We start from the raw sequence: 46,614 nt of genomic DNA, 5'->3' as shown, positions 1-46,614 counted from the left end.
TTTACGCTGGCCTGAAGGCCAAGGGCAAAGCGAGCAAGGTGGCGCTCGTGGCGGTCATGCGCAAAATGCTGGTGATCCTCAACGCCCGTAAGCGAGACGCCGAGGTGGCCCTCGGCTGCCCCTGACAAGACAGTTGCTACTCCGCCGGGCATGGTTCGGCGCTACCTGTCGTGTTCCGGCAGCGCCGGGTCATGCCCGGCGGCCTCCTCAGGGCGTTGTCGTCTTCAACCGCAGCACCGGCAACCCGGTTTCGCTGTGCACGTCCTCGCGCTGCGGCAGGCCCTGCACGGCGTCCTTCACCGCGTTCAACGCCGGGTCGACGCCACGCAGCGGGTGCCACATGCCGATCCATTCGAAGTGGCGTTCGTAACGCAGGGTCTGTGCACTGCCCAGCCACAGCGGCGTGTTGCCCGCCTGCAGCTGCGCGGGTGCCTGCCACAGGCGCAGCACATAGCGTTCGTCCGGCTTCGCACCCTGGCGCACCATCAGCAGTGCTTCCACGCGGGTGTCCAGCGTGGCCGGCAGCACCGGCAGTTCATCGGCGCCGGTGTTCTTGTCCAGCATCAGCAGCGCCTGCTGCCAGCCTGCCTGTTCCTGCCGCTTCCAGCCACGCGCTTCCAGCTGCGCCTGCAGCGGTGCCAATGGCCCGGCCACCTGCACGTCCAGCGGCCAGCGCTGGTCGTCGTCGAACTCGTTGCGGCGCGCCGGCAGCGTGGCCCAGTCGTGCTGCCACCAGGCCTGCATGTCCATCGCCTGCGGGGCCGGCAGGGTCGGTTCGAAGCGTTCCAGCTTCACCGGGATGTTGCGCGGTGCGTACCACATCGCCGCCACGGCGAAGACGCCGTAGAACAGCCAGGCCACCGGCTTCACCCAGAACGAGCGGTTGAAGCGGCGGCGATAGGCGATGCCCAGCACCAGCAGCCAGAACGTGCCGAACAGCATGCCGCCGATCACGTCGCTCAGCCAATGCGCGCCCAGGTACAGGCGCGAGAAGCCGATCAGGCTGACCACGATGCCCGAGACCAGGTACGGCCAGACGCGGGTGCGGCCGGGCATCTCGCGTGCGATCAGCACCGCGAAGAAGCCGAAGGTGATGGTGGCCATGGTCACCGACACCGACGGGAAGCCGAAGCCGCTGCTGGCGTCGATCGGGCGCACCACATCCACGGTGGCGCCCAGCAGCATGGTCAGCGCCAGGCCGAAGGCCAGTGCCGCCAGCCAGTGAGCAGCGGCCATCCAGCGTCGGCGCCAGATCAGATAGCCCATCGCCGCGGCGGTGGCTGGCAGCAGGACCTGCCAGGCCCCGAGCGACGCCAGCGCAGCCATCGGGTAGTCGGCCAGCGGATTGCGCAGCGCCAGCATGGCCTGGTGCACCAGCAGGTCGATCGCCAGCGGCTCGCCGTGTGCGACCACCACGGTCAACAGCGCGAACCAGCCCCAGCCCAGCAGGAGCAGCATCAGCGCCAGCATCGCCAGCGGCACCGATTCGCGCCGCTTCGGGTCCAGCACGCCAACGGTGTAGCGGCCCAGCGTCGGGTGGCGGTTGGACCAGTCCAGCAGGCGTGCCAGCCAGTTGTCCATGCGTGCGGCCGACCAGCGGTAGCCGTACAGCACGATGGCCCAGACCAGGCCAAGGATCACTGCCAGCAGGCCGACCACCACCACCAGCCGCCCGGCCACAGCAGCCACCGCGTCGTACGCTTCGCCGAGGATCCAGCCCGGCGCCAGGAACAGCACCGCCCAGGAAATGCTGGCGATGCCGCTGGCCTGCACGTAGCGGCTGGCGGGCATCTTCATCATGCCGGCGATGGCCGGCACGAACGGGCGGATCGCGCCGACGTAGCGTGCCACCAGGATGCTCTTGAAGGCATTGCGGCGGAACAGGTTTTCGCCCCGGTCGAGCAGCTGCGGGTAACGGCTGAACGGCCACACGCCACGCAGGCGGTCGCCCCAGCGGCGGCCGATCCAGTAACTGATGCCATCGCCGGCAAACGCACCCAATGCCGCAGCCGCCACCGCGTACGGCCCGGAGATCTGGCCCAGGCCAATGAACACGCCCACCGCGAACAGCAGTGGCAGTGCCGGCACGATGGCGCCAAGAATGATGACCGCATCGCAGAAGGCGATGAGGAAGATAACGGCGCCCGCCAGCACGGGGTGAGCGGCAATCCACGCGAGCGTGGCGTCGATCCATGAAGAGTCCATTGCCCGATTATAGGGGCGTGAAGGTGACTGGTTCCCAGCCGCTTCGTGACCGTTTGCAACCGGCGCCATCGCCTAGAATGGAGTCATGCCGCATACGCCAGACGCTCCCCACCGTGCTTTGAAGGCCGACAGTTTCGGCCGGATCCTTCTGGTTGAAGGGCCCGATGGCCCGTTCGTACGCCGCGATCTGGGGGCCACGCCGCTGTGGCTGCGGTTGCCCGCGTGGTGGCTTGCACGTCGCGAAGCACGCGCGCTGCGCCATATCCATGGCATGGCCGATGTGCCGCAGCTGCTGGCCTGGGATGGCCGCCACCTCGACCGCAGCTTCATGGCCGGCGATGCCATGTACCAGCGTCCGCCGCGCGGCGATCTGGCCTGGTTCCGCGCCGCGCGTCGCCTGCTGCAGCAGCTGCATCGCAATGGCGTGGCCCACAACGACCTGGCCAAGGAAGCCAACTGGCTGGTCACTGAAGATGGGCGACCGGCGCTGATCGACTTCCAGCTGGCGGTGATCGGCAACCCGCGCTCGCGCTGGATGCGGCTGCTGGCCCGCGAGGACCTGCGCCACCTGCTCAAGCACAAGCGCATGTACTGCCGCGAATCACTCACCCCGGTGGAGAAGCGCGTGCTCAAGCGCACCTCGTGGGTGCGCGAACTGTGGTTCGCCACCGGCAAGCCGGTCTACCGCTTCGTCACCCGCCGCATCCTGCACTGGGAAGACAACGAGGGGCAGGGACCGAAGCCGTGAGTGCATCGCAGGTGATGAGCGCGCCGCCGAGCGCGGGCAGCGTGCTGCGAACTCAGCTGCCCGGTGCGGATTTCGTGCATGCGTGCCATGCGACCACCCGTCGTGATGGGCGCTCGGCCTTGCAGGCCTATCGCGACATGGCCGCGAGCATTCCCGGTTGGTTCGATGGTCTGATGGCGCTGCGCAACCAAGGCATGCGCCTGCTTGGGATGAAGCACCTTGGCTCATTGCGTGCGGTGCAGGACACCGACGATCCGGCTGCCGGCCAGCGGCTGGGCATCTTCACCCTGCAGTCGCTGGATGACGATGCCATCGTGCTGGAAGACGATGATCGCCACCTGCGCGTACAGCTGGCCCTGCAATGGCAGGGCGATGCGCTGGAAGTGGTGACGGTGGTGCATACGCATAACGCATTCGGGCGCCTCTACATGCTGCCGGTCGCGCCCGTGCACAGGTTGATCGTGCCGCATCTGCTGCAGAAGCAGGTGCAGGCGTACCGATGATTCGACACTGCGCTCGCCGGGCCATGCCCGGCGACACGCGGCGTTTCCGGGTTACGGCGTCGCCGGCACCACCTGCTGGCCGATGAAGTTGCGCTTGGCATCGAAGTCATAGGCGATCTGCAGCTGGCCCACGTCCGGGCAGGCGTGGCAGTCGCGCAGCGGTGTGCGGTACAGCAGGCGGATCCCGCCGCCCTCCAGCGGTGTCGCTCCGGCCGATTGCGCCGGCGCGAACGGCGTGGCCTGCGGGTTGGCCTTCAACAGCTCCTGCACGGCCGGGTCGGCACGCAGCGTGTCGTCCAGCTGTACGGCATCCACATCGATGCGCTTGCCGCTGGCGTCGACCAGGCGGGTGCCTTCGTTGGTGTTGGCCCGGAAGGGATACTCGACCGTGGCAATGCCCAGCCCCTCGTTCTCATGCCAGGCGGTGACATACGCCAGTTCCCCGGCGCTGGACAGTTGCTCGGCCGCGGTGATCGCCTCGGCGCTTGCTCCCCCCGCTCGCATCGCATCGCGCAGGCAATCCCGGGTGGCGGCATTCTCGCCCTGGCGGCATGCGTTCAGATCGCCATCCCAGACCACGGCCTCGCTCCAGCGCATCTTGCCGTCGGCGGCGGCCTTCTCCGCGCTGGGCGCGTCACCGGCGGGTGGCTCCTTGCCGGGTTCCGGCGAACGGCCTTGGCAGGCAGTCAGCAGGGCAAGCCCCAAGGCAGGCAGCAACAGGCGGGAACGGCGCATGGCGTGGACCTCGTGCGTTGGCTGGAGGCCCGAGTATCGTCAAGGCCGGGTGAACTCCGCGTCGGCGCGGCATACTAGCGGCTCATTGCATACGCTGGAGTGTGGAACGTGGGCAGTCTGCAGGGCAAAACGCTTTTCATCACCGGAGCCTCGCGTGGGATCGGCCTGGCCATCGCACTGCGCGCTGCGCGCGACGGCGCCAACGTGGCCATTGCGGCCAAGTCGTCGGTGCCGAATCCGAAGCTGCCGGGCACCATCCATACCGCGGCTGAAGCGGTGACGGCGGCAGGCGGGCAGGGCCTGGCCCTGAAGTGCGACATCCGCGAGGAAGAGCAGGTGCACGCGGCGGTTGCGGCCACGGTCGATACCTTCGGCGGCATCGACATCCTGGTCAACAACGCCAGCGCGATCTGGCTGCGCGGTACGCTGGATACGCCGATGAAGCGTTTCGACCTGATGCAGCAGGTCAATGCGCGCGGCAGTTTCCTGTGCGCGCAGGCCTGCCTGCCGTACCTGCTGCAGGCGCCGAATCCGCACATCCTCACCCTTGCACCGCCGCCCAGCCTGGAGCCGAAGTGGTGGGCACCGCATACCGGCTACACGCTGGCGAAGATGGGCATGAGCTTCGTTACCCTGGGCCTGGCCGCGGAATTCGGCCCGCAGGGCGTGGCGGTGAATGCGCTGTGGCCGCGCACGGTCATCGCCACCGATGCGATCAACATGATCCCGGGCGTGGATGCGGCCGGCTGCCGCACGCCGCAGATCATGGCTGATGCCGCGCATGCGGTGCTGGAACGCGAAGCGGCGGGCTTCCATGGCCAGTTCCTGATCGACGATGACGTGCTGGCGCAGGCGGGTATCACCGATCTTTCGGGCTACGCAGTGGATCCATCGCGTCCGTTGCTGCCGGATCTGTTCCTGGATTGATCGTACGTCGCCGGAAGAGGCCGAGGGCTGCGACCTTCGGCCTGCTGCGCTAGAATGTGCGGCTGTAATCGTTTTCAACAGGGATGTGAGCACATGTCACGCACTCTTTCCGTCGCGGCGCTGGCCGCTTCGCTGTCGTTGATCCTGGCCGCCTGCGGTGGCAAGGCACCCGCCGCTGCGGGCGGCGCCGCTGCCTCCGGCACGCCGGACGCCAGCGCGGCGCCGTCCGACCCGCAGCAGCAGTTGGCCGCCAAGCTCAACGCCTACATCGGCTGCTTCAACGCGCTTGATTCGAAGACCCACGGCAGCATCGAGTCCTATACGCGCTGGATCAAGGATGTCGCCGCCGGCCCGACCGGTCGCGAGACACAGGTGTACGGTCCGTTCGAGATCAGCGATTACGACATGAAGCAGTGCGATGCCCCCGTGACCGAGGCGATGGCTGCCAAGCCAGTGCTGGCCGAACTCGATGCTGCTGCCGGCCACTACCAGCAGGCGCTGAAGGCACTGGTGCCGATCAGCAAGGACGCGCACGACTACTACGATCGCCAGGACTACGAAGACGACCAGTTCGCCAAGGGCAAGCAGCTGCACGCGCCCTTGATGGCCGCCTTCAAGGATTTCGTGGCTGCCAGCGAAACGTTCAATGCCGAGCTGGAGCGCCAGAACGACGCCGCCCAGCGCGAGCAGCTCAAGGCACTGGAGCAGGCCGAGGGTCGCACGCGCGAGTACTACCGCCTGGCGATGATGCTGGAAGCCAAGGCCATCATGGATCTGATGAGCGAGGATGATTTCGATCAGGCCAAGGCCCGCGAGCGTCTGGATGCGTTCAACCGCATTTCCGACGAAGCGCATGCGAAGGTGGCTGACCAGGAGCCGGGCAAGCTGGACTGGAACAGCTTCGAGCGCGAAGCCGAGAACTTCCGTCGGGAAGGCAAGGAGCGGCTGCACCGGGTCAGCAGCAAGACGCCCTACAGCGATTTCGAACGGCGTATGCTGGATTCGCCCTCGATGGCGCCGCGCGGCTCTGCCAGCAAGCTGATGCAGGAATACAACTCGCTGGTTTTCCAGAGCAACCGCCAGTAATCGCAGCGTCCATCGTGTCATTTGTGTCGCAATCGAACAGGTCGATTGCGACGCATCGCATCGCACACTTCCGAACGGCAGGGCCTTTGCGAGGCCGCCGATGCGGGTGCTTGCGTCATGCGCGAGGATATCTACCGCCTCTTTCTGCAAGGAATCGATTTGAACGCTTCTGTACGCCTGCTTCCCCTTCTTCTGCTCGGCACGCTGGTCGGTACGGTCGGTTGCGACAAAGTGCCGGGGCCGGCGGCGGCCGATCCCGGTCTGGAGAAGGTCAACGCCTACATCGAGTGCTACAACGGCGTTGAACAACCCATCCACGAAGGCTTCCAGACCTACACCGGCTGGATGAAGGACCCCGAAGCCGGTCCGACCGGCAAGGAAACGCAGCCGCGCTCACCGGGCAAGGTGCTGTCGCACCGCGTGGAGTACTGCGGCCAGGCGCTGACCGATGCGCTGGCAAAGAACCCGTCTACCGCGCTGGATGCACCGGCGCGTGACTACCAGCAGGCCTTCCAGTCGCTGTACGCGCTGATCGAACGCGCCGACGGCTACTTCACCCGTGAGGACTATCGCCGCGATGGCGGTGAGGGCCTGCGCAGCCAGCACGCGCCGTTGATGCAGGCCTATGCCGGGTTCTTCAAGGCCAGCGAGGCACTGGATGCGGCACTGGAGAAGAACGAGAACGATCGTCGCGCGGCACAGCTGAAGCAGATCGAGGAGAGCGAAGGCCGTTCGCTGGCCTACTACCATCTGCGCCTGCTGGGCGATGGCAAGCAGCTGGCCATGGCCTTCCAGGGCGACGCACCGGATCTGGCGGCGTTGCGCGTACAGCTGGCCGATTACCAGGCGCTGGTGACGGAAATCCAGAACTCCGGGGTGGGCAAGGACGACCCGATGTGGGGCCACGTGCAGCGTTCAGCGGACAAGCTGGTACGCACCGCCGGGCGCGGCGTGGAGCGTCTGCAGCAGGGCAAGCCGATCACCGCCGAAGGGCTGGCTGCCGAGCGCAAGGCCTCCGGCAGCTGGGACACCTCGGCGCCGGAAGGTGCGCAATCCACTCTGCTGGACGCCTACAACGATCTGGTCTCCAACAGCAACCGCCTGCGATGAGCAGCGCGCGCATCCATGCATAAGCGCCAAGGGTAGTGCCGGCCGTTGGCCGGCATGCGCCTCAATGGTTGAACGGATCCGGTAGCTGACCGCCGCACTTGCGGCAATACCGTGCATCCGGCTCGTGGCCTTCCAGCCCACACTCCGGGCAGCCACGCGCATCGCGGCGCGCGGCCTGCTCGGCTTCACGCATGGTGCTGGCCAGTTCGGCGGTGTAGATGCCGGTGGGCACGGCGATGATGCTGTAGCCGATCAGGATCAGCACCGAGGTGACGAAGCGGCCGAGCACGGTCTGCGGCACGATATCGCCGAAGCCGACCGTGGCCATGGTCACCACCGCCCAGTACATGCTGGCCGGGATGTTGGTGAAACCGTGTTCGGGGCCCTCGATCACGTACATCAGCGCACCGGCGATGATGGTGATGGTGATCACCGTGAACAGGAATACCAGCACCTTGCGCCGGCTGCGCCACAGCGACGTCATCAGGACGCCGCTTTCCTCGATGTAGCGGGTCAGCTTCAGGATGCGGAACACCCGCAGGATGCGCAGCGCGCGCACCACCAGCAGGCTCTGCGCGCCGGGGATGAACATCGACAGGTAGGCGGGCAGGATCGACAGCAGGTCGATGATGCCCCAGATGCTCACTGCATACCGCAGCGGGCGCTTGACCACCGCCAGCCGCAGCAGGTACTCGGCGGTGAAGATGATCGTGAAGCCCCATTCCAGGATGTACAGGCCGGTGGACCATTCGGCATGCAGGTGCTGCACGCTGTCGATCATCACCACCAGGATGCTGGCGACGATCGCCACCACCAGGATCAGGTCGAAATTGCGCGAAGGGCGGGTGTCATGGCGGTAGATGATGTCGAACCACCGACGGCGCCAGCCGGTCTCGGTGGCGGGGTTGAGCTGGGGGGCGGAAAACGGTCGCATGGGCGCATTGTGCCGCAGGGGTTCCGGCGCGAGAATGGGCGTTCCTGAACCCTGCCGACTGCCATGACCGCCGCGACCGATCCGCTGATCTCCCTTTCGCACTATTACCTGCCGGTCTACAAGCCCCGCCAGGTGGTACTGGAGCGAGGCCAGGGCGCCCGCGTATGGGACAGCCAGGGCCGTGAGTTCATCGACCTGGCTGCCGGCATCGCCGTGTGCGGCCTGGGCCACAACGATCCGGACCTGGTGGCCGCGCTGGTCGAGCAGGCCGGCAAGCTCTGGCACACCAGCAACGTGTTCTACAGCGCACCGCCGCTGCACCTGGCCGAGGAACTGGTGAAGGCCAGTCGTTTCGCCGAGCGGGTGTTCCTGTGCAACTCCGGCACCGAAGCCAACGAAGTGGCGATCAAGATGGTCCGCAAGTGGGCCTCCAGCCAGGGCCGCCCGGCCGACAAGCGCGTCATCATCACCTTCCGTGGCAGCTTCCACGGCCGCACCCTGGGCGCGGTGACCGCTACCGCGCAGCCGAAGTACCAGGAAGGCTACGAGCCGCTGCCGGGTGGCTTCCGCTACATCGATTTCAACGACGAAGTGCAGCTGGAAACCGCGATGGCCGCCGGTGACGTGGCGGCGGTGATGCTGGAGCCGATCCAGGGCGAGGGCGGCGTGATGCCGGCCAAGTCCGGCTTCCTCAAGCGCGTGCGCGAACTGTGCGACCAGCACGACGCGCTGCTGGTGCTGGACGAGATCCAGGCCGGCATGGGCCGCACCGGCACGCTGTTCGCGCACTGGCAGGACGACGTGGTGCCGGACATGGTCACCCTGGCCAAGGCACTGGGTGGCGGCTTCCCGATCGGTGCGATGCTGGCCGGCCCGAAGGTGGCCGAGACCATGCAGTTTGGCGCGCACGGCACCACCTTCGGTGGCAACCCGCTGGCCGCTGCGGTGGCCCGCGTGGCGCTGCGCAAGCTGGCCTCGTCGGAGATCGCCGCCAACGTCAGCCGCCAGTCGAAGGCGCTGCGCGATGGCTTCGCGCGCATCAACGAAGAGTTCGGCGTGTTCAGCGAGGTGCGTGGTCGCGGCCTGATGCTGGGTGCGGTGCTGAGCAAGGACTTCGCCGGCCAGGCTGGTGCGATCCTCGACCACGCTGCCGGGCAGGGGCTGCTGACCCTGCAGGCCGGCCCGGACGTGCTGCGCTTCGTGCCGTCGCTGAACATCACCGACGAAGAAGTGGCTGAAGGCCTCAAGCGCCTGCGCGCGGCAATTGCCGCGTTCATCGCCGCGCGCTGACGCCCTGGCGTCGGGGTCGGATCCCTCTCCTGCGCAGAGGGCTCTGACCCCGATCAGCCCACCGCGTAACGCTTCAACACCTTGCCCAGCCCACGGCCATCGCGCACGGTTTCCGCGTGCAGGCCGGCGGCGCGTGCGCCGCGCACGTTGGCGAACAGGTCATCGACGAACAGCGTGCGCGCAGGTGCCACGTCCAGTGCTTCCAGCGTGCGCAGGAACACCGCGGGCGCCGGTTTGCGCAAGCCGAACTCCGCGCTGCAGAACACGCGCTCATGCAGGGCCGGGAACAGTTCCGGTAGCAGAGTGGGCAAGGCCTGCTGCATCAGTGCGCCATTGTTGGTCAGCACCGCCATCGGCAGCTGCAGGGCCTGCAGCCGCTGCAGCACGGCCGGCTGTGGATGGCTGGCGGCCTGTCGCGCCGCGATCCACGTGTGTACATCAACGGTGCGGCCCAGCTGTTTGCTCAGCTGCGCCAGATAGGCCGGGCCATCCAGCGTGCCATTGTCATGTGCTGCTTCCAGCCCGCTGTCGTACAGCGCGGCCTGCACGGTTTCCGGCGCGACATCCAGCGCTTGTGCCAGATGCAGCACGCGCTGCGCGCGCTGGTACTGCACCAGCACGCCGTCCACATCCAGCAGCAACAGATCGATCCGCATCGGCCGAGCATGCCATCGCGGTGGATGCGCGGAAACCCTGGAGTGCGCGTGCGACAGACGGTCGCAGACGCGGCCACAGGGGGCTGCCTAGAATGGCGTTTGAATCCGCAGGAGATGCAACGATGAAGGCTTGGATGGTGGCAGTGGGACTGGGCGCGCTGATGCTGGCGCCATCGGCGATGGCGCGGGTGTGTGCGGTCAGCATCGACAGCACCGACCAGATGAGCTTCAGCAGCCGCGAGATCAAGGTCGCCGCCGACTGCACCGCCGTGGACCTGACCCTGCGCCACACCGGCAAGCTGGCCGCCACCGCGATGGGCCACAACTGGGTACTTACCCGCACTGCCGATTACCAGCCGGTGGCGATGGCGGGCATGCGCATGACCCTGGCCGACAGCTACCTGCCGAAGGCCGACAAGCGCGTGCTGGCGCACACCAAGGTGATCGGCGGTGGCGAGACCACGCGCGTGCGCTTCTCCACCCAGGGCCTGCAGAAGGGCGGTGACTACACCTTCTTCTGCTCGTTCCCCGGCCACTTCGCGATGATGAAGGGCAAGTTCGTCTTCGGTTGAAAAAAAGGGGACGGAGGGGATTAAGTCGTTTGTGCACAAACGACTTAATCCCCTCCGTCCCCTTTTTTGCGATCAGCCCTTGGCAGCCTTGAACGCCACGCGTGCTGCGGCCAGCGTCGCCTCGATCACGGCATCGTCGTGGGCGCTGGACAGGAAGCCGGCCTCGTACGCCGACGGGGCCAGGAACACGCCCTGCTCCAGCATTGCGTGGAAGAAGCGGTTGAACGCCGGAATGTCACAGGCGGTGGCCTGCGCATAGGTCTCCACCTTCTCGCTGGTGAAGAACAGCCCGAACATCGCACCCGCGCAGGTGGTGGTCACGGCCACACCGGATTCGGCGGCGGCCGCTTCCAGGCCGGCACACAGGCGCGCGGTGCGCTCGGCCAGGTCGGCGTGGAAGCCCGGCTGCTGGATCAGCTCCAGCATCGCCAGTCCGGCGGCCATCGCCACCGGATTGCCGCTCAGCGTGCCGGCCTGGTAGATCGGGCCGGCCGGTGCGATCTGCTGCATCAGCTCGCGGCGACCACCGTAGGCACCCACCGGCATGCCACCGCCGATGATCTTGCCGAAAGTGGTCAGGTCCGGGGTGATGCCGTAATGCGCCTGCGCACCGCCGAGGGCAACACGGAAGCCGGTCATCACTTCGTCGAAGATCAGCAGCGCGCCATGCTTCGTGCACAGCGCACGCAGGTGTTGCAGGTAGCCCTCGCGCGGCGGGATGCAGTTGGCGTTGCCGACCACCGGTTCGATGATCAGGCCGGCGATGTCGTCACCCTGCTGTTCGAACAGGGCGGTGGCCGCTTCGAAGTCGTTGTAGGGCAGGGTCAGGGTCAGTTCGCTCAGGCCGGCCGGGACGCCCGGCGAGGTTGGCACGCCCAGGGTCAGCATGCCGCTGCCGGCCTTGACCAGGAACGAGTCGCCGTGGCCGTGGTAGCAGCCTTCGAACTTGACGATGCGGTTGCGGCCGGTGGCGCCACGCGCCAGGCGGATCGCCGACAGCGTGGCCTCGGTGCCGGAGTTGACCATGCGCACCATCTCGCACGATGGCACCAGGCGGGTGATGGTCTCGGCCATGGTGACTTCGGCCGCGCACGGCGCACCGAAGGACAGGCCATTGTCGATCGCCTTCTTCACCGCCTGGCGCACGGCCGGGTGGTTGTGGCCGACGATCATCGGGCCCCAGGAACCGACGTAGTCGATGTAGCGGTTGCCATCGACGTCGTACAGGTACGCGCCATCGGCGCGTTCAACGAAGAACGGCTCGCCGCCGACCGACTTGAACGCACGTACCGGCGAATTGACGCCGCCCGGCAGCAGCTGCTGGGCACGGGAGAACAGGGCGTGGGACTGGTCGTGGTTCATGGGGCTTTCCTGGGCATTACGCGAACTGGGCGAGATAGGCGCGCTGGGTCGCGACCGGGTCCGATGCGGCATAGATACCGCTGACCACGGCCACCAGATCGGCGCCGGCGTCGATGATGGGACCGACATTGTCCGGCGTCAGGCCGCCGATCGCCACCCGCGGCACGCCGAGTGCGGCGCTTTGCCGCAGCAGGTCGGTGTGGGCGCGGCTGCTGGTGACCTTGGTGGTGGTCGGGAAGAAGGCGCCGAAGGCCACATAGCTGGCGCCGGCCGCCACGGCCTTCTCGGCATTGGCCAGCTGGTCGTAGCAGGAGGCGCCGATGATGGCCTCGGCACCGAGCAGCGCGCGCGCGCTGGGGATGTCCCCGTCGGTGCCGCCCAGATGCACGCCGGCGGCGCCCACGGCCTTGGCCAGCACCGGATCGTCGTTGACGATCAGCGGCACGCCGTGGGCGGCGCACAGGCCTTGCAGGGCCGCCGCCTGTTCCTGCCGCAGCGCGTCGCTGGCGGTCTTGTTGCGGTACTGCAGCCAGGTGGCACCCGCGGCCAGCAGCGGCGCGGTACGGGCCAGCAGGCGCGCGGTATCGGGCTCGTCCGGGGTGATCAGGTAGACGCCGCGGGGCGCCGGGGAAGCAGAAGTCATCGATGGCTACCGGTGCGTGGGCTGCAATGGGACAATGGCCGCCCGTGAATCCAGCCCCGATTATCCGATGAGCGACGCCAGCCCCACCACCCTGCGAACCTGGATGTGCGTGGTCTGCGGCTTCCTGTACAGCGAAGCGGAAGGCTTGCCGGAGGAGGGTATTGAGCCCGGGACGCGTTGGGAGGACATTCCCGAGACCTGGACCTGCCCGGACTGCGGGGTGACCAAGGCCGATTTCGAGATGGTCGAGGTCGATTGACCGGCGGGCCACCCGGCCCATCCTGTGGGTGCTGACCGTTGGGGTGGGTGTGGACCGTTGGTCCACACACCGACACCCTCAATGCAGCCGCGGCATCGGCCCGCCGAGGTCGATCAGCTTCTCGCGCAGCCACTGCGCATCGCTGGCCTCGGGATTGCGCTTCAGGTACTGCCCCAGGTCATGGCGGGCACCGGCCAGATACTCCAGTTGCAGGTACGCCAGGCCGCGGTCGCGCAGCGCGTCGTCCTGCTCGGGCGCCAGTTTCAGCAGGCGGTCGGCACTGCGTGCGGCACGATCCCATTCACCGGCTTCGGCGTAGACGCCATGCAGGTTGCGCAGCATGCGCATCAGGATCGCGCGCGCCGGCGCCGGGTCGAGGATCTGCGCCAGCACCTGGTCATCGGGCATCTGCCCGCCCAGGTGTGACTTGGCGCGTTCGCGCAGTTCGTCCACGTCCAGTGGCCGGCCACCGTTGAACGGGTCCATCACCAGCACGCCGTCGTCCACCGGCAAGCGCACCAGGAAGTGGCCGGGGAAGGACACGCCATCCAACGGTATGCCGAGCCGGCGCGCGACTTCCATCTGCACCAGCGCCAACGAGATCGGATTGCCCAGGCGCCGCTCGAACACCTGGTTGAGGTAGCTGTTGCGCGGGTCGTAATACTCGTCGTGGTCGCCGCTGTAGCCCAGCTCGTCGAACAGGTGGCGGTTGATCGCCGCCATTTTCAGTGGGCTGTTGTCGATGCTCTCCACTTCCGAACGGAGGTGGTCGACATGGCTCTGGATCAGCGCGTCGTAGGTGGACGGCTGCAGATCGGGGTATTCATCGCGCGCGATCAGCAGCGCGGTCGGCAACAAGGGCAGCGCCTCGTCTTCGAGGTCGGCCAGTGCATCCCAGTCGGGGAGTGTGATCCGGTCCTGCATGACCACAGACTGGCGTCATTCGCAGGCGGTTTCAAGCGGTGCCGCGTGAAAAATCCAGGGGTCAGATCCCTTTCGCGTGCGAAAGGGATCTGACCCCTGCAGGGTTGCCGGCCAGCGGCCGGCACTACCGCGGGCAGAACCCTGTTACTCGATGCCTGGGCCGAACTTCAGCTCCGTGCCGTCCTTCAGCTTGAGCTTCTCGGCCTGGCCGGCGTTGAGCTCCAGCACGTAACGTGCCGGGCCACCGCTGGGGTAGGGCGGGCACATGTCGCCGGCCGAGCACGGCGGCACATCACGCTGCTGGCTGACCAGCTTGCGCTGGCTGTCGAAGTACAGGATGTCCAGCGCGATCCTGGTGTTCTTCATCCAGTACGCCTGCATTTCCTCGCGGTCGTGGATGAACAGCATGCCGTGGTCGGCCGCCATCTGGTCGCGGAACATCAGACCGCGTGCGCGGGTTTCATCGTTGGTGGCCAGCTCGACCTGGTAGCGGGCGCCATCCAGTTCGACCCAGTGGCGGGCCGCGTCGGTGGCGCAGCCAGCCAGGGCCAGCAGCGGGAGCATCAGCAGCGAACGCAACAGCGACATCGTCAGGATCCTTCGAAAGGGTCAGAGCACGACCGGCGGCTCGCCGCCGACGATCACCACATCTGCGCGGCGGCGCGCGAACAGGCCGACGCAGACCACGCCCGGCAGCTGATTGAGCTCGCGCTCCAGCTTTTCCGGATCGGTGATCTGCAGGTTGTGGATGTCCAGGATCTGGTTGCCGTTGTCGGTGACCACGCCTTCACGCCAGGTCGGCTGGCCGCCGGTCATGTCGCGGATCTGGCGGGCGACCAGGCTGCGCGCCATCGGGATCACTTCCACCGGCAGCGGGAACCTGCCCAGCACCGGCACCCGCTTGCTCGGGTCGATGATGCAGATGAAGCGCTCGCTGGCCTCGGCGATGATCTTCTCGCGGGTCAGCGCGGCGCCGCCGCCCTTGATCAGGCACTTGTTGGCGTCGCACTCATCGGCGCCATCGACGTACAGCGACAGGTTGCCGCTGTGGTTCAGCTCGATCACCTCGATGCCGTGCTGCTTCAGGCGCGCGGTGCTCTGCTCGGAGCTGGACACAGCGCCCTTGATGCGGTGCTGGATGCGGGCCAGGGCATCGATGAAATAGGCCACGGTGGAACCGGTGCCGACACCGACGATCATGCCGTCTTCAACGTACTCGATGGCTTTCTCGGCGGCCAGGCGCTTGGCTTCGGACATGGGAGAACTCTCAGGCAGGGAATCAGGATTTCTTTTCCAGCGACAGCAGCAGCTTCCACTGCGCGGCGGTCACCGGGAACACCGACAGGCGGTTGCCCTTGGCAACCAGCGGGAAGCCCTCGCCGAGTTCTTCGGCGTGCAGCTTGATCTCGTCCAGCGCGATCACCTGCTTGAGCTTGCGGTCGAAGGCCACGTCCACCAGCATCCAGCGCGGGTTTTCGCGCGTGCTCTTGGGGTCGTGGTAGTCGGATTTCGGATCGAACTGGGTGTCGTCCGGGTAGGCCGTACTGGCCACGGTGGCCAGGCCGACGATGCCGGGCACCTTGGTATTGGAGTGGTAGAACAGGATGCCGTCGCCCACCTGCATGCCATCGCGCATGAAGTTGCGCGCCTGATAGTTGCGCACCCCGTTCCAGGGTTCGACCTTGACCTTGGCCAGGTCATCGATGGAGAAGGCGTCCGGTTCGGACTTCATCAGCCAGTAGCGCTTGCGGGCGGTCATGCGTTCACGGGGGCAGCGGAGGGGAACAGGGTGCCGTCTTCGGTGCAGATCGCATCCACCGGCACGTCCCACGACGCCACCGGCAAGGACTCGACCTGCTGCACCGCGAACGCAGCACCGACCAGCCAGGGCGGCGCCGGCCGGTCGTGGCGGAAGGCGAAGCTGCGATCATACCAGCCGCCCCCCATGCCCAGCCGCCGGCACTGCGTGTCGAAACCCACCAGCGGGGCCACCACCAGCGCCATCTGTGCTGGTTCCAGGGTGTCTTCCAGCGCCACGTCCGGCTCGGGAATGCCGTAGCGGTTGCTGGTCAGCGGCTGCCCCGGCCGCCACGGCGCGAAGCGCAGCACGTCGCCGGCCAGCACCGGCAGGCAGTAGGTGAGGCCTTCGGGCAACTGCAACTGCCAGCGGTGCAGGGCGATCTCGCCATCCAGCGCCCAGTAGCCGGCCACGGCGCCTTCGCGCGGGGCGAACGGCAGGGCGAGCAGGGCATCGGCAAGCGATTCGGCGGCGGCGATGCGCTCAGCGGCGGAAAGGTCGCGGCGGCGTTGCCGCAGGTCGTGGCGCAGGGCCTGGCGCGGGTCGGTCATGGCAGCGTGCGGCAAGGATCAGCCGTCATTGTGCCGGAAAGAACAAGGGCGACGCCCGAAGACGCCGCCCTTGCTGGAATATTGCATTCTCCGCAATGTCGATGCATGCGAAACGACCTTGAACCCGGGGGCTCAAGTGGGAACGCTGGAGAACCATCGGGCTTCCCGCTGCAAGGCGGACCTGCACTCCCGGCGCTGTCGCGCTCCCGGTGTCGTTCTTAAGGGACAAGGCGAATGTTTGCACATGCCGTCGAGTACCGCAGAGAACGCGTGACCATTATAGCCAGCACGCAGGATCTGGATAGGCCGTTCGTCGGCAACAGTCCGTGCCAATTCAGATATGAGAAGACGCGTTTTGCACGATTTTCAGGCGCCGCCGTCGATGGCGCGGTCCAGGCGCCGGTTCAGGTCGGCCAGGGTCTGCTGCAGGGCCACGGCCTGGCGGGCGTTTTCGTCGCGCAGCAGCTGCAGTTCGTGGGCCAGGTTCAGCGCGGCCAGTACGGCAACGCGATCAACCGCGGCCATGCGGTTGCTGCCGCGGATCTCGCGCATGCGCGCATCCAGCAGGCGCGCGGCGGCCATCAGGCTGTCACGTTCATCGCCGCCGACGCCCACGGTGTATTCACGATCGAGGATGCGGACACTGACCGGTTCGGCGCTCATGTGTGCTGCTCCAGGGATTTGAGCCGGCTGATCATTGCTTCCACCCGCGAACGTGCCTGCTCATTCTTGGCCAGCAGCGTCGAGCGCTCGGCCACCAGCTGTTCCTGCTGGTGGCGCAGGCTGCGGTTCTCCTCGGCCAGGCGCTGGGTGCGTTCAAGCAACGCTTCCACGCGGGCGGCGAAGTCCTGCAGCTGGGCAAGGGGATCGGCGGGTTCCATGCGGGCACGATAGGCAAGCCGGGCAAGGGCGGTCAAGCGTTGTCGCAGCAAGGCTGGACGGCTGCGGAGAGGATGCCGTCGGGTTGCTACACTACGGGGTCTCACGGGCGCGCGCGTGCGCGCCCCGGGTTTCCTTTCCGAACGAGCCGCACGATGACCGAACTTCCCTCCGTCGACGACGTTACCCGCGCCAGCCAGGCGTTGGGCCTGGGCGCCACCGCTGCCGAGCTGCACGGCGCGCTGTGCGGCTGGCTGGCTGCCGGCGGTGCCCCCGGCAACGACTGGCCGGCGCGCGTGCTGGCCGACGACAACCTGCCGCCGGTGGCTGCCGACAGCGTGCTGGGGCAGCTGCTGCAGGCCACCATCAAGCAGCTGGAAGACCGCGACTTCGCCTTCGAGCTGCTGCTGACCGACGGCGACGACGTATCCGCGCAGGCCGATGCCATGTTCAGCTGGACCCGTTCCTTCCTGGGCGGCTTCGGCCTGGGCAGCGGCGGCCGCCGCCCGACCCTGTCCGAAGAGGGCGAGGAAGCGCTGACCGACATGGCCAGCCTGGCGCGTGCCTCCAGCGAGGATTTCGAGGCCGGTGGCGATGATGACGACGAAGCTCTGTCGGAGATCGAGGAATTCATCCGCGTGGCGGTGCTCCTGCTGCACGGCGACGTGGTGCTGGCCTCGCGCCATCGTCAGCGCCTGAACTGATGGACATCAAGCAGCGCACCGGCATTGCCGCCGGCGAGTACAAGCGTCGCCGCCGCCAGCTGATGGACATGGCCGGCGAGGACGCGATCCTGGTGCTGCCGGCGGCGGCCGAGAAGGTGCGCAGCCTCGATACCCATTATCCGTTCCGGCAGGATTCGGATTTCCAGTACCTGAGCGGCTTCCCGGAGCCGGAAGCAGTGCTGGTACTGATCCCGGGCCGACGCCACGGCGAGGCCATCCTGTTCTGCCGCGAGCGCGATGCCGAACGCGAAGCCTGGGACGGCAGCCGCGCCGGCCAGGAAGGCGCGGTGGCGCAGTACGGCATGGACGACGCCTACCCGATCGATGATCTGGACGACATCCTGCCGGGCCTGCTGGAAGGCCGTTCGCGCGTCTACTACCACTTCGGCCGGGATGCCGACTTCGACCTGAAGCTGATCGGCTGGGTCAACCGCGTGCGTTCGCAGGTGCGCCACGGGGCGCAGCCGCCGCACGAGTTCCTCGAACTGGGCCACCTGCTGCACGAGCAGCGCCTGTTCAAGTCCGGTGCCGAAGTGGCGTTGATGCACCACGCCGCGCAGATCAGCGTGCGTGCGCATCTGGCCGCGATGAAGGCCGCCAGGGCCGGCATCCACGAGTACGAACTGCAGGCGGAGCTGGAACGCGTGTTCCGCGCCAATGATGCGGTGCCCGCGTACTGCAGCATCGTCGGCGCCGGCCGCAACGGCTGCATCCTGCATTACCGCGACAACAACGCGCGTTCGCGCGACGGCGAGCTGGTGCTGATCGACGCCGGTGCCGAGTACCGTGGCTACGCCAGTGACATCACCCGCACGTTCCCGGTGAATGGCCGCTTCAGTGCCGAGCAGCGTGCACTGCACGACCTGGTCGGCGATGCGCAGGCCGCTGCGTTGGCCCAGGCCAGGCCGGGCGTGCCGTACGAGGCCGGTCACCTCGCCGCAGTGCAGACCCTGACCGAGGGCCTGCTGCGGTTGGGCCTGCTGAAGGGTACGCTGGAAAAGAACCTGGCCGAAGGCCTGTACCAGCGCTTCTACCGGCACAAGACCGGGCACTGGATCGGCATGGACGTGCACGACGTGGGCGACTACCGCCTGGCCGGTGACTCGCGTCTGCTGGAGCCGGGCATGGCGTTCACCATCGAGCCGGGGTTGTACATCGGCGTGGATGACACGACGGTGGAGCCGCGCTGGCGCGGTATCGGCATCCGTACCGAGGATGACGTGCTGATCACCGACGATGGCCATCGCGTGCTGACCGAAGGCCTGGCGCGCAGCGCCGACGAGATTGAAGCGGTGATGGCGGGGTAAGGGGTGTTCTGCAGGGCTTGCAGCCCTGCACCCGCGGTAGTGCCGGCCGCTGGCCGGCAACCTCAACAGCAACAGCAACAGCGGGCATTCCGTGGGATGGCGGGGCACTGTGGGTTTGCGGGGACGCCGTAAACCCGTCCATGGGGGCTTGGTCGCGGCATCCATGCCGCTCACACCCCGCAAACCCACAGTACCCCGCCTTCGACAGGTTCACGCGGCTGTTGGTGGGTGCCGACCGTTGGTCGGCACATCTGTCAGATATCGAATGAATCATCCACGCATGGCGTGGATCTACGGGCAATTGCGGCTGTTGGGTAGGTGTCGACCGTGGTCGACACAGAGCGAGCGCAGCGAGCGACCCGCTTCTGCTTTTCTTTTTTCTTTTCCGTGGTTGGACGCGGCAGGAAACTGTCAAAGGTGGGGCGGGTAGGCCATGCAGGGGCGTTGGCGCCATGGATGGCGCCATCGAGCTTACAGGGACGTACTTGCAGCGTCCCCTGCATGGCCTACCCGCCCCACCAAGCGCGGCTTCTGAATTCAGCGCCCCACCACGAGGGGCTCAGCCGTTCGCCGCCGCAAACGCCGGCCGCGTCAGGTTGTCCGCCTCGCCATCAGTGCACAGCACTTCGTCTTCGATGCGGATGCCACCATACGGACGGAAGAAGTCCACGCGCTCCCAGTTGATCGCATCACCATGGCCGGCGTCCTTCACTCCGTTCAACAGCATGTCGATGAAGTACAGGCCTGGCTCGATGGTCACCACCATGCCCGGTTCCAGCACGCGGGTCAGGCGCAGGTAGGGATGGCCGGCCGGGCGCTCGATGCGGCCGCCCTCGTCGCTGGCGGCGAAGCCGGCCACGTCGTGCACCTGCAGGCCGATCAGGTGGCCGATGCCGTGCGGGAAGAATGCGGCGCTGACGCCGGTCTCCAGCGCGGTCTGTGGCGACACCTTGATCACGCCGAAGTCCTTCAGCACGCCCATCAGCGAAAGATGTGCGTCCACGTGCAGCTGCTTGTAGTCGAAGCCCGGGCGCACCGCTGCGCACATCTGCTGCTGGGCGGCGTCGACGGCCGCAATCATCGCGGCGAATTCGTCGTGGCCCTGCGCGGCGTAGGTGCGGGTGATGTCGCTGGCGTAGCCGTGCGCACTGGCGCCGGCGTCGATCAGGAAGCTGCGCAGCGGCTGCGGTGCCTTGCGGCCCAGCTCGGTGTAATGCAGCACGGCGGCGTGTTCGTTCAACGCCACGATGTTGCCGTAGGGCAGCTCGTTGGCATCCTGGCCGACGGCCTGGCAGTACGCCATGTGGATGCTGAATTCGTCGGCACCGTTGCGGAACGCGGCCTCGGCGGCGCGGTGGCCGCGCACGCCCAGCACCTGGGCCTGGCGCATCAGTGCGATTTCATACGGTGTCTTGCTGCCGCGGTGCCATTCCAGGTAGTTCACCACCGGCGCTGGATTGTTCGGCACGTAGTTGCCCAGTGCGCTCTGCGGCTCGCCCAGGATCGCGCAGCGCGACGGGTCGGCCGGCAGCAGGGCCAGCGCCTCTTCGGGCTTGCGGATGATGTGGATGTCGAAGTGCTCCACCCACCAGCCACTGGGGGCGTCCGGTACCACGTGCCAGTAGTCGAAGGGCTGGTGGAAGATCACTGCCGGGCGCTTGCCCGGGGTGAACACGATCCAGCTGTTGGGCACGCGGGTCAGCGGCAGCCAGGCCTTGAACTGCGGGTTGACCGCATACGGGTAGTCGCGGTCGTCGAACACCTGGTAGTGCAGGGTGCCGCTGGGCACCACCAGATGGTCGAAGCCGCCGCGGGCCAGCGCCTGCTCGGCGCGTCGGCACAGCACGGCCAGGTGGTCGGAATACAGGGCGCCGGGGTCTTGCTGGATCATTGCGGTGGCTCGACACGGAAAACGGCCTTAGATTCTGCCGCATACCGCGAAAAACCGCTGTGCCGGAACCGGCACTCAGGCCGTCGAAACCGGTCCCTCGTCGCTGTCTTCGCCCACCCACTGCCGCAGCAGCTGTCGATGTTCGCGCGACAGGGTCAGGAAGCGGAAGCCGGTCCAGCTCTGCCCGGGAACGTGTGCGGGCTCGCTCCACAGCAGATGCACGCCTACGTCGATGGCCTGCTGGCGGCCATCACCCAACGGCAAGGGAAAGCGCAGCTGGTACAGCGCATCCTCGCGCAGCGGCATGCTGGCCAGCATCAGCATGCCAGTTTCGGAGACATTGCCGAGGCGCCCGACCACGCACTCGCGCATCTGGTCGGTAACCGGCACCAGGTCCGAGACCTGGCGGCGCGGCGCGCGGCGGGTGTCCTGCGGCGGTACGGCTTTCATGCGGGGGTCTCCTGTGCGCGAGCCGTGGCCAGTGCGCGCAGCGCACCGAGGCTGGCTTCCCAGGCACGGTCGACCAGCCGGCCCTTGTCTTCGGTGACCAGCTGCGCGCGCCCGGCACTGATCTGCCGTGCCAGCGCATCCAGGTCGGTATCGGTGATCTTCTGCCCGCGCGCATTGACGAACAACGCGTGGCCGGTCAGCAGGCTGTACCAGGACAGGCGCTGGCGGCGCATCGTGCCATCGCCCGTGTCGATGTCGAACCAACTGCCGAACGGCAGGCTGGACAGCTGTTGGTAGGCGGCTTCTTCGGCGCTGCTGCGCGGCGTGGCAGGTGCGGCGCCACTGTTCGTGCCGGCGTGCTCGCCCAGGCGCGCACGTGCCTTGAGGCGTGCGCTGAGCTCGGTACGCGAGGTGCTTTCATCCTCGCCGCCGGGCGTGGCCAGCCTGCGCGCGACAGCGGCGGCTTCCTCGGCGTGGTAGCCGACCTGCAGCAATGCGGCCTCCACGTCCGCTGCCAGTACGGTATCGGTGCCGCCGGGAGCGTCGATGGCCTGCGCGGTGATGGCAGCGATGCGCTCGGTCTGTTGCAGGCGCTCCTGCCATTGCGGTGAATCGTCGCCATGGCGCAGGCGGGTGAGGGTCAGTGCATCGGCCCAGGCCTGGCGCAACAAGGTCTGCACGAAGCGCGGTGGCGACCGGGTGTCGCAGCACTGGTCGATCTGTGCGGTGGCCTGGCGACGGGCCAGTTCCAATCGTTCCTTGCCGCGCGCGGCTTCCACATGGCGGCGCTCGGCCAGTTCGGCACGATGGGCCGCCGCGCGCTGGTGCTGCTGCACGTCTTCACTAGCGGCGGCAAAGACTTCCGGCGAACGCGCATCCTGCCCCAGCAGGCCCTGCACGCTCTGCGCCATGCGCTGCAGCAACTGCGGGTCGACATCCTCATCGCCCAGCCAGTTGGCGCCGACTTCGGCGATCTGATTGAGCAGCTCACGCGCGGGGTGTTCGTCGCGCACGAAGAAGCCCGGATCGGCCATGGCGGCGCGTGCCAGAGGTACCTGCAGGCGGGCCAGCAGCGCGGCCGGCACTGGATCGGGGCGCTGCTGCTGTTGCACCTGCTGCATCAGCATGCGCAGCAGGTCGAGGTTGTCCCGGTCGTGACTGCCCAGCTGGGCCTGCGCACCATGCTCGCTGCGCAGCTGCGCGACCACGGCAGCCTGCAGGTCGGCCACACCGGTTGCCGCACTGGACTGGGCCTGCAGGCGCGCGAGTACCGCGTCGACTGCCGCGCTGGGCACCGCGCCGCTGTCCGCCGGGGCAGGGCTGCCGTGCCGTGCCTGCTGCAGCAGTTCATGCAGTGCACTGCCGGTGGAGGTGGTCACGCCCGGCGTGGCGGGGCCGCCTGCGCCGCCCTCGTGGAAGGCGTCCTGTACCAGGCTGGACCAGGAGCCGGCCGGTGCCGAACCGTTCCAGCCTGTCAGGGGGGCTGCGGTGCGCTTGGCCGGCTGCGTGGTGCGGCCGCCCCCCACCGACTGGGTGATGATCCGCCGCGTGCTCGACGAGCGTGCCAGGTAGGGGGTGTAGACCAGCCCCGGCAGTACACCGGACTGGGCCAGCAGGGCATTGGCACGGTCAAGGATATCGCCCAGCCGTTCCAGCACCTGCCGTTCGAAACTGCGATACAGCGCCAGCTGTACCTCGACGCTCAGCGCGTCCTGTTCGGCAATCCGGCGCACCATCGCGCACAGTGCCTGCGGTGCCAGTGGCAGGGTGTCGGCCTCGAAGGCCGGCGCCGCCGCCAGCACGCCCAGGCGTTGGCCAAGCAGGTTCAGTGTGTTGGTTGAACGCAGGGTTTCGCGCCGCACCATCTCGGTCAGCAGCAGGTCGCGATCCACTTCGTGCTCATCAACCAGCGACAGCCCGAGCATGCCCGGCAGCGCTGGCGGCCCAGCACTGGTACTGACAGCGCTGACCGGTTCGCGCAACCGCGCGAGGGCGTCGGCCACGGCATCGAGCATGCGATCGGCGAAATGGCCGGCGAAGGCGTGCAGCTGTCCACGCTGGGCCATCAGCTCGGCCTGCTGCTGCGGATTGCGTGCGCGGTCGGCGTCGTGCAGCAGGGTCTGCTCCAGCGCCTCGACGGTCAGGATCAGGGGCGCCGCCAGGGTCTGCCGGCACAGGCCGATCAGCGCGCCCAGCAGCTCACGTACCCGCGGTGGCAGATCGCTGGCGGCCAGGCGGTTCTTGTCGGCAGGAGTGATGGAAAAGACAGCTGACATCGGCAGGCGGTACCCGGATTCCCGCGGATCGATCTGGTGAATCTACCGTGTCGGCCGATGTAGGCGCTACTTTAGGCTGAACGTGAATCGCATCCGCCGGGCCTGGCCCGACCGATGAACGGTAGTGCCGGCCGCTGGCCGGCAGATATGTCTTCACCGGATTGCCGGCCAGCGGCCGGAACGATCCTCTGTCAGGCGAGGATCAATCCTCCAGGAACAGGCTCACCACATCGTTGGTGAAGCGGCGGCCCAGCTCGGTCGGCTGCACATGGCCATCGGTCATGTCCAGCCAGCCGCGCTGCACGGCCTCGGCCAGGGGAGCGTCCAGCACGCTGCGCGGCAGCCCCGTGCGCGACTCGAAATCGCGCAGGCCGAAACCTTCGTGCAGGCGCAGCAGGTTGAGCATGTACTCGAACGGCAGGCGCTCCGGCGCGATCACATCGTCGCCGCCGAACGAGGCGGGCGTGCCGGCGCTGTCCAGGTAGGCCTGCGGGTGCTTCAGCTTCCAACGTCGCAGCACATGCTCCTCGGCGCCGGAACTGATCTTGCCGTGCGCGCCGGCACCGATGCCCAGGTAGTCGCCGAAGCGCCAGTAGTTCAGATTGTGCGCGCTCTGCCGGCCGGGGCGCGCATAGGCGCTGACCTCGTACTGGCCGAAACCGGCCTGTGCCAGCAATGCCTGGCAGTGTTCCTGCATGTCCCAGGCGTTGTCTTCATCGGGAATGCCCTGCGGCGGCCGCGCGAAGAACACCGTGTTCGGTTCCAGGGTCAGCTGGTAGTGGGAGATGTGTGCCGGCTGCAGCGCGAACGCGCGTTCCAGGTCGGCCTCGGCACCGGCCAGGGTCTGTTCCGGCAGCGCGTACATCAGGTCGATGTTGAAGTTGTCGTAGCCCGCGTCCTGCGCCATCTTCACCGCGCGCTCGGCTTCGCCACTGTCGTGGATGCGGCCCAGGCGCTTGAGCATGGCGTCGTCGAAGCTCTGGATGCCGAAGCTGAGGCGGTTCACGCCGGCCGCGCGATAGCGGTCGAAGCGGCCATGTTCGGCGGTGCCCGGGTTGGTTTCCAGGGTGATTTCGGCATTGGGCGCGAAACGCAGGCGTGCGCTGGCCTGTTGCAGGAAGCGGTCGATCGCCTCCGGCGGGAACAGGCTGGGCGTGCCGCCACCGAAGAACACGCTGTGCACCACCCGGCCCCAGACCAGCGGCAGGTCCTGGTCGAGGTCGCGCAGCAGCGCATCGATATAAGCGTCGAACGGCAGCTCGCCCTTGGCCTGGTGCGAATTGAAATCGCAGTACGGGCATTTGCGCACGCACCACGGCAGGTGCACGTACAACGACAGCGGTGGCGGCACCAGCCGCGGCGGGTTGTCGTGGTCGGCGGAGCAGGCTTCGCCGGGCAGATGGTTGCAGTGGTCGTGGGCGTGCGGCATGGGCTTCTTCGGTAGTGCCGGCCGATGGCCGGCTTCCCTGGGTCGATCGGGTGGCGTCAGTACAGCGTCGCCAGTTGCTGCTTGAGCTGCTGCAGGGCAATGGCGCGGTGGCTGATGGCGTTCTTCAGTGCCGGCTCCATTTCCGCGGCGGTCAGGCCGTGGGTGGTGTCCAGGAATACCGGGTTGTAGCCGAAACCATTGGTGCCACGCAGTTCGCGGATGATCTGCCCTTCCCAGCGGCCTTCGCAGATCAACGGCTGCGGGTCGGTGGCGTGGCGCAGCAGCACGATCACCGCATAGAAGCGGGCGCTGCGCTGGCCATCGGGAATGTCGGTCATCGCGTCCAGCAGCTTGGCATTGTTGGCTGCGGCATTGGTCGGGTGGCCGGCATAGCGTGCGCTGTACAGGCCCGGCGCACCGCCGAGGGCATCGACGATCAGGCCCGAATCATCGGCCAGCGCCGGCAGGCCGGTCGCTTCGCAGGCTGCGCGTGCCTTCAGCAGCGCGTTCTCGACGAAGGTCAGGCCGGTCTCTTCCACATCGCCCAGGCCCAGTTCGGCGGCCGAGGTGATCTGCAGCGGCAGATCGGCAAGGATCTCCTGCATCTCCACCAGCTTGCCGGCGTTGTGGCTGGCCAGTACCAGTTTCTTCATTGACGGGGCTCCAGCAGGTCCCAGGTGTTGCCATACAGATCGCGGAACACCGCAACCGTTGCATAGGGTTCTTCGCGCGGCGCATCCAGGAACTCGACGCCGGCGGCGACCATCGCCGCGTGGTCGCGGCGGAAGTCGTCGGTGTTGAGGAAGAAGCCGACGCGGCCGCCGGTCTGGTTGCCGATGCGGCTGCGCTGCTCCTCGTCGCTGGCGCGGGCCAGCAGCAGGGCGGCGGCGCTGCCGTCGGTCGGGCCGACCACCACCCAGCGCTTGTGGCCCTGGTCGATGTCCTCCAACAGTGCGAAGCCGAGCTTGCCGGTGTACCAGGCAATGGCTTCGTCATAGTCGGCCACCACCAGGGTGGTCAGGGCGATGCGGCGGTTCATGCCGACAGCGCCGCCTGCTGTGCGGCCAGCAGTTCGCCCACGCCCTTTTCGGCCAGGCCCAGCAGCGCATCCAGTTCATCGCGACGGAAGGCGTGGCCTTCGGCGGTGCCCTGCAGCTCGATGAAGCCGCCACCATCGTTCATCACTACGTTCATGTCGGTGTCGCAGTCGCTGTCTTCGGCGTAGTCCAGGTCCAGCACCGGGGTGCCGCGGTACACGCCTACCGATACGGCGGCCACTGCGCCCAGGATCGGGTTGCGCTTGATGTCACCACGCTTCATCAGCACGTTCACCGCATCGACCAGTGCCACGTAGGCGCCGGTGATGGCGGCCGTGCGGGTGCCACCGTCGGCCTGCAGCACGTCGCAGTCGAGGGTGATGGTGCGCTCGCCCAGCGCGTTGCGATCCACGCAGGCGCGCAGGCTGCGGCCGATCAGTCGCTGGATCTCCAGGGTGCGGCCACCCTGCTTGCCACGGGCCGCTTCACGGTCACTGCGGGTGTGGGTGGCGCGCGGCAGCATGCCGTATTCGGCGGTGACCCAGCCTTCGCCCTTGCCGCGCAGGAAGCCCGGCACGCGGTTCTCGACGCTGGCGGTGCACAGCACACGGGTTTCACCGAAGCACACCAGCACCGAACCTTCGGCGTGGCGGGTGAAGCCGCGTTGGATGACGACCGGGCGGAGCTGGTCGGGCTGGCGGCCGCTGGGGCGGGAATCGGACATGGTGCGGGTTCCGTAATGGCGAGGGAGTACGCCGCCACGCCCGCGGCCTTCACGGGGCGGGCAAGGGGGCTCTGGTGAGGGCGCTAGGGTACCATTCCCCCTTTGCACGCACCGGACACAATCCATGATTCGAAGCATGACCGCCTATGCCGGCGGCGAGCGGGTCACCCCGTGGGGCACGCTGGGCTGCGAGCTGCGCTCGGTCAACCACCGTTTCCTGGAGGTCGGCACCCGCCTGCCCGAGGAGCTGCGGGCGCTCGAACCGCAGCTGCGCGAGCGCATCGCCGCGCGCCTGAGCCGTGGCAAGCTGGATCTGGTGATGCGCCTGCGCGCGCCGGAAGCGGCGGCCAACCTGCAGGTGGACGAGGCCCTGCTGGCCCAGCTGGGCCGCCTGGCGCACCGCCTGACCTCCGATTTCCCCAACCTGCAGGTCAGCTTCACCGACCTGCTGCAGCTGCCGGGCGTGACCCGTGGCGAGGCCACCGACGCCGCCGCCCTGCAGGTCGAGGCGCTGGCGCTGCTGGACCAGGTGCTGGATGGCTTCGTCGAGGCCCGTGAGCGCGAAGGCGGCAAGTTGGCTGCGGCCATCAGCGAGCGTGTGGACGGCATCGAACGCATCGCCACCGAAGTCCGCACGCTGATTCCGGCCATTCGCGACGGCCAGCGCGCCAAGCTGGCCGCACGCCTGGCCGACCTGCCGCACCCGGTCGACCCCGGCCGCGCCGAGCAGGAACTGGTGCTGTGGCTGCAGAAGCTGGACGTGGATGAGGAACTGGACCGCCTCGGCAGCCACATCGTCGAGATCCGCCGCGTGCTCAAGCAGCGCGAGCCGGTCGGTCGCCGCCTGGACTTCCTGCTGCAGGAGTTCAACCGCGAAGCCAACACGCTGGGCTCGAAGTCCGTGGACAGCCGTACGTCCAATGCGGCGGTGGAGCTGAAGGTGCTGATCGACCAGATCCGCGAACAGGTGCAGAACATCGAGTGATGTTGCATCCAGCGGTACAGCAGGGGCGCCTTCGGGCGCCCTTGTCGTTCCAGCGCATCAGCGCACGCTGACGCCCGGCGCTCCTTCGCTCAAACGCCCGACCACGGCTGCCTGGCCGAACCCCGCGTCGTGGAAGCAGGCCAGCACTGCATCCACCGCCTCCGGAGCGCACGACACCAGCAGTCCGCCGCTGGTCTGCGGATCGGTCAGCAGCGGCTGCCAATGGGCGGCCAAGCCCTCGGCGAAGCGCACCTCGGCGCCATACGAGGCCCAGTTGCGGTGGGAAGCGCCGGTCACGCAGCCACGCTGCAGCAGCTCCAGCGCCTGCGGCAGCAGCGGCACCTGTGCACTGTCCACCTCGGCAGCGACACCACTGGCGCGGCACACTTCCAGCAGGTGGCCGAGCAGGCCGAAGCCGGTGACGTCGGTCATGGCATGCACACCGTCCAGCGCGGCCAGCGGCACGCCCACGGTGTTCAGGCGGGTGGTCGACGCGATCATCTGCCGGTAGCCGTCGGCATCCAGCACTTCCTTCTTCAGCGCCGACGAATACACGCCCACGCCCAACGGCTTGCCCAGCACCAGCACGTCGCCGGCGCGGGCATCGGCATTGCGCTTGAGTCGTTGCGGGTCGAGCACGCCGATCGCAGCCAGGCCGTAGATGGGTTCCACCGAATCGATGCTGTGGCCACCAGCGACCACGATGCCAGCATCGGCGCAGGCGCGTTCGCCACCCTGCAGAATGCCGCGGATCGTGTCCTGCGGCAGCGTGTTGATCGGCATGCCGACGATGGCCAGTGCGAACAGCGGGCGCGCGCCCATCGCATACAGGTCCGACAGCGCGTTGGTGGCCGCGATGCGGCCGAAGTCGAACGGGTCGTCGACGATCGGCATGAAGAAGTCGGTGGTGGCGACGATCGCCTGCCGGTCATCGAGGCGATACACCGCGGCGTCGTCGCTGTTCTCACGGCCCACCAGCAGCTCAGCCGGTGCCGGAAGTGCTGGAACGCCACGCAGCAGTTCGCTCAGCACGCCCGGCGCGATCTTGCAGCCGCAGCCGCCGCCATGCGCGAGAGAGGTCAGTCGTTGCGGGGCATCGGCCGTTGAAGGGGCGGGGGACTGCGCGTGCGTGGCCATGCCGACATCTCCTGCGGGAACGCGAATGGCGGAAGGCAGCAGGAGTCGAACCTACCAGGGAACGATCGACGCCCCCTACTGGGTTTGAAGCCCAGCCGCATGCCCGGATGCGCATGCCTTCCGAAAGTACGGCGGTACCGGTGGGCTCAGTCGCGGGCTGCGTTCCACTGCAGGTCGCCGCGCGGCCGATGCTGGTCACCGACGCGTCGAGTGTAGCCAACGCGATTGAAGAACTCCAAGATCTGGATGCTGCGTTTGCGGCCCAGGCCGATGGCATCGCGGAACGTGGCCGCATCCACCGTGCCGCTGGCCTGTGACAGCTGCGCGACGATCGCGGCGAGTTCCGCAATGCACGCGGGTGCATAGAACAGGTCCGGCACCACCTGGAACAGCTCGCCACGTGCGGTGGCACGGCGCAGGACGGCGCGGACTTCGTCTTCGGCCAGGCCGATCTCGGCAGCAAGGGTGCGCACCCACGGCGGATCGAAGCGACCGGCGTGCAGTTGCGGCAGCACGCGTTCCAGCAGCAGACGCTCGCGTTCCGGTGGCGCATGGTCATGCCCGGGCAGGCGCCACCAGGCACCCACGCGTTGCACGCTGCCGTCGTCCAGCAGGTCCTGCAGCAGCGCATTCCAGAGGCTCGCTGCAAGCGCGGGCAGGGTGCTGCGCTGCAGGCGGCCGCTGTCGACACCGGGTTCGTCCGGGCGTCGCTCATGCCATCCACGCAGTGAGGCGATCACCTGCTCGCGCAATGCCTGCCAGTGCGACACAAGGATGACTACCGTGTCTTCGCGGGTGACGATGCGTCGCGTGTCTGCAGGAAGATCGATCCGGTCGGCGGCGCGCCGGCAGTAACGCTGCAGCGCGGCCATGGCAACGCCGAAGGGCGCCTGCTGCAACAGTGGGCCGATTCCCGCACCCGCGGCCAGTTGCTCCAGTGCTCCCAGCCATGCGAGCCGTGCAGGACTGCGCCGGCGCCGCTGTGGCGGGTCCGGATCGAGCACGAGGCCGCCGCCCAGCGTGTGGGTGGCCGCTGAATCGCGGGCAATGAAGTGATCGCCACACATCGCACAGACTGGAGCATCGAACACCAGCTGCACCAACTGCCCATCACCGTGGTCATGGTCCTCCAGCAGCACCACATGGGCCTGCCGGTGCATCGTGCCCCAGTGGATATGCAGCGGTGCCCAGTCGCGCAACGGTGCGGCCAACGCGGACAGCCGCAACCGCACATCAACGCGGGTGGTGGCCAGCAGTGCGCGTGCGTCGGCGATCCAGTCACCGCGACGGATGTCATCACGGGCGATGGCCGCCAGGTTCAGCGCGCAGCGCTGCCCGGCCATCGCGTGGTCACTGGCCTGGTTCTGCGCGTGGATGCTGCGTATGCGCACTTCAGTGGCGGCCGGCATCAGCTGCAGATGCTCACCCACCGAGGCGATGCCGCCGTGCACTGCACCGGTCACCAGCGTGCCATGACCGGCCAGCGAGAACACGCGGTCCATCGGCATGCGGAACAGCTCGCTGCGCAGTTCGGCCTGGCGCGTGCTGGCATCGTCCGCCGCCCACGCGTGCAGCTGGGTACGCAGCGCGTTGATGCCAGCATCGTCGGGTGCGGTGCTGTTGCAGGTGAACACAGGGGAATCCTGCAGTGGCGTGCCGGCCAGCAGGGCAGCGACCTCGATCTCGACCCGGGCCAGGCGCGCCGCGTCCACACGGTCGATCTTGGTCAGCGCCACCGCACCCCGGTTCACGCCCAGCAGCTGCAGGATGGCCAGATGCTCGCGGGTCTGTGGCATCACGCCGTCGTCGGCAGCGATGACCAGCAGGGCGCCGTCGATACCCGTGGCGCCGGCCACCATCGTGTGCACGAAGCGCTCGTGGCCCGGCACGTCGACGAAACCCAGCGTCGCGACAGGACCTGTGCCGTCCCTGCGTTCCACAGGAACATAGGCATAGCCCAGCTCGATGGAAATACCACGCGTACGCTCTTCCTGCAGGCGATCGGTTTCGATGCCGGTCAGTGCCCGCACCAGGCTGGTCTTGCCATGGTCGATATGCCCGGCGGTGCCGACGATCATGCCTGCAGCGTGCTCCACTGGGCGAGGAAGTCGGCTTCGTCGGCCGGTTCCAGGCAGCGCAGGTCCAGCCACAGCGCGTCATCGGCAATGCGGCCCAGCACGGGTCGCGGCAGCTGACGCAGGCGCTTGGCCAGCCGATCCAGTCCGCCACGGCGCGCGCTGGTAATGCGCAGTCCGGCGCTGGCCAGCTGCGCCTGTGGCTGGGCGCCGCTGCCGATCTGGCTGTGCATCGAAGCGGGCCCGAGGGTGTAGTCCGCCGTGAGCGAGGCACGCATCGGCTGCAGCAGGCGCTGGGCCTGCGCATCAATGTCATCCTGCGTGCGCGAGAGCGTGCGCAGTGTCGGCAGCCGCTGTGCCAGCAGCTCGGGTTCGCGGTACAGGGCCAGCACCGCTTCCAGTGCGGCCAGGCCCATCTTGTCCATGCGCAGTGCCCGCTTCAGCGGGTTGCGGTTGATCCGCGCGATCAGGTCGGCGCGGCCGGCGATGATGCCGGCCTGCGGACCACCCAGCAGCTTGTCGCCGCTGAATGAAACCAGATCGGCGCCGGCCGTCAGCGTTTCCTGCACGGTGGGTTCGTGCGGCAGGCCGAACGTGGCCAGATCGCACAGGCTGCCACTGCCCAGGTCCACCACCAGCGGCAGGCCATGCTCGTGCGCGATCGTGGCCATCGCCGCCGTGTCGACCTTGGCAGTGAATCCGGTGATCGCGTAGTTGCTGGCATGCACCTCCATCAGCAGCGCTGTGCGCGCGCCGATGGCGTTGGTGAAGTCGGCCGCATGGGTGCGGTTGGTGGTACCCACTTCCAGCAGCCGAGCGCCCGCGCTGCGCATCACATCCGGGATGCGGAAAGCGCCGCCGATCTCCACCAGCTCGCCGCGCGACACCACCACCTCACGGCGGTTGGCCAGGCTGTTGAGCAGCAGCAGGACCGCTGCCGCATTGTTGTTGACCACAGTGGCGGCTCCGGCACCGGTCAGCTCGCAGATCAGTGCCTGTACCCGCGCATCGCGGTCGCCGCGACGGCCACGGATGACGTCGAACTCCAGATCGACCGGCGCGGTCATCGCGCGGCTGACCGCGTGCACCGCGGCCTCGGGCAGCAATGCGCGACCCAGGTTGGTATGCAGTACGGTGCCGGTCAGGTTGAACATCGGTTGCAGGTCCAGCCGTGCATCGGCTGCCAGTGCGGCCTCGACCGCTGCCACCAGCGCCGGGCCGTCGACCGCTTCCTGCAGCTGCGCGGTCGACAACTGGCTGGCGCTTACACGCTCACGCAGCACCTGCAGGTGCGAACGCAGCAGCTGGGTGATGCGGCTTCGACCGTGGCCTTCGATCAGTGGCGCCAGTGCAGGCAGGCGCAGCACCCGGTCCAGCGAGGGCAGGGCGGCGGCCGATGCCGGGGCGGGGGACATGGCTGTCATCGCCTCAAGCGCCGTCGGATTGCCACAGCAGAGGATTCTGGCTGGCACGCGCATAGCCTTCCTCGGCCAGCAGCAGATCCAGCGCCAGCGTGCCGAGGTCATCGGCCACCGGCTCCAGAGACGGGTCCTTTTCCAGATACAGGATCTTGCGGTAGCTGTGGCAGTGGTCGCAGGTCTCGGCACGCACCGCGCTCTCGCGCACCGCCTCGCCGCTGTCGCCGTCCACATCGGCCAGGGCGCGATAGGCGATGTCCTTGCCGGCGGCACCACACTGGCTGCACTGCACGCGCACGTAGTGCCATTGGCAGGCGCACAGCGAGCACGACAGGTAACGGTAGGACGCATAGGGTGGGCGTGCCTGCACCACGCTGGTCACCGGCAACGTGCCGCACAGCGGGCACAGCCCTGGCGCATCAGCCAGCGGCTTCAGGTCGGTAGGGCGGAAGCTGGCTGCGAGCACCGCCCAGTAAACCTGCAGTGCGTTCATCACCAGCAGCGCAGCGACCGCATCCACCGACGGCGCGTCATCGCGCTCCAGCACCGCGTGCGCCTGCGCATCCAGCCAGGCGTCGTCGGCAGCCGCGACGCGTTGCAGCTCCTGCCGGGTTTCCACCGGCAGCCCGGCTTCGTCGGCACAGTGCTGGCACAGCGTGCGCAGCCAGTCGCGCCAGCATCCATCCAGCTGAAGCGTGTTGGCCGGCCGCAACGGCATGCCGGCACCGGCCGCCGCACTCGACTGCTGCGCGCGCGCCTGCGACTGCAGTGCCTCGCGCTGCTGCGGTGTCAGTTCATCCAGCAGCGCCTGCTGTGCATCGGCCAACGCCGCCAGCAGCTGCAGGTAACCGCCGATGGCACTGTGCGCGGCCAGGCTGCGCAGGCGCGTCGCGCGCTCAGCGAACAGTGACTCGATATCGGGCAGGATGATGCGCGGCACATCGCGCGAGGCGAGCGTCTCGATCTCACCGGGTTCAAGGATGCGTTGCGCCATGCAGGGCCAGCCAGAAGAACCAGCCTCCATCCTCGCCGTTGTCGGCGCTCGCGTCCAGCGTGCCCATGCCAAAGCAGTCGAGCAAAGCAGTCGAGCACGGCTCGACTCTACAAAAACCGGTTTCGGTCGTTGCCATGTTCATCGTGTCGACCAAGGTCGACACCCACCAAGAGCAGCTCATGCCATTCCGACAGCAGCGGGAAACTGTCGAAGGAGGGGTGGATCCGGTTGCGGGGGTGTCCGCGGCATGGATGCCGCGGCCAAGCCCCCAAGGACGGGTTGACGGCGTCCCCCGCAACCGGATCCACCCCGCCACCCCTCAGGAAGCCCGCTCTTGACGTTGACCTTGCCTCTGCGGGTGCAGGGCCGCAGGCCCTGCCGCTAACCCTCTTCCCGACGTCCGCGCAGGATGTCCCGGAACCACTGCCGGTGGTGCTTGTACGCCCACCCATAGGTCACCTTGCCCTGGGTCATCGCCCGCACCGAGCCCTTGATCCAGATCGCGGCATAGATGTGCACCACGATCGCGCACACCAGCACCCAGCCGAACAGCGCATGGGCCAGCACCGAGAAGCGGATCACCCCGATCGGGAAGAAGTGACTGAAGTACTGCCGCCAGATCACGAAGCCGGTCAGCAGCAGCGCCGACAGGCAGCCGATGATGGCCCAGAACAGCAGTTTCTGGCCGGCATTGAAACGGCCCACCGGCGGCAGCTTCTCATCCTCGTTGCGCAGTACATCGCGCATGCCGCGCATCCATGCGCGATCGTCGGCGGTCGGCAGATTGTCGCGCCACATGCGGAACGCCAGCAGCGCAAAGCCCACCACCATGGCCAGCCCGATGAACGGATGCAGGATGCGCGTCCAGGGGCCGCCACCGAACAGCTGGGTCAACGGGAACAGGGCAGGGTGGAACAGCGCCAGCCCGGACAGCGCGGTCAGCACGAAGCAGATCGCCACGATCCAGTGGTTGATGCGGGTCGGTGCGCGGTAGCGGATGATCTGGCGCGGGTGCGGGGCGTACTTCATGGCCGCTGCTCCTCTTCGATCTTCTTCGCCTCGTGCTCGGCTTCCTCTTCTTCCTCGTCATTGACCGTGTTGCGGCCGATGCCGATGTAATGCAGGAAGCCGGCGAAGGCAGTGGCGGCGATCGCCAGCACGCCCAGCGGCTTGGCCACGCCCTTCCAGATTTCCACCATCGGGCTGATTCGAGGGTCCTTGGGCAGGTCGGCATACAGCTCCGGCCTGTCCACGTGCTGCAGCACGTACATCACGTGGGTGCCGCCGACGCCCTGCGGATCGTACAGGCCGGCATTCTCGTAGCCGCGCGATTTCAGGTCTTCCACGCGTCCGGCCGCATGCTCGGTCATCGCCTGCTTGCTGCCGAAGGTAATCGCGCCGGTCGGGCAGGTCTTCACGCAGGCCGGTTCCTGGCCCACCGCCACCCGGTCCGAACACAGCGTGCACTTGTAGGCCTTGTGGTCCTTCTTGGAGATGCGCGGCACGTCGAACGGACAACCGGTCACGCAGTAGCCGCAGCCGATGCAGTTCTCTTCCTGGAAGTCGACGATGCCGTTGGCGTACTGGATGATGGCACCGGGCGACGGGCAGGCCTTCAGGCAGCCCGGATCGCTGCAGTGCATGCAGCCTTCCTTGCGGATCAGCCACTCCAGCTTGCCCTTCTCGTCCTCGTACTCGCGGAACTTCATCACCGTCCACGACTGATCGCTCAGGTCGGGCGGGTTGTCGTAGCTGCCAACGCAGCTTCCCACGTCGTCGCGCAGGTCATTCCACTCCATGCAGGCGACCTGGCAGGCCTTGCAGCCGATGCACTTGCTCACATCGATCAGCTTGGCGACCTGGCCGGTGTGCGCACCACGCGCCTCCGGCGAGGGCGTGGTGGTGGCCGAGCGGCGGATGATGTCCAGGGATTGCAGTGACATGGCGTGTCTCCTACACCTTCTCGACCTTGACCAGGATGCACTTCGATTCGGGCGTCTGCGAGTTGCCGTCACCGATGGCGTTGGTCAGCGTATTGGCGATGTATCCGGGCTTGGCCGCACCGAGGAAGCCCCAGTGGATCGGCACGCCCACCTGGTGCACGGTCCGGCCATCGATCTGCAGGGCCTTGATGCGCTTGGTCACCATGGCGACCGCTTCGATGTGGCCGCGCTTGGAACTGACCCGCACGCGGCTGCCGTTGTTGATGCCCAGCTCGTCGGCCAACGCCGCGCCGATCTCGACGAACTGCTCGGGCTGGATGATGGCGTTCAACTTGCCGTGCTTGGTCCAGAAGTGGAAATGCTCGGTCAGTCGGTAGGTGGTGGCCACATGCGGGAACTCGTCCGGTGAACCGATCTGTGCGCGATCGCTGGCGAATACGCGGGCGGCCGGGTTGTTCAGCGTCAGTGCCTGGCCGGGGCTGAGCGGGTTGCTGCGCAGCGGTGTATCGAACGGTTCGTAGTGCTCAGGGAATGGGCCTTCGGCCATGCCGGCCTTGGCGAAGAAGCGCGCGATGCCCTCCGGGTTCATGATGAACGGGCCCATTCCGCCGGCGGGATCTTCGTCGGCCTTGAAGTCGGGCACGTCCACGCTGCCCCAGTTTTTCCCGTTCCACGCCAGCAGCGTGCGCCGTGGATCAAATGGCTTTCCGGCGGCGTCGCACGAGGCGCGGTTGTACATCACGCGACGATTGGCCGGCCATGCCCAGGCCCAGCCCAGCGTGTTGCCGATGCCGGTGGGGTCACTGTTGTCACGCCTCGCCATCATGTTGCCGGTCGGGCCCCAGGCACCGATGTAGATCCAGCAGCCGGAGGCGGTGCTGCCGTCGTCGCGCAGGTCGCCGAATGCGGCCAGCTGCTCGCCGGCCTTGCGCACCAGCTTGGTTGGGTCCTTCGGATCGAACACGTCGGCCAGCGCCTTGCCGTTGTATTCCATCGCCAGCTCTTCGGGCGTGGGTACCTCAGGGTTGGCGTAGTTCCAGGCCAGGTCGCGCACCGGCTCCCACCACGCACCGCCGTCCTTCTCGTACAGCGCTTTGATGCGATGGAACAGCTCGGACATGATCTCGATGTCGCTGCGTGCTTCGCCCGGTGGGTTGGCACCCTTCCAGTGCCACTGCAGCCAGCGCGAGGAGTTCACCACCGCGCCGTTCTCCTCGGCAAAGGAGGTGGTCGGCAGGCGGAATACTTCGGTCTGGATCGTGCTCGGGTCGACGTCGTTCAACGCACCGTGGTTCTGCCAGAAGGCGATGGTCTCGGTCTCCAGTGGGTCCATGCTGACCATGAACTTCAGCTTGGAGAACGCGCTGATCAGCTTGCCCTTGTTCGGCGCCGAGGCCAGCGGATTGAAGCCCTGGCAGATGTAGCCATGGATCTTGCCCTCGTTCATCAGCTCGTACGCCTGCAGCATGTCGTACGGCTTGTCCAGCTTGGGCAGGTAATCAAAGCACCAGTTGTTGTCGGCGGTGGCGGCATCGCCCCACCACGACTTCATCAGGCTGACGTGGAACTTCGGGTAGTTCTGCCAGAACGACATCTGGTTGGCGCGCAGCGGCTTCTGCGTGCGCTTGGCGATGTAGGCCTCGTAGTCCTGCTCGTCCTGTTTCGGCAGGGTCAGGTAGCCGGGCAGCAGGTCGGACATCAGGCCGATGTCGGTCAGGCCCTGGATGTTGGAATGCCCTCGCAAGGCGTTCATGCCACCACCGGCCACGCCGATGTTGCCCAGCAGCAGCTGCACCATGGTGCCGGCACGCACGTTCTGCGCGCCGATCGAGTGCTGCGTCCAGCCCAGCGCGTACAGGATGGTCATCGCCTTGTCCTTGCCGGCGGTGGACGCGATCATGTCCCAGATCTGGCGGATGCTGTCGGCCGGCGTGCCGCAGATGCGTTCGACCATCTCCACCGTGTAGCGCGCATAGTGCTGCTTGAGCAGGTTGTAGACGCAGCGCGGGTCCTTCAGCGTCGGGTCGCTGCGCACGAAGCCATCATCACCGTAGGCGTAGTCCCAGCTGGAGCGGTCGTAGCTGCGCTTCTCTTCGTTGTAGCCCGAATACAGGCCGTCCTTGAAGGCGAACTCGTCCTTCACCAGGAACGACATGTCGGTGTAGTTCAGCACGTACTCGTGCTGGATGCGGTCCTCGGTCAGCAGGTAGTTGATCAGGCCCCCCAGGAACACGATGTCGGTACCGGTGCGGATCGGCGCGTACACGTCGGCCACCGCGGCCGAGCGGTTGAAGCGCGGATCGACCACGATCAGGCGTGCCTTGTTGTGTGCCTTGGCCTCGGTCACCCATTTGAACCCGCACGGGTGCGCCTCGGCGGCATTGCCACCCATGATCAGGATCAGGTCGGCATTCTTGATGTCGACCCAGTGATTCGTCATCGCACCACGGCCTAGCGTCGGGGCAAGACCTGCCACCGTCGGGCCGTGTCAGACACGTGCCTGGTTGTCGAATGCCAACATGCCAAGGGAGCGCACGACCTTGTGGGTCAGCACCGCGGTTTCATTGCTGGTGGCCGAGGCCGCCAGCATGCCGGTCGTCAGCCAGCGGTTGACCGTCTGCCCGGCCTCGTTCTTCTGCACGAAGTTGGCATCGCGGTCTTCCTTCATCAGCCGCGCGATGCGGTCCAGCGCATCGTCCCAGCTCAGCCGCTTCCACTCGTTCGAGCCCGGCGCGCGGTACTCGGGGTAGAGCAGGCGCGACTTGCTGTGGATGATGTCGGCCAGGCCGGCGCCCTTCGGGCACAGCGTGCCGCGGTTCACCGGATGGTCCGGGTCGCCCTCGATGTGGAAAATGCTCGGTTCGGCGTTCTTGGCACCATCGCCGAGGCTGTACATCAGGATGCCGCAGGCCACCGAACAGTAGGTACAGGTGTTGCGGGTCTCGGTCGCGCGGGTCAGCTTGTACTGCCTGACCTCCGCGAGCGCGATGCCGGGCGCGAAGCCCATCAATGCCAGGCTGGAGCCGACCAGGGTTGTCCCGGTCACTTTCAGGAACTGGCGGCGGCTCATCGATGGCATGCCGTTCTCCTGGGATGGCGGGGAGGCGCAGGCCTCCGGGCTGTCGTTGGGTACGGGCCGGTTATAGCACAGGCCTCCGGATGCCCATGTGGCACAAGGCGCGGCGCCTGCCGGACGGGCCCGGAAAGGGCCTGCTCTGGTAAAGTTGCGTGCCCGCCCCCTGGGGAAGCGTCTGCCGGGCCTGGTTCCAGGATGTTCCGCGCAGCCCCCGCCGTCCTGGCGCGATCCTCCGCGCCGGACCTGGAACACCGAGGAAAAATTTTGCGAAATCAACCAATTGGGTTCCGCGCATGAGCGCCCCGTCGAAGCCGTCGGACGCCGTTGCGCGCGGCACGCTGTACATCGTGGCCGCCCCGTCCGGCGCCGGCAAGAGCAGCATCGTCAACGCCACCCTGGCGCGTGACCCGCAGATCGCCCTGTCGATCTCCTTCACCTCGCGCGCGATGCGCCCGGGTGAAGTGAACGGCCAGCACTACCATTTCGTCTCTGCGGAGAGGTTCGAGGAAATGATCGCCGCCGGCGACTTCTTCGAGCATGCCTGGGTGCACGGCGACTGGAAGGGCACCGCCCGGCAGTCGGTGGAGCCGCAGCTGGCCGCCGGCCAGGACGTGCTGCTGGAAATCGACTGGCAGGGTGCGCAGCAGGTGCGCCAGCTGGTGCCGGGCACGGTCACCGTGTTCATCCTGCCGCCGTCCAAGCAGGCCCTGCAGGACCGCATGCGCAAGCGCGGCCAGGACAGCGAGGCGGTCATCGCCCAGCGCCTGGGCGCGGCACGCGATGAAATGCTGCACTTCAACGAGTTCGACTACGTCATCGTCAACGAGGTGTTCGACACCGCCGTGGACGAGCTGTGCGCCATCTTCACCGCCAGCCGCCTGCGCCGGGAGGCCCAGAAGGTCCGCCACGCCGGCCTGATCCAGGCTCTGCTGACCCCCGATCCGGGTGCAACTGACTGATTCCAAAAGAATCGGGTGGGGGTTGGCTTGATTTTGTCCAGCCCCTGCCAGTACACTCCGTCCCCTTTCCCTCATTCGACTGAGCGGCCGACCGGTCGCCGGGAGCCCGTATGGCCCGCATCACCGTAGAAGATTGCCTGGAAGTCGTTAACAACCGTTTCGAACTGGTCATGATGGCTTCCAAGCGTGCCCGCCAGCTCGCCAACGGCGTGCAGGCCACGCTGGACAACAGCGAGACCGAGGACAAGCCGACCGTGCTGGCGCTGCGCGAAATCGCCGCCCGCAAGATCGACAACGCGCTGATCGACGAAGTCGAGAAGGCCGAGCGTGAGCGCGCCGAGCGCGAAGCGCTGGAGTGGGCTGCCGCCGAAGTGGTCGCCGACGAAGACATGTCCAAGAACGACGATTGATCGCATCGATCAACGTCATTGCTGGATCGCCGAACAGCCCGCCCCGTGCGGGCTGTTTCGCATTCAGGATTTGCCGTAAACGTCGCGCTGGAATAGGCTTCGGGCATGAACCCAGGCCCCACTGCCAAGGTCGCCGCAGCCCCCGCTGCCGCCGTACCCGACTACGTCCTCCAGCTTGAACGCGCCGCCCATTACCTGCCGCCGGAACAGCTGCCGCTGCTGCGCCGTGCCTGGGAAGTCGGTGCCTCCGCGCACGCTGGGCAGACGCGCAAGTCGGGCGAGCCCTATATCACCCATCCGGTGGCCGTGGCCCAGGTGCTGGCCGAGCTCGGCCTGGACGTGGAAGCGCTGATCGCCGCGATCCTGCACGACACCATCGAAGACACCCCGCTCACCCGCGAGGCGCTGGCTGCCGAGTTCGGCGAAGCCGTGGCCGAACTGGTCGACGGCGTGACCAAGCTGGACAAGCTGAAGTTCCGCGACCGCCAGGAAGCGGCCGCCGAGAGCTTCCGCAAGATGCTGCTGGCGATGTCGCGCGACCTGCGCGTGATCATGATCAAGCTGGCCGACCGCCTGCACAACATGCGCACGCTGGGCGCGCAGAGCCGCGAAGCGCGCGGCCGCATCGCCCGCGAGACGCTGGAGATCTACGCACCCATCGCCCAGCGCCTGGGCATGAGCCTGGTCAAGAGCGAGCTGCAGAACCTCGGCTTCAAGGCGCTCTACCCGTGGCGCCACGCCATCATTGAAAAACACATCCGCAGCCAGCCGGTGGTGCGCCGCGAGGCGATGGCGCAGGTGGAAGTGCAGCTGTCGCAGCGCCTGGCCAAGGAGGGGATCGAGCATCGGCTGATCAGCCGCATCAAGACCCCGTGGAGCATCTACAACAAGATGCGCGACGAGAACAAATCCTTCGACCAGGTGATGGACGTGTTCGGCTTCCGCCTGGTCGTGCGCAGCGTGCCCAGCTGTTACCACGCGCTGGGTTCGGTGCATGCCACCTTCAAACCGCTGGATGGCCGCTTCCGCGATTTCATCGCCATTCCCAAGGCCAACGGCTACCAGTCGCTGCACACCGTGCTGTTCGGGCCGTATGGCTCGCCGATCGAAGTGCAGATCCGTACCGAGGAAATGGACCTGATCGCCGAGCGCGGCGTGGCCGCGCACTGGACCTACAAGTTTGGTGGCGATTCGCCCAACAGCGCGCAGAGCCGTGCCCACGCCTGGATCGTCGAGCTGATCGACTCGCAGCGCGCCGCCGGCTCCTCGCTGGAGTTCCTCGACAACGTCAAGGTCGACCTGTTCCCGGACGAGGTCTACCTGTTCACGCCGAAGGGCAAGATCCTGGCCCTGCCGCGCAATTCCACCGCGCTCGATTTCGCCTACGCCGTGCATACCGATGTCGGCAACATGGCGGTGGCCTCGCGCGTGGACAAGAAACTGGTGCCACTGCGCACCAAGCTGGTGTCGGGGCAGTCGGTGGAGATCATCACCGCGCGCTCGGCCACGCCGAAACCGCAGTGGCTGGAATTCGTGGTCACCAGCAAGGCGCGCACTGCCATCCGCCACCAGCTCAAGCAGCTGGAGCACGAAGATGCCGTGCAGCTCGGCCACCGCATGCTCGACCGTGCGCTGGAGGCGATGGATTCGTCGCTGGAACGGCTGCCGAAGGGGCGCCTGGATGCGTTCCTGGCCGAGCACCGTTTCCCGCGTCTGGAGGCGCTGCTGGCCGAGGTGGCGCTGGGCAACTGGATGCCGACCCAGGCCGCGCAGGCGCTGATGGCCTACGCCGAACTGCGTGGCGGCCCGCATTCGCGCCACCATTCGCAGGAAAAGATCCTGATCAACGGCAGCGAGCGCGGCGTGGTCACCTTCGCCGGCTGCTGCCAGCCGATTCCCGGCGACGAGATCATGGGCTACCACACCGCCGGCAAGGGCATCGTGGTGCACCGCATGGACTGCCCGAACCTGGCCGAGCTGCGCAAGTCGCCCGAGCGCTGGGTGCCGATCGGCTGGGACACCACCGTCTCCGGCGACTACGACACTTCGCTGGTGGTGGAAGTAGAGAACGGCACCGGCGTGCTGGCGCAGCTGGCCGCCGCCATCGCCCAGAGCCATTCCAACATCGAGCGCGTGGACTACCTGGACCGCGACTTCAACGCCGCCGTGCTGGCGTTCAACATCCAGGTACGCGACCGCAACCACCTGGCCGAAGTGATGCGCCGCCTGCGTCGTCTGTCGGTCGTGCAGTCGGTACGCCGTCAGTAGGTCCTGCGCGGGCCCGGCAGTGTCGGCCGCTGGCCGGCAACTTCGCGGTGCTTCCGATGTTCATGAGGTTGCCGGCCAGCGGCCGGCACTACCGGAGCGGTGCGGTGGATCCACGCCATGCGTGGATGCACCCCCAGCCGGTACAATCAGCGCTCTGTTTTCCCCCAAGCACCGGAGCGACCCATGTCCCGCCAGATCATCAACACCGAAAAGGCTCCCGCCGCCATCGGCCCGTACTCGCAGGCCGTGCGCGCCGGCAACACCGTGTACTTCTCCGGCCAGATCCCGCTCGACCCGGCCACCGGCGACATCGTCGGCGCGGGTGACGTCGAAGCACAGGCCCGCCGAGCCTTCGACAACCTCAAGGCCGTGGCCGAAGCCGCTGGTGGCTCGCTGGACAAGGTCGTGCGTCTGGGCCTGTACCTGACCGATCTGGGCGAGTTCGCCAAGGTCAACGCGGTCATGCAGGACTACTTCCAGGCCCCGTACCCGGCCCGTTCCACCATCGAAGTCTCCGGCCTGCCGAAGGGCGCCAACTTCGAGGTCGACGCGGTGATGGTCATCGACTGACCGCCACGTGGCACGCAAGGCGGCGGTCACCCCGGTCCTGTCACCGTCCGGCGAAGCATCCCTGGCGATGCTCGCGGGCGTCGGTCCGGCCGTGGCCGCCAAACTGCAGGCGCGTGGCCTGGCCACCCTGCAGGATCTCTGGCTTCATCTGCCGCTGCGCTATGAAGACCGGACCCGGCTGACCCGCATCGAAGACCTGCGTAACGGCGTGCCGGCCCAGGTGGAAGGGCGGGTGGTCGCGGTCGAGCGCGGCATGCGCTACCGGCCGATGCTGAAAGTGGCAGTGGAAGACGAAGGGCGGGGCACCCTGGTGCTGCGCTTCTTCCACTTCCGCCAGCAGCAGGTCGGCCAGTTCGCGGTCGGCAACCGGCTGCGCTGCTTCGGCACGCCCAAACCGGGCCAGCTCGGCCTGGAAATCGTCCACCCCAGCTACCAGGTACTGGGCCGCAACGACGATCCCGAACTCGGCGACCGCCTCGACCCGGTGTATCCCACCGTCGAAGGCGTCGGCCCGATGACCATGCGCAAGCTGATCGGCCAGGCGCTGGACCGCCTGCCCGAGGAAGGCACGCTGGAACTGCTGCCCAGCGGCTGGCTCGATGGCCTCGGCCTGCCGTCGCTGCGCAGCGCGCTGCTGACCGTGCACCGGCCGCCACCAGATGCCGATCTGGCCGCGCTGGCCGCCGGCACCCACCCGGCGCAGCGCCGCCTGGCGATGGAAGAGCTGCTGGCCCACCACCTCAGCCTGCGTCGCCAGCGCATCGCGTTGCAGGCGCACCATGCGCCGCCGCTGGCCGGCCCCGGCAAACTGGCCAAGGCGCTGCTGAAGCAGCTGCCGTTCGCCCTGACCGGCGCACAGGCGCGCGTGTTCAAGCAGATCCGCGAGGACCTCGCGCGGCCCAGCCCGATGCTGCGGCTGGTGCAGGGCGACGTCGGTTCCGGCAAGACCGTGGTCGCCGCGCTGGCGGCGATGCTGGCGGTGGAGCAGGGCAAGCAGGTTGCATTGGCTGCGCCCACCGAACTGCTGGCCGAACAGCATCTCAACAACCTGCGCGGCTGGCTGGAACCGCTCGGCGTGCGCATCGCCTGGCTGGCCGGCAAGGTCACCGGCAAGGCGCGCGCCAAGGTGATGGAGCAGGTCGCCAGCGGCGAAGCGCAGGTGGTGGTGGGTACCCACGCGCTGATGCAGGAGGCGGTGGTGTTCCAGGATCTCGCCCTGGCCATCGTCGACGAGCAGCATCGCTTCGGCGTGCACCAGCGGCTGGCGCTGCGCGACAAGGGCGCAGGCGGCAACAGCGTGCCGCACCAGCTGGTGATGACCGCAACACCGATTCCGCGCACGCTGGCGATGTCCGAATACGCCGACCTGGATGTCTCGGCCATCGACGAACTGCCGCCGGGCCGCACCCCGGTGCAGACCGTCGCATTGAACAACGATCGTCGCCCGGAGCTGATCGAGCGCATCGCCCTGGCCTGCCAGGAAGGGCGGCAGGTGTACTGGGTGTGCACGCTCATCGAGGAAAGCGAAGAGCTGGACGCTACGCCCGCGCAGGCCACCTACGAATCGCTGCAGGCGCTGCTGCCCGGCGTACGCGTGGGGCTGGTGCATGGCCGCCTGAAAGCTGCGGAAAAGCTGGCCACGATGGTGGCGTTCAAGGCCGGGCAGATCGACCTGCTGGTGGCGACCACCGTCATCGAAGTGGGCGTGGACGTACCGAACGCCTCGTTGATGGTGATCGAGAACGCCGAACGCCTCGGCCTGGCCCAGCTGCACCAGCTGCGCGGCCGTGTTGGCCGCGGTTCGGCGGTGTCGCGCTGCGTGCTGCTGTACCAGGCACCGCTCTCGCAGATGGCACGCGAGCGCCTGCAGACCATGCGCGAAACCAACGATGGTTTCGTCATTGCCGAAAAGGATCTGGAACTGCGCGGCCCCGGCGAACTGCTCGGCACCCGCCAGACCGGCCTGGCCGGTTTCCGCATCGCCGACCTGGCCCGCGATGCCGGCCTGCTGCCCGGCGTGCACGACCTGGCCGAGCGCCTGCTGGCCCAGCAACCCACGCTCGCCGACCGCGTGGTGCAGCGCTGGATCGGCACCGCCGTGCGTTACGCCTCGGCGTAGCGCCACCTTGATGGGTGTGGACCTTGGTCCACGCATCCACGCGTGGCGTGGATCTACTCCATGTTCATCCACGCATTGCATGGATGTGTCGACCAAGGTCGACACCCACCAACAGCCGCGGAAATCTGTCGAAGGCGGGGTGGATCCGGTTGCGGGGGCGTGAGCCGCATGGATGCGGCGACCGAGCTACATGGACGTACTTGCAGCGTCCCCCGCAACCGGATCCGCCCCGCCATCCCCCAGGAAACCAGCTTTTGCCGTTGATTCGGCGTTTGCCGTTGATTCGGCGGGTGCAGGGCGCAGCCCTGCCGAACCCCAACCCCCATACTTGCAACGGTCATCATCCCGGTCCACACTTCGTTGCCGATCTGAAGACGGCAACGATGACCCACAAGATCCCGCTGTTGATCGACACCGACCCCGGTGTGGACGACGCCCTGGCCCTGCTAATGGCCTTCGCCGATGAACGGCACGACGTGGTCGCCCTGACCATCGCCGCCGGCAATGTCGGCCTCGAATACACCGTCCGCAACGCCCTCAAGCTCTGCGACATCGTCGGCCGCGCCGACGTGCCGGTGTTTGCCGGCAGCCCGGATCCGCTGCTGCATCCCTCCGTTGACGCTGCCCACGTGCATGGCCGTGACGGCTACGGCGACGTGGACCTGCCGCCGCCGAGCCGCCAGGCTGAAGCCGAACACGCCGCACTGGCCATCCTGCGCCTGTCGCACGAGCACGCCGGCGAACTGATGCTGGTGATGCTGGGCCCGCTGACCAACCTTGCCCTGGCACTGAAGCTGGACCCGACCCTGCCCGAGCGCATCAAGCGCATCGTGGTGATGGGCGGCGCGGTCACCTGCCACGGCAACATCACCCCGGCGGCCGAATTCAACATTGCGTTCGACCCGGAAGCGGCGCACGTGGTGTTCACCTCGTTCAAGCACCTGCTGGTGTCGGACTGGGAGGCCACTGTCGCCCATGGCCTGCCGCTGCAGGACGCCGAGAAGTGGCTGCAGGCCGATTCCGATCGCGCCCGCTTCTACGAACTGATCTCGCGCAAGACCCGTGGCCTGTCCGAAGACAGCAAGGGCGGGCGCTGGTACACCGCCGATGCGGTGGCCATGGCCTGGGCGCTGAACCCGGAAGGGCAGCTGCGGGTCGAGTCGCGCCCGCTGAACGTGGAGCTGAACGGCACGTTCAGCCGCGGCGCCACCATCGTCGACTGGAACCGCCAGACCGGCCAGCCGGACAACTGCGATCTGCTGATGGCCTACGACCAGCAGCGTTTCGAGGCCCTGGTGCGCCAGGCCCTGGGTGCGGACTGACGTCGATTGACCGGCACCGGTTGCCCCGGGCGGCAACCGGTGCTTATAATGCCGCTCTTGACCACCAGCCCATTTACGGTGTGAGCCCATGAAGGCCGATATCCATCCGAACTACCGCGACGTCGTCTTCCATGACGTCACCTCCGATTTCAAGATCCTGACCCGCTCGACCATGGCGACGAAGGAAACCATCCAGTGGGAAGACGGCAACGAATACCCGCTGGTCAAGGTTGAAATTTCCTCGGCTTCGCACCCGTTCTACACGGGCAAGCACAAGGTCATCGACACCTCGGGCCGTATCGACAAGTTCCAGAAGC

At 67.3% G+C, this 46,614-nt stretch carries 46 protein-coding genes, 1 tRNA gene, 1 other RNA gene and 1 pseudogene (1 of these 49 cut by a window edge); 19 read left to right on the top strand and 30 right to left on the bottom strand.

The annotated features are described in order from the left end of the window. Nucleotides 1–125, top strand: a pseudogene (locus AC5P60_RS12305) (IS110 family transposase); the annotation flags it as partial. An 82-nt stretch (nt 126–207) separates the two neighbouring features. Here AC5P60_RS12305 and AC5P60_RS12300 read toward each other — a convergent pair. Beyond that, nucleotides 208–2,205, bottom strand: a complete 1,998-nt coding sequence (locus AC5P60_RS12300; protein ID WP_483693676.1) for a bifunctional DedA family/phosphatase PAP2 family protein — start codon at nt 2,203–2,205, stop codon at nt 208–210. A gap of 85 nt (nt 2,206–2,290) precedes the next feature. On the opposite strand from AC5P60_RS12300, the gene AC5P60_RS12295 reads away from it, so the two are divergent. Together AC5P60_RS12295 and AC5P60_RS12290 are read left to right on the top strand one after the other, a co-directional pair. Then, nucleotides 2,291–2,953, top strand: coding sequence for a serine/threonine-protein kinase (locus AC5P60_RS12295; protein WP_049403914.1), 663 nt, complete (start codon nt 2,291–2,293; stop codon nt 2,951–2,953). Continuing rightward, on the top strand, nt 2,950–3,456 hold the full coding sequence (locus AC5P60_RS12290; RefSeq protein WP_033834484.1) for a DUF2867 domain-containing protein: 507 nt from the start codon (nt 2,950–2,952) through the stop codon (nt 3,454–3,456). Before AC5P60_RS12295 ends, AC5P60_RS12290 begins: the two co-directional genes overlap by 4 nt. 51 nt (nt 3,457–3,507) lie before the next feature. Here AC5P60_RS12290 and AC5P60_RS12285 read toward each other — a convergent pair whose 3' ends face one another. Then, complete coding sequence (locus tag AC5P60_RS12285; protein WP_005414380.1) at nt 3,508–4,191, bottom strand: hypothetical protein; 684 nt, start codon at nt 4,189–4,191, stop codon at nt 3,508–3,510. 108 nt (nt 4,192–4,299) lie between these two features. On the opposite strand from AC5P60_RS12285, the gene AC5P60_RS12280 reads away from it, so the two are divergent. The 3 genes from AC5P60_RS12280 to AC5P60_RS12270 all read left to right on the top strand — a co-directional run bounded on the left by AC5P60_RS12280 (nt 4,300) and on the right by AC5P60_RS12270 (nt 7,314). Next, entirely contained in the window at nt 4,300–5,118 is an 819-nt protein-coding gene (locus AC5P60_RS12280) for an SDR family oxidoreductase (protein WP_483693675.1), read from the top strand. A 93-nt stretch (nt 5,119–5,211) separates the two neighbouring features. Then, entirely contained in the window at nt 5,212–6,204 is a 993-nt protein-coding gene (locus AC5P60_RS12275) for a YiiG family protein (protein ID WP_049431194.1), read from the top strand. A gap of 159 nt (nt 6,205–6,363) precedes the next feature. Then, nucleotides 6,364–7,314 (top strand): YiiG family protein, encoded by a 951-nt coding sequence (locus AC5P60_RS12270; RefSeq protein WP_483693674.1) that lies wholly within the window; start codon nt 6,364–6,366, stop codon nt 7,312–7,314. A 61-nt stretch (nt 7,315–7,375) separates the two neighbouring features. Here AC5P60_RS12270 and AC5P60_RS12265 read toward each other — a convergent pair whose 3' ends face one another. Further along, nucleotides 7,376–8,248: an ion transporter gene (locus tag AC5P60_RS12265; protein WP_049403922.1), complete on the bottom strand. Its 873-nt coding sequence runs from the start codon at nt 8,246–8,248 to the stop codon at nt 7,376–7,378. A 63-nt stretch (nt 8,249–8,311) separates the two neighbouring features. Here AC5P60_RS12265 and AC5P60_RS12260 point away from each other — a divergent pair, with 63 nt between their 5' ends. Then, nucleotides 8,312–9,538, top strand: coding sequence for an acetylornithine transaminase (locus AC5P60_RS12260; RefSeq protein WP_288469218.1), 1,227 nt, complete (start codon nt 8,312–8,314; stop codon nt 9,536–9,538). Between the two features lie 53 nt (nt 9,539–9,591). Here the strand turns inward: AC5P60_RS12260 and AC5P60_RS12255 are convergent, their stop codons facing one another. Continuing rightward, entirely contained in the window at nt 9,592–10,194 is a 603-nt protein-coding gene (locus AC5P60_RS12255) for an HAD-IA family hydrolase (RefSeq protein WP_005410909.1), read from the bottom strand. 122 nt (nt 10,195–10,316) lie between these two features. Between AC5P60_RS12255 and azu the strand changes: the two genes are divergently transcribed. Beyond that, complete coding sequence (gene azu / locus AC5P60_RS12250) at nt 10,317–10,766, top strand: azurin (protein WP_033834481.1); 450 nt, start codon at nt 10,317–10,319, stop codon at nt 10,764–10,766. A 72-nt stretch (nt 10,767–10,838) separates the two neighbouring features. Here the strand turns inward: azu and hemL are convergent, their stop codons facing one another. Then, nucleotides 10,839–12,128 (bottom strand): glutamate-1-semialdehyde 2,1-aminomutase, encoded by a 1,290-nt coding sequence (gene hemL / locus AC5P60_RS12245; RefSeq protein WP_483693673.1) that lies wholly within the window; start codon nt 12,126–12,128, stop codon nt 10,839–10,841. Between the two features lie 16 nt (nt 12,129–12,144). After that, nucleotides 12,145–12,771: a thiamine phosphate synthase gene (gene thiE, locus AC5P60_RS12240; RefSeq protein WP_005414374.1), complete on the bottom strand. Its 627-nt coding sequence runs from the start codon at nt 12,769–12,771 to the stop codon at nt 12,145–12,147. A gap of 67 nt (nt 12,772–12,838) precedes the next feature. Between thiE and AC5P60_RS12235 the strand changes: the two genes are divergently transcribed. Continuing rightward, on the top strand, nt 12,839–13,030 hold the full coding sequence (locus AC5P60_RS12235) for a rubredoxin (RefSeq protein WP_012481171.1): 192 nt from the start codon (nt 12,839–12,841) through the stop codon (nt 13,028–13,030). Nucleotides 13,031–13,108: 78 nt separating this feature from the next. Here AC5P60_RS12235 and AC5P60_RS12230 read toward each other — a convergent pair whose 3' ends face one another. The 8 genes from AC5P60_RS12230 to AC5P60_RS12195 all read right to left on the bottom strand — a co-directional run bounded on the left by AC5P60_RS12230 (nt 13,109) and on the right by AC5P60_RS12195 (nt 17,184). After that, nucleotides 13,109–13,954 (bottom strand): SirB1 family protein, encoded by an 846-nt coding sequence (locus tag AC5P60_RS12230; RefSeq protein WP_024957828.1) that lies wholly within the window; start codon nt 13,952–13,954, stop codon nt 13,109–13,111. Nucleotides 13,955–14,098: 144 nt separating this feature from the next. Continuing rightward, a complete protein-coding gene (locus tag AC5P60_RS12225) occupies nt 14,099–14,542 on the bottom strand; it encodes a DUF192 domain-containing protein (protein WP_005410903.1) in 444 nt (147 codons plus the stop codon). A 21-nt stretch (nt 14,543–14,563) separates the two neighbouring features. After that, on the bottom strand, nt 14,564–15,211 hold the full coding sequence (gene rpiA / locus AC5P60_RS12220; protein ID WP_049454420.1) for a ribose-5-phosphate isomerase RpiA: 648 nt from the start codon (nt 15,209–15,211) through the stop codon (nt 14,564–14,566). 22 nt (nt 15,212–15,233) lie between these two features. Next, entirely contained in the window at nt 15,234–15,713 is a 480-nt protein-coding gene (locus AC5P60_RS12215; RefSeq protein ID WP_005410901.1) for an EVE domain-containing protein, read from the bottom strand. Continuing rightward, nucleotides 15,710–16,303 carry a 5-formyltetrahydrofolate cyclo-ligase gene (locus AC5P60_RS12210; protein ID WP_033834478.1) on the bottom strand — a complete coding sequence of 198 codons (594 nt, stop codon included), beginning with the start codon at nt 16,301–16,303 and terminating at the stop codon, nt 15,710–15,712. Before AC5P60_RS12210 ends, AC5P60_RS12215 begins: the two co-directional genes overlap by 4 nt. A gap of 83 nt (nt 16,304–16,386) precedes the next feature. Continuing rightward, nucleotides 16,387–16,572: non-coding RNA, 6S RNA (gene ssrS, locus AC5P60_RS12205), on the bottom strand. Between the two features lie 97 nt (nt 16,573–16,669). Beyond that, nucleotides 16,670–16,966 carry a cell division protein ZapA gene (locus tag AC5P60_RS12200; protein ID WP_006467013.1) on the bottom strand — a complete coding sequence of 99 codons (297 nt, stop codon included), beginning with the start codon at nt 16,964–16,966 and terminating at the stop codon, nt 16,670–16,672. Beyond that, complete coding sequence (locus AC5P60_RS12195) at nt 16,963–17,184, bottom strand: TIGR02449 family protein (RefSeq protein WP_033834477.1); 222 nt, start codon at nt 17,182–17,184, stop codon at nt 16,963–16,965. Before AC5P60_RS12195 ends, AC5P60_RS12200 begins: the two co-directional genes overlap by 4 nt. A 153-nt stretch (nt 17,185–17,337) precedes the next feature. Here AC5P60_RS12195 and AC5P60_RS12190 point away from each other — a divergent pair, with 153 nt between their 5' ends. Both AC5P60_RS12190 and AC5P60_RS12185 read left to right on the top strand, forming a co-directional pair. After that, complete coding sequence (locus AC5P60_RS12190; RefSeq protein ID WP_005410897.1) at nt 17,338–17,886, top strand: YecA/YgfB family protein; 549 nt, start codon at nt 17,338–17,340, stop codon at nt 17,884–17,886. A 5-nt stretch (nt 17,887–17,891) separates the two neighbouring features. After that, entirely contained in the window at nt 17,892–19,214 is a 1,323-nt protein-coding gene (locus AC5P60_RS12185) for an aminopeptidase P N-terminal domain-containing protein (protein WP_087944448.1), read from the top strand. A 559-nt stretch (nt 19,215–19,773) separates the two neighbouring features. Here the strand turns inward: AC5P60_RS12185 and pepQ are convergent. From pepQ to rph, 7 genes are all read right to left on the bottom strand, one after another. Continuing rightward, the gene (gene pepQ, locus AC5P60_RS12180; protein ID WP_483693672.1) at nt 19,774–21,105 is read right to left on the bottom strand and encodes a Xaa-Pro dipeptidase; all 1,332 of its coding nucleotides are present in this window, start codon (nt 21,103–21,105) and stop codon (nt 19,774–19,776) included. Between the two features lie 75 nt (nt 21,106–21,180). Then, a complete protein-coding gene (locus AC5P60_RS12175) occupies nt 21,181–21,555 on the bottom strand; it encodes a PilZ domain-containing protein (protein WP_005410894.1) in 375 nt (124 codons plus the stop codon). After that, on the bottom strand, nt 21,552–23,831 hold the full coding sequence (locus tag AC5P60_RS12170) for a DUF1631 family protein (protein ID WP_288469222.1): 2,280 nt from the start codon (nt 23,829–23,831) through the stop codon (nt 21,552–21,554). The genes AC5P60_RS12175 and AC5P60_RS12170 overlap by 4 nt, the downstream gene beginning before the upstream one ends. Before the next feature lie 202 nt (nt 23,832–24,033). Next, nucleotides 24,034–25,260 (bottom strand): radical SAM family heme chaperone HemW, encoded by a 1,227-nt coding sequence (gene hemW, locus AC5P60_RS12165; RefSeq protein WP_033834955.1) that lies wholly within the window; start codon nt 25,258–25,260, stop codon nt 24,034–24,036. A gap of 56 nt (nt 25,261–25,316) precedes the next feature. Then, nucleotides 25,317–25,913 carry an RdgB/HAM1 family non-canonical purine NTP pyrophosphatase gene (rdgB, locus tag AC5P60_RS12160; RefSeq protein WP_033834954.1) on the bottom strand — a complete coding sequence of 199 codons (597 nt, stop codon included), beginning with the start codon at nt 25,911–25,913 and terminating at the stop codon, nt 25,317–25,319. Continuing rightward, on the bottom strand, nt 25,910–26,299 hold the full coding sequence (locus AC5P60_RS12155; RefSeq protein ID WP_495201747.1) for a VOC family protein: 390 nt from the start codon (nt 26,297–26,299) through the stop codon (nt 25,910–25,912). Before AC5P60_RS12155 ends, rdgB begins: the two co-directional genes overlap by 4 nt. Then, nucleotides 26,296–27,021, bottom strand: coding sequence for a ribonuclease PH (rph, locus tag AC5P60_RS12150; RefSeq protein WP_005410889.1), 726 nt, complete (start codon nt 27,019–27,021; stop codon nt 26,296–26,298). Before rph ends, AC5P60_RS12155 begins: the two co-directional genes overlap by 4 nt. A gap of 124 nt (nt 27,022–27,145) precedes the next feature. On the opposite strand from rph, the gene AC5P60_RS12145 reads away from it, so the two are divergent. Next, entirely contained in the window at nt 27,146–28,006 is an 861-nt protein-coding gene (locus AC5P60_RS12145; protein WP_024956758.1) for a YicC/YloC family endoribonuclease, read from the top strand. A gap of 57 nt (nt 28,007–28,063) precedes the next feature. Here AC5P60_RS12145 and selD read toward each other — a convergent pair whose 3' ends face one another. The 9 genes from selD to fdnG form a co-directional block, all read right to left on the bottom strand. Then, nucleotides 28,064–29,143 carry a selenide, water dikinase SelD gene (gene selD, locus AC5P60_RS12140; RefSeq protein ID WP_033834952.1) on the bottom strand — a complete coding sequence of 360 codons (1,080 nt, stop codon included), beginning with the start codon at nt 29,141–29,143 and terminating at the stop codon, nt 28,064–28,066. A gap of 26 nt (nt 29,144–29,169) precedes the next feature. Further along, a tRNA-Sec gene (locus tag AC5P60_RS12135) sits at nt 29,170–29,265 on the bottom strand. A gap of 24 nt (nt 29,266–29,289) precedes the next feature. Further along, the gene (gene selB / locus AC5P60_RS12130; RefSeq protein WP_483693671.1) at nt 29,290–31,221 is read right to left on the bottom strand and encodes a selenocysteine-specific translation elongation factor; all 1,932 of its coding nucleotides are present in this window, start codon (nt 31,219–31,221) and stop codon (nt 29,290–29,292) included. After that, nucleotides 31,218–32,642 (bottom strand): L-seryl-tRNA(Sec) selenium transferase, encoded by a 1,425-nt coding sequence (selA, locus tag AC5P60_RS12125; protein ID WP_033834951.1) that lies wholly within the window; start codon nt 32,640–32,642, stop codon nt 31,218–31,220. The genes selB and selA overlap by 4 nt, the downstream gene beginning before the upstream one ends. 4 nt (nt 32,643–32,646) lie before the next feature. After that, nucleotides 32,647–33,630 carry a formate dehydrogenase accessory protein FdhE gene (fdhE, locus tag AC5P60_RS12120; protein ID WP_483693670.1) on the bottom strand — a complete coding sequence of 328 codons (984 nt, stop codon included), beginning with the start codon at nt 33,628–33,630 and terminating at the stop codon, nt 32,647–32,649. Then, the gene (locus tag AC5P60_RS12115; protein WP_154213984.1) at nt 33,611–33,766 is read right to left on the bottom strand and encodes a hypothetical protein; all 156 of its coding nucleotides are present in this window, start codon (nt 33,764–33,766) and stop codon (nt 33,611–33,613) included. The genes fdhE and AC5P60_RS12115 overlap by 20 nt, the downstream gene beginning before the upstream one ends. Nucleotides 33,767–34,011: 245 nt before the next feature. Further along, nucleotides 34,012–34,659, bottom strand: coding sequence for a formate dehydrogenase subunit gamma (locus tag AC5P60_RS12110; protein WP_005410882.1), 648 nt, complete (start codon nt 34,657–34,659; stop codon nt 34,012–34,014). Further along, complete coding sequence (gene fdxH, locus AC5P60_RS12105; RefSeq protein WP_483693669.1) at nt 34,656–35,573, bottom strand: formate dehydrogenase subunit beta; 918 nt, start codon at nt 35,571–35,573, stop codon at nt 34,656–34,658. The genes AC5P60_RS12110 and fdxH overlap by 4 nt, the downstream gene beginning before the upstream one ends. A gap of 10 nt (nt 35,574–35,583) precedes the next feature. Then, nucleotides 35,584–38,652: a formate dehydrogenase-N subunit alpha gene (gene fdnG / locus AC5P60_RS12100; RefSeq protein WP_141097869.1), complete on the bottom strand. Its 3,069-nt coding sequence runs from the start codon at nt 38,650–38,652 to the stop codon at nt 35,584–35,586. Between the two features lie 290 nt (nt 38,653–38,942). On the opposite strand from fdnG, the gene gmk reads away from it, so the two are divergent. The 7 genes from gmk to AC5P60_RS12065 form a co-directional block, all read left to right on the top strand. After that, complete coding sequence (gene gmk, locus AC5P60_RS12095; protein WP_032956072.1) at nt 38,943–39,608, top strand: guanylate kinase; 666 nt, start codon at nt 38,943–38,945, stop codon at nt 39,606–39,608. 110 nt (nt 39,609–39,718) lie between these two features. Then, the gene (rpoZ, locus tag AC5P60_RS12090; RefSeq protein ID WP_005410877.1) at nt 39,719–40,018 is read left to right on the top strand and encodes a DNA-directed RNA polymerase subunit omega; all 300 of its coding nucleotides are present in this window, start codon (nt 39,719–39,721) and stop codon (nt 40,016–40,018) included. Between the two features lie 105 nt (nt 40,019–40,123). Continuing rightward, entirely contained in the window at nt 40,124–42,286 is a 2,163-nt protein-coding gene (locus AC5P60_RS12085) for a RelA/SpoT family protein (protein WP_005410876.1), read from the top strand. Between the two features lie 183 nt (nt 42,287–42,469). Next, entirely contained in the window at nt 42,470–42,856 is a 387-nt protein-coding gene (locus AC5P60_RS12080) for a RidA family protein (protein ID WP_005410875.1), read from the top strand. A gap of 7 nt (nt 42,857–42,863) precedes the next feature. Then, the gene (gene recG, locus AC5P60_RS12075) at nt 42,864–44,975 is read left to right on the top strand and encodes an ATP-dependent DNA helicase RecG (protein ID WP_143994200.1); all 2,112 of its coding nucleotides are present in this window, start codon (nt 42,864–42,866) and stop codon (nt 44,973–44,975) included. Between the two features lie 383 nt (nt 44,976–45,358). Then, nucleotides 45,359–46,297, top strand: a complete 939-nt coding sequence (locus AC5P60_RS12070; protein WP_021203710.1) for a nucleoside hydrolase — start codon at nt 45,359–45,361, stop codon at nt 46,295–46,297. Between the two features lie 88 nt (nt 46,298–46,385). After that, nucleotides 46,386–46,614, top strand: the 5' portion of a protein-coding gene (locus AC5P60_RS12065) for a type B 50S ribosomal protein L31 (protein WP_005410871.1). The gene runs 14 nt beyond the window's last position; 229 of the gene's 243 nt are visible here — the first part of the coding sequence; it begins with the start codon at nt 46,386–46,388; the stop codon falls past the right edge of the window.

The sequence above is a fragment of the Stenotrophomonas sp. YJH_SMC_120 genome, assembly GCF_059368675.1.
This window is presented reverse-complemented; position numbering and strand designations above follow the sequence as displayed.

What these genes read in the sequence shown, in the direction of transcription:
- AC5P60_RS12300 (WP_483693676.1), bottom strand. Translation starts at nt 2,205, where the DNA reads ATGGACTCTTCATGGATCGACGCCACGCTCGCGTGGATTGCCGCTCAC.
- AC5P60_RS12295 (WP_049403914.1), top strand. Translation starts at nt 2,291, where the DNA reads ATGCCGCATACGCCAGACGCTCCCCACCGTGCTTTGAAGGCCGACAGT.
- AC5P60_RS12285 (WP_005414380.1), bottom strand. Translation starts at nt 4,191, where the DNA reads ATGCGCCGTTCCCGCCTGTTGCTGCCTGCCTTGGGGCTTGCCCTGCTG.
- AC5P60_RS12275 (WP_049431194.1), top strand. Translation starts at nt 5,212, where the DNA reads ATGTCACGCACTCTTTCCGTCGCGGCGCTGGCCGCTTCGCTGTCGTTG.
- AC5P60_RS12265 (WP_049403922.1), bottom strand. Translation starts at nt 8,248, where the DNA reads ATGCGACCGTTTTCCGCCCCCCAGCTCAACCCCGCCACCGAGACCGGC.
- AC5P60_RS12260 (WP_288469218.1), top strand. Translation starts at nt 8,312, where the DNA reads ATGACCGCCGCGACCGATCCGCTGATCTCCCTTTCGCACTATTACCTG.
- AC5P60_RS12255 (WP_005410909.1), bottom strand. Translation starts at nt 10,194, where the DNA reads ATGCGGATCGATCTGTTGCTGCTGGATGTGGACGGCGTGCTGGTGCAG.
- azu (WP_033834481.1), top strand. Translation starts at nt 10,317, where the DNA reads ATGAAGGCTTGGATGGTGGCAGTGGGACTGGGCGCGCTGATGCTGGCG.
- hemL (WP_483693673.1), bottom strand. Translation starts at nt 12,128, where the DNA reads ATGAACCACGACCAGTCCCACGCCCTGTTCTCCCGTGCCCAGCAGCTG.
- thiE (WP_005414374.1), bottom strand. Translation starts at nt 12,771, where the DNA reads ATGACTTCTGCTTCCCCGGCGCCCCGCGGCGTCTACCTGATCACCCCG.
- AC5P60_RS12235 (WP_012481171.1), top strand. Translation starts at nt 12,839, where the DNA reads ATGAGCGACGCCAGCCCCACCACCCTGCGAACCTGGATGTGCGTGGTC.
- AC5P60_RS12230 (WP_024957828.1), bottom strand. Translation starts at nt 13,954, where the DNA reads ATGCAGGACCGGATCACACTCCCCGACTGGGATGCACTGGCCGACCTC.
- AC5P60_RS12225 (WP_005410903.1), bottom strand. Translation starts at nt 14,542, where the DNA reads ATGTCGCTGTTGCGTTCGCTGCTGATGCTCCCGCTGCTGGCCCTGGCT.
- rpiA (WP_049454420.1), bottom strand. Translation starts at nt 15,211, where the DNA reads ATGTCCGAAGCCAAGCGCCTGGCCGCCGAGAAAGCCATCGAGTACGTT.
- AC5P60_RS12215 (WP_005410901.1), bottom strand. Translation starts at nt 15,713, where the DNA reads ATGACCGCCCGCAAGCGCTACTGGCTGATGAAGTCCGAACCGGACGCC.
- AC5P60_RS12210 (WP_033834478.1), bottom strand. Translation starts at nt 16,303, where the DNA reads ATGACCGACCCGCGCCAGGCCCTGCGCCACGACCTGCGGCAACGCCGC.
- AC5P60_RS12200 (WP_006467013.1), bottom strand. Translation starts at nt 16,966, where the DNA reads ATGAGCGCCGAACCGGTCAGTGTCCGCATCCTCGATCGTGAATACACC.
- AC5P60_RS12195 (WP_033834477.1), bottom strand. Translation starts at nt 17,184, where the DNA reads ATGGAACCCGCCGATCCCCTTGCCCAGCTGCAGGACTTCGCCGCCCGC.
- AC5P60_RS12190 (WP_005410897.1), top strand. Translation starts at nt 17,338, where the DNA reads ATGACCGAACTTCCCTCCGTCGACGACGTTACCCGCGCCAGCCAGGCG.
- pepQ (WP_483693672.1), bottom strand. Translation starts at nt 21,105, where the DNA reads ATGATCCAGCAAGACCCCGGCGCCCTGTATTCCGACCACCTGGCCGTG.
- AC5P60_RS12175 (WP_005410894.1), bottom strand. Translation starts at nt 21,555, where the DNA reads ATGAAAGCCGTACCGCCGCAGGACACCCGCCGCGCGCCGCGCCGCCAG.
- AC5P60_RS12170 (WP_288469222.1), bottom strand. Translation starts at nt 23,831, where the DNA reads ATGTCAGCTGTCTTTTCCATCACTCCTGCCGACAAGAACCGCCTGGCC.
- hemW (WP_033834955.1), bottom strand. Translation starts at nt 25,260, where the DNA reads ATGCCGCACGCCCACGACCACTGCAACCATCTGCCCGGCGAAGCCTGC.
- rdgB (WP_033834954.1), bottom strand. Translation starts at nt 25,913, where the DNA reads ATGAAGAAACTGGTACTGGCCAGCCACAACGCCGGCAAGCTGGTGGAG.
- AC5P60_RS12155 (WP_495201747.1), bottom strand. Translation starts at nt 26,299, where the DNA reads ATGAACCGCCGCATCGCCCTGACCACCCTGGTGGTGGCCGACTATGAC.
- rph (WP_005410889.1), bottom strand. Translation starts at nt 27,021, where the DNA reads ATGTCCGATTCCCGCCCCAGCGGCCGCCAGCCCGACCAGCTCCGCCCG.
- AC5P60_RS12145 (WP_024956758.1), top strand. Translation starts at nt 27,146, where the DNA reads ATGATTCGAAGCATGACCGCCTATGCCGGCGGCGAGCGGGTCACCCCG.
- selD (WP_033834952.1), bottom strand. Translation starts at nt 29,143, where the DNA reads ATGGCCACGCACGCGCAGTCCCCCGCCCCTTCAACGGCCGATGCCCCG.
- selB (WP_483693671.1), bottom strand. Translation starts at nt 31,221, where the DNA reads ATGATCGTCGGCACCGCCGGGCATATCGACCATGGCAAGACCAGCCTG.
- selA (WP_033834951.1), bottom strand. Translation starts at nt 32,642, where the DNA reads ATGACAGCCATGTCCCCCGCCCCGGCATCGGCCGCCGCCCTGCCCTCG.
- fdhE (WP_483693670.1), bottom strand. Translation starts at nt 33,630, where the DNA reads ATGGCGCAACGCATCCTTGAACCCGGTGAGATCGAGACGCTCGCCTCG.
- AC5P60_RS12115 (WP_154213984.1), bottom strand. Translation starts at nt 33,766, where the DNA reads ATGGCAACGACCGAAACCGGTTTTTGTAGAGTCGAGCCGTGCTCGACT.
- AC5P60_RS12110 (WP_005410882.1), bottom strand. Translation starts at nt 34,659, where the DNA reads ATGAAGTACGCCCCGCACCCGCGCCAGATCATCCGCTACCGCGCACCG.
- fdxH (WP_483693669.1), bottom strand. Translation starts at nt 35,573, where the DNA reads ATGTCACTGCAATCCCTGGACATCATCCGCCGCTCGGCCACCACCACG.
- gmk (WP_032956072.1), top strand. Translation starts at nt 38,943, where the DNA reads ATGAGCGCCCCGTCGAAGCCGTCGGACGCCGTTGCGCGCGGCACGCTG.
- rpoZ (WP_005410877.1), top strand. Translation starts at nt 39,719, where the DNA reads ATGGCCCGCATCACCGTAGAAGATTGCCTGGAAGTCGTTAACAACCGT.
- AC5P60_RS12085 (WP_005410876.1), top strand. Translation starts at nt 40,124, where the DNA reads ATGAACCCAGGCCCCACTGCCAAGGTCGCCGCAGCCCCCGCTGCCGCC.
- AC5P60_RS12080 (WP_005410875.1), top strand. Translation starts at nt 42,470, where the DNA reads ATGTCCCGCCAGATCATCAACACCGAAAAGGCTCCCGCCGCCATCGGC.
- AC5P60_RS12070 (WP_021203710.1), top strand. Translation starts at nt 45,359, where the DNA reads ATGACCCACAAGATCCCGCTGTTGATCGACACCGACCCCGGTGTGGAC.